Consider the following 56,467-nt stretch of genomic DNA (forward strand, 5'->3'; position numbering starts at 1 on the left):
GCGCGACGACGTCGAAGCCTGACGCCGTGAGGTAGTCGGACAGCAGCCGGTCGACCGGTTCCTGGTAGGGGTGTACGACGGCGACGCGGGAGGCGCCGACGGCTCGGAGCGCGTCGATGGCGGCGCCGCTGGTCGTCAGCGCCTGCCTGGCGCCGTGTTCCGTCATCGCTTCCCGCAACGACCGCTCGCCGGTCACGCCGTCGACGAAGCTGCACGCCGTGCACAGATACGCCACCGCCTCGGCCCCGCGTTCCACCAGCTCGTGGGTCGGCTCTGCCAGCAGCGCAGGCTTGCCCAGGCGGGTGACGAGATCCTGATTGTCCGCGTACGACGGGACCTTCGCGGTGAACGTCAAGTCAAGAACTCCGGTGTCGCTTGCAGTCTGGTGTCCGGGCCGGTGACCTTCTCCAGTTGCTGAACCTCGTCCGGGTCGGGATCGGACGCGAGGATCTTCTCCGCGCGTTGGTCGATGGTCCGGGTGAGGGCGATCTGGGCCAGTCCGAACACCAGGGCGTAGGCCATGACGCTGCGCCAGGAGTCGGGTGCCTTGATCATCGGAAGCCATTCGGTGTCCACCAGGAGCAATCCGATCACGGCCGTGAGCGCTCCGATCGGCAGCTTGATGAGCTCCTGGTAGAAGGGGAGGTTGTACGGGTTCCAGCTGCCGCCCATCTTCTGCAGCCGACCCACCACGTGCGCGGTCGCACCGAGCATCCCCAGCAGCATGACCAGGCCGACTTCGCGCAGCCCCGGTTCCGCCCGGCCGGGACAGCCGTCCGTGCAGACCGGGAGTGCCCCCGCGCTGCGCCAGGCCACCAGGGCTGTCACCAGGAGCAGCACCGTCAGCACGCTGCCGGAGCGGATGAGCCGGTTACGGAAGTTGCGGCTGCGTACGCCTCGTTCCTCCTGGACCGCATAGGCGGCCTCCAAGAGGGCCGCGACGGCCCAGGGCACCCGCTCGTCGTCCGGCGAGTCCTTCAGTTTCAGCTCCTCGACCAGCGCGAGGCGCGGGTCCTTCTGGCAGAGCGGCCCCGCCAGGGCGAGCACCGCGTCGATCCGGGTCCATGCCCTGGCGGGCTGCGACTGGGCGATGATCGCGACCTCGGCCGCGTGCAGGCACGACAGCGTGCCCTCGTATGCCAGCCCGTTCCACCAACTGCCCACCCTCCAGCGGAGGTTACGGCTGTCTGCGGCCTGCCGCATGTAGTCCTCGGCCTGGTCGAGGAGGTCCTCCGCCCCCGCCCGCGACTGCCCTGTCGTGTCGGCGAGTTGGTGTCGCAGTACGTACATGCGGGTCTGCATGCGATGCAGCCACGTGGTGGACCTGGTGGGCCTGGTGGTTGGCGGTGATGTGTCCTGTGCGGCGGGGCCTGGTCCCGGTGGGCGTCCGGTGCGGTTTTTGAACAACCAGGCCGTGCGGCTCCGTGCCTTCATGCTTTCCCCCGTTGCGTCCGCGGGGGTCACGGTGGTGGGCCGACCTCCGCGTCGCGCGCGGGATCAGCCGGTCCCCCTCCCGGCGCCCCCGTGTCGGGTGGGCGAGCCGTTCGGCGTTCGGTATGTCTCGCGCCACCACTTCTTCCGAAGCATGCTCTCGTATGCGGACAAAGTCCACCACGAGGACACGGGCATTGGACGGCAAGCGGCGGTCGCGGACCCGGTGCGACCGCCGCCGCACACCGACCTCAGCTCTCCCGCGAGGCGGCCGGTGCCCGGCCCGCCTTGTCGACCACCGCGTGGTCGATCACCGCCCGGGCGGACATGAGCGTCCCGGCCTTCCCGTACTGGGTGTCCTTGAAGAGATAGCTGCGCGACCCGAGGAAGGTGAGGTCCTTCGCGTCGAAGACCCATTCGGTGCGGGCACCGAACTTCTTGTCGTCACGGGCGATGGCGACGCCGGTCCTGCCGGTCAGATCCTTGGCCGTGGGCAACTTGGTGACGCCGGGGATCCTGGCCGCGGCCCGGTAGAGGGCAGCGGCCGTCCTGGGCGGCATCACCCCGCCGACCAGGCTCCCGATGTGGTCGAAGACGGCCTGGTCGCGCTCGGCCTCGTCGGACTCGGGCGTCATGGCGTACAGCTCGGTCAACAACTCGTCGGGGTCGGTGGGCAGGGAGGACAGCCAGTGGTACGTGGCCCGGTGGGGGCCCTCCGGCGTGCCGTCGGTGTCACCCAGTTCAGCATTGATCGGCAGGGTTTCCCCGTTCTCGCGAGTGAGCCCGAGCTTGCGCTGTGGGCCCGGCTGCTGCGAGGCCCATGACTCGACGTCCCTGACGGGGCTCACCACCGCCTTGCCGCTGGTGAGGTCCGCGTCGCGGACCTTCTCCCTGGTGTACAGGAACTGGTCGTCCCTGACCTTCAGGGCGTCGCCCTTGCCTGCGGCGGTGGAGATCTGGTCGAGGAGTGCCGCCGCGGGTTGCATGTCCCGTGCGTCGTGCTGCCCGGTCGCCGCGGTGGCGGGCGCGTCGTCATCCGTGGTGAGGACGATGCCCGTGGTGAGGATGGCACCCAGGGCGAGTGCCGTGACGGGCACCAGGACGGCGGGGCGCAGCAGCCGTCGGGCGGGGCGAGGGCCGGAGCGGGCTCGGTCGGTCCCGTTGGTCCGGTCGGTACTGGCGGTCCGGGCGGCCTGGTCGCGGTCGATGCGTTGCATCAGTCGTTCCTTGTGGTGGAGGTGCTGCTCGTGCGGGAGGACCCGATGAGCCGGGGGCGGCAGCAGCCGGGCGATCTCCTCGACGTCGGCGTCCGAACGCCGAGCCTCGTTCGAGGAGTTCGAGGAGTTCGAGGAGTTCGAGGAGTTCGAGGAGTTCGAGGAGTTCGAAGCGGTGTCCCTGTTGTTCATGCTGTTTCCTCCCGCACGGGCAGGGCCGCGAGTGCGGCTTCACCAGTCATCTCTCCGCGAGCGGTGCGCGGTTCCCTGTTTCTTGCGGCTTCTGTGTTCTCTGTGTTCTCTGCGTTTGCCGCGTTCTCCGCTCGTGCCTTCGCCGCCGCCTCGTCGGCGAACCGGGCGAGCTTCGCCCGCGCCCGGGACAGCCGCGAGCGCACCGTACCGACGGGAACGCCGAGCGCCTCGGCCGTCTGCTGGTAGTCGAGGCCCGACCACACGCACAGCGTCAGTACTTCCCGCTCGTGGCGCTTCAGTCGGCCGAGCGAGGCCTGGACGGCGTGCAGCCGCTGTGCGTCGTCGATGCGTCCGACGACCTCGGGGGCGAAGTCGGCGACCACGGCCGGCTGCCGCTGGCGGGCCAGGAACGCCAGGCGGCGGCGGAGGCCGCGCCGGGTGTTCTCCGCCTTGTGGGTGGCGATGCCAAGGAGCCACGGGCGCAGGGAGCCCTCGTCCGCGTGGAGCCGTTCGCGTGCCCGCCACGCGGCCAGGAAGGTCTCCGACATGATGTCCTCGGCGGTCGCCCAGTCGCCGGTGAGCCACAGCGCATGCCGGTGGACGTGCCCGGCGTACTGGTCGTACAGCTCGGCGAACGCATCACGTTCGCCTGCTCTCACGCGTTTGCGCAGATCGTTCTCTGAGTCCCTCACAGTCATTCCCTCTCCGCCGCACCGGCGGAGTTCCTGTGACCTGCGCCATATGAAAGGGGACTCGACATGCGTCGCCCGCCCGAGCCTCATTGTGCGTCAGTCGTCCGCTACGACGGGCAGGCGTCCTCCACGGGCTGGTCGGGGAGCAATTGGGCCCAGTGCTGGTCCTTGATGAGGGCACAGACGCGTCGGGCGACGAAGTCGATGTCGATGCTCCAGGCGCGGGCGGTCCCGTGGGAGTCGAGTGTGGCGAGCGCCCGGCCGTCGGGGGAGAAGCGCACCGTGTCGATGTTCTCCGCGACAGGGCCGGTCAGGGTCGTGTGCGCGTCTGATCGGGCGCCGCGCATGCGCCACAGTCGTACGCTCCGGTCCGTGCTCGTGGTGGCCAGGGTGGAGCCGTCGGGGCTGAAGTCCACCCCGACGACGACGCCGGTGTGCCCGGTGAGGTTGGTGGTTCTGCTGCGCGTGGCGGCGTTCCAGACCCTGATGGTGCCGTCGTTGCCGCCGACCGCGAGGGTGCGGCCGTCGGGGCTGAAGGCCAGGACCAGGCTGGCGTCCGGGGGGCCGGGCAGGGCCCTGGCGGCCTGCCCGGGGCGGGTGTTCCACAGGCGCGTGATGCCGTCGTCGCTGACGAAGGCCACGGCGTGGCCGTCGGGCCTGAGCGCCAGTGCGGTCACCGGACGGGCATTGCGCAGGACGGCCGTGGGGCGGCCGGTGGCGACGTCCCACATCCGTACCGTGCCGTCGCGCCCGCCTGCGGCCAGGGTGCGTCCGTCAGGGGTGATGCCCACTTGCCGCAAGGTCCAGGTGGCCTTTCGGAGCGTAATGATCCGCTTGCCGGTCACGAGGTTCCACACGCGAACGGTCCGGTCGCGATCCGTCGTGGCCAGTACCCGGCCGTCGCTGCTGGCCGAGGAGTAGACGACGCGTTCCGGGAAGCGGGCCGGGAGCGGGCGACGGCGCGGGGGCGCGGTGGACCAGCGGGCCGTCAGGGCCTCGTGGTCGACCGTGAGGTGGGCCCGGCGGTCCGCGAAGGGTGCCCGTCGGGTGATCGACCCCGAGAGGTCGGGCAGGCGGGCCGTCGTGCGGTGCGATGCCACGTCCCAGAGGCGGACGGTGGGCTCCTGGCCCGCGGTGGCCAGCGTGTGGCTGTCAGGGGAGAACGCCACTGCGTACAGCGGCTTCTTCATGGTCAGCGTGGCCAGGGCCTGGTGCGATTGAGGGTGCCAGAGGCGGACGGTGCCGTCGGCGCTCGCGCTGGCCAGGGTGTCTCCGTTCGGCGAGAACGCCACCCCTTGCACGGCGCTCGTGTGACCGGTCAGGGTCGCCCGCAGGCGGTAGGAGCGTGCGTCCCACAGCTTCACTGCGTGTTCCCCGCCCGCGGTGGCCAGCGTGCGGCCGTCGGGGGAGAACGCCACCGTGGTGACGGCGGCGCCCGGAGCACCGGCCAGGACGGCGCGCGTCTTGTGGGACGACACGTCCCACAAGCGGGTCGTGCGGCCCGCACCGGCGAGCGTGCGGCCGTCCGGCGAGAACGCCACGCGGTACACCGCATCCTTGGGCCCGGTCAGCACGGCACGCTCCCGCTGGGTGCGTACGTCCCACAGGCGCACCGTGCGATCGCTGGAGGCGCTGGCCAGGGTGCGGCTGTCGGGTGCGAACGCGACTGCCTCGACCATGTCCGTGTGGCCCGTCAGAGTGGCCAGGAGGCGGTGGGAGCGTGCGTCCCACAGCTTCACGCTGCGGTCGTTGCTCGACGTGGCCAAGGTGTTGCCGTCGGGAGAGAACGCCACCCCGTTGACGGCGTCGGTGTGGCCGGTGAGGGTGGCCAGGAGGCGGTGGGAGCGTACGTCCCACAGCTTGACGCTGTGGTCGAAGCTCGCCGTGGCCAGGGTTTTGCCGTCGGGTGCGAAGGCCGTGCTCTCCACCGTGTCGGTGTGCCCGGTGAACTGGTTGGCGTAGAAGCGGGCCTGCGCGCTCAGCAGGCTGTTGCGTGCTTCCTTGGTGGGAGCCTGCCGGTAGCCCCGCAGGGCGAGGACCATCGCGGCCTCGGGGCGGTTCTGCCTCAACTGGTCGGCGCGGGCGGCATTTTCCCGGGAGACCGCCAGGCGCCGCTGCGCATCGGCCGCGTGCGTCTTCCGTACGGCGACGGCGGTCGCGACGAGCGCGAGAGCCAGCAGCACGCTGAGGGCCGCGATGACCTGACGGGTCAGGCTGGTGCGTCGCCGTTTCGCGCGGGTGGACTGGCTGAGGAAATCCCTTTCCAGCGCGGTCAGGTCGTCGCGTCGTTCGGGGGTGGGGAAGGCGTCCTGGGCTTCGCCGAGTTCGGTGCCGCGGAGCAGGGCCCCGCTGTCCCGGCTCCGCTCGTGCCAGTTGTGGGACGCGGAGGTCAGGCGCCGGTGGCGGCGCAGGTGCTCGCGGTTGTCCTCGATCCACCGGCGCAGCCGGGGCCACGAGGTGATCAGCGCCTCGTGGGCGAGATCGACGGTGTCGTCGTCCAGCGTGACCAGACGGGCACGGGCCAGGTGCTGCAGCACGGTCTCCGGGTCCGCGTCCGGGGTCGCGCAGCGGGCGGTGGCGAGCTCGCCCCGGCCGATGGGGCGGCGGGTGTCGGGGGCGCCGTCGCCGGGGGTGATCAGCCGCAGCAGGATGTGCCGGGCCGCCTCCGCCCGGTCCGGTGCGAGGCGGGTGTAGAAGTCCTCCGCGGTCTGGGCGATGGCGCCGTGGACACCGCCCGAGGCCTCGTAGCCCTGCACGGTCAGGGTGCGGCCGCGGCGCCGGTGCCAGGTCTCCAGGAGGGTGTGCGACAGCAGCGGCAGGCCGCCCGGTTCATCACGTATCTCCTCGATGAGGCGGGCGGTCAGGGCCCGCTCCACGATCAGCCCTGCGGCCGCCGCCGGTTTGACTATCACGTCACGCAACTCGTCCGGTGTCATCGGACCGACGGGCAGGCTCGCCTCCCCGAGGACCCTGGCCAGCCCCTCGTGTTCGAGACAACGCGCGTAGAAATCGGCGCGCATTCCGACCACCACCCGCAGCCGGCTCCCGGGCTCCTGGGCCGACAGCACGAGCCCCACGAACTCCCGCTGCTGCGCCGCGTCGCGGCAGAGCGTGAAGACCTCCTCGAACTGGTCCACCACCAGCCAGGTGTCGCCGGGACCCTCGGCAGGGACGAACAGCTTCCGGTGGTCACGCACCGGCTGAGGGCCGGGAGTGAGGATGCGGATCGCCGCCGGACGAAGCCCCGGGTCCTCGGCGCTCTGCAGCCAGGGCACGAGTCCGGCCCGCAAGAGGGAGGACTTGCCGCTGCCGGACGGGCCGAGCACCATGACGCACCGGTGCGCCTCGGTCAGGGCGGTGAGGCTGTCCGTGAGACGGGTCCGGCCGAAGAACCGTGCGTGATCGCCGGGTTCGAAACGGGCCAGTCCGCGGTACGGCGAATCCGTCGGCTCCTCGGCATCGGCCGTGGGCTGAGCGGCCTCCTCCTCCTGCACCTCGTGCCAGCGCCGCTCCCACTCCGCCGCGTCCCCGCCGCACGCCCGCACATACGACAGCGCCAGCGCCAGGGACGGCAGCGCCTCACCCGCCGCCGCACGCGCCAGAGCGGCGGCCGAGTACGCCGCCCCCTCGGCCATCGTCCGGTACGTCGGAGTTCCCGCCTCGATCCGCAACTTGCGCAGCTCGTAAGCGAAACTCTGTACTGGCCCGGCCCCGGGATCGATCGGCTTCTCTCGGCGCCCCACAGCTTTTCAGCCTCCCCCGTCGACGTACAACATCCCAGCTGAACACATTCACCACGGCACCGAGAAGGCACCCACGAGCCAACCCCTGTCCGGGAGCACGGCCCGTGCACGGGCGCGGGAACCGGGGCAGGGTGGGGGCATGACCATGACGCTCGGTGCCTTTGTCCTCGGCACGCCCGATCCGCCCGCCCTGGCCGATTTCTACCGCGCCCTGCTGGGCTGGCGGGAAGTCGAACGCGATCCGGAGTGGGTCCGCCTGCGGCCGCCGGAACAGGAACGCCCCGGCCTCAGCTTCCAACTGGAGACCGGCCACACGCCCCCGACCTGGCCGCAACGCCCCGGCACCCAGCAGATGCAGGCGCACCTGGACCTGGCGGTCGACGACCTGGAAGCGGAGACCGAGCGTGCCTGCGCCCTGGGTGCGACGCTGGCGGAGCACCAGCCCCAGAAGGACGTACGGGTCCTTCGCGATCCGCACGGCCACCCGTTCTGCCTCTTCCTTCCGGGCGCTTGACCCTGACCCTGCGTCAGGGTTGGAGGCTGGCCGCATGACGAACAACAGCACAGCCTCGACTCGGCCCGCCCCGCCGGTCGGAGGGTTCCAGGAGATCGACGACCGCAACGTCTTCGTCCGTCGATCGGGCAGCGGCGGACCCGCCGTGGTGTTCCTGCCGGGCGCGGGCGCGGTGGGCCTGGACTACTTCGGTGTCCAGGAGAGCGTCGCGCAGTTCACCACCGCCGTGACGTACGACCGCGGCGGGACGGGCTACAGCGATCCCGTCCCGCTGCCGCGCAGCGCCGCCGCGGTCGCCACGGAACTGCGTGAGCTGCTGCGCGCCCAGCACGTCGCCGCCCCGTACGTTCTGGTGCCGCACTCCCTCGGCGGCCTCTACGCGCACCGGTTCGCGCAGCTCTACCCGCAGGAGGTGGCGGGCCTCGTCTGGCTGGACGCGCTCCACCGCGACTGGGACGACTTCATGCCCGCCTCGGCGACGCTGTCCGCGGTCGAGCGTCTTGCGCCGGGGCGGGAGCAGCTGGCACAGATGCGTCCGGCGCTGCGCGAGATGCGGGCCGAGCTGCTCGCGGAGTACCCGGAGCATGTGCGGCAGGCGCTGACCGAGGCGAAGGAGAGCGAGGGATGGACCGAATCGGGCATCGCCGAGCGCACCGGTCTTGCCGACCTGGCCGCCGAACTGCGGGCCGGGCACGACCTTCCCGACGTCCCGGTGATCGCTCTCACCGTGGTGGGCGTCGACCCCGCCCAGAAGACACAAGAGACGCAGGAGATGAACGACGGCAAGATCAGGATGAACGCGGCCCTGGTCGACGCGGTCACGCACGGGGAACAACGCGTCATCTCCGACACCGCGCACCACCGGCTCTGCTTCGACCGGCCCGATGCCGTGGTCCGGGCGATCCGTGACGTCGTCGACCGAATCCGATCCTGACGAGAGGTCGCCCCTGATGAGAACTCGCCCCTGATTAGACTCGGCGCACGAACCAAGGAGGACGGTGCTCACGATCAGCCAGCTCGCGGCAGCCGCAGGCGTGACCGTGCGCACCGTTCGCCACTACCACCACGTCGGCCTGTTGCCGGAGCCCGGACGTGACGCCTCCGGTTACCGCCGTTACCGCGCGCAGGCGGCCGTCGATCTCATCCGGATCAGGACCCTCGCCGACGCCGGGGTGCCGCTGGCCCGCATCGACGCGTTGTTGCACGCCCGACCGGACGAATTCGCCGCGGCCGTCAGCGACATCGACGCCGACCTGCGGCGCAGGATCGACCGGCTCAACGAGAACCGGCGTCGGATCGCCGAACTGGTCGGCGGCGAACGGCTCGTGCTGCCCCCTGAGGTGATCGCCGTCCTGGACCGGATGCGCGACCTCGGGATCAGCGAACGGCGGGTCCGGCTCGAACGCGACTCATGGATCCTCATGCAGGCGCTTGACCCGCAGGTCGTGCCGGAGCGGGTACGGGAGAAGAACGCCGGACTCGACGACCCCGAGACGACGCGTCTGTTTCTCGCCTGCGACCGGGCGGTCGACTGGGACCCGGACGATCCGCGCCTGGCCCGGCTCGTCGACGACCTGGACGCATGGGAGATCGCGCACGAACGCGACGGCGAGCGGGCCGGTTACCTCAAGCTGGTGTCTTCCCGGATCCGCGAGGCATCACCGGCGTGGCAGCGCATCATCGACGCCCTCGCCCATCGCGCCGAGCGGCGCCGGGAGTTGCTCAGCCGATCAGCGCCTCGGTGATCTGGCGGGTGGTCTGCGCGGCGACCCGGGGGCTGACGGCGGCGTACGAGGTGTAGGCGTTCAGGCCGGTGGCCAGGGCCCAGCCGCGGCCCCGGAGCCAGGTGGCGTCGTCGACGCCGAGCGCGGCGCGGAAGGCGGCCCGGCTCCCCGCGGACATCAGCGTGTAGGCGATGGTGAGGTCACAGGCCGGGTCGCCGATGCCGAGGCCGCCGAAGTCGATGACCGCGCTGAGCCGTCCGTCGACGGTCAGCAGGTTGCCGGTGTGGAAGTCCCCGTGGAACCAGACCGGTGGGCGGCCCCATCCGGGTGCGTCGAGCGCCGCGTCCCACAGCTCGGTCATCGCCGCGGCGTCGAACACGCCGTCGAGCTCCGCGATGGCGGCCCGTGTCGCGCGGTCCCGGTCGGTCAGCGGCTCACCGGTCAGGTCCTCGCGACCGCCTTCGACCGGGAAGTCCTCGGGTACGAAGGTCTGCAGAGCGGTGAGGAAATCGGCCAGTTGGACAGCGGCCCGGGACGAGTCGGCCAAGGACTCGGTGGTCGCCACCTCGCCGCCCAGCCAGCGGGACACCGCCCACGACCACGGATAGCCGAAGCCGGGCTCGCCCACTCCCACCGGTACCGGGACGGCCAGCGGCAGGTGCGGCGCGAGCCGGGGGAGCCACTCGGCCTCCTTCGTGGCCTGCCCGATGGCCCCCTCGTGGCGGGGCAGCCGGACGGCCAGGTCCCCGCCCAGACGGTAGATCACATGGTCCGAACCTGCCGGGTCGAGCAGGTCGAGAGGCAGCGCGGACCACTGCGGGAACTGCGCGTCGACCAGGCGTCTGGCCAGTGCGGCGTCGATTGCGGGGCGGGGGTCCGAGGTCGCGGGGCGGGGGTCTGAGGTTCTTCCGGTCGCCAAGAACAACTCCTGCGGTGGGCCAGCTAGATGCGGCGGGCGGGCGGTCGCGGCCATCACAGCGCCGACCGGGCCCGCCTGTCGATCGATTTTCCCGGCTTCGGGCCGCTGTGGCTCAGTCGACGACCGGCAGCGTCTCCGTTCCCCACCCGTCGGAGCCCAGCCAGGTGTAGGTGGGGCGCCCTTCCATGCCGCTGGTACGGAACGGCTTGCCCTGGTCGTCGATGCGCAGCACGCCGTGCCGTTTGCCGCTGGACCACTCCAGTTCCAGGTACCACCGCACGTTGTGCAGCTTGGTGCCTGCGGTGATGAGGAAGACCTGAGGGTCGCGCTCGCTGACCCGGTACGGGAAGTCGCGCTGTCCCATCATGGGCGTGGCACGCGGCGCCGCCTCGTCGAGGTCGACGTCGAAGGACTTGGTGTACACCTCCTCCTCGCAGCGCGTCCGGATCTGGAAGTTGTTCCAGGCCAGTGGGGCGCCGCTGCTCTGCACGCGGACGTGCATGGCGCGCAGGACGATGTCGTCCCTGCCCGTGCCCTGCAAGGTGACCTCGATGTCCTGGCGGCGGGCCGAGACCGCGTCGAGTTCCCCCACCCAGGCGGGCACGTCCTGATCCGCGGGCGGCTCCGGCATCTCGCCCGGCTTCCGGTCGACCAGGAAGCTCTGCAGACAGCCGTCGTAGAGGTACGGCCTGACGCGCGCCGTCAGCGGCGTTCCGGGGCCCTTGCCCGGCGCGCCACTGGGCCCGGTCCCCTTCCGTCCGCCCCGAGGGGCGCCGGGTGCCGTGCCGCCCTTCCCGCTCCGGGAGGGCGAAGCGGAGGCGTCGCCCGTGCTGCCCTCGGCTCCGGCGCCGGACCGGTCCTCGGCGCCGGACTGGTCCTTGCCGTCGGGACGGCCCTTGCCGGAGTCCTTCCCGGGGCGGTCGGACGGTGCGGCGCTCGGCGCGCCCCGGTCCGGCGGGGCGGTGGGCCCGGCAACGTGCTGCTGCGTCTGCGTGTCTCCGTCACCCTTGTTGTGCAGGGCAAGAGCGACGGACCCGACGGCGACGACCGTGGCGAGGACGGCCGCGAGGGCGATGAGGACGACGGGGGTCCGGCGCCGGTGCGACGGGGGTCCGGGTTCCGAGGCGGCCCCGAACTCCGGCGCTGACCCGGCCTCCGGCACTCCGGAAGAGGTTCGGGGAGTACCTGGCGTACCGGAAGCGGCGGAAGCGGCAGAACCGTCGGGCTGCGAGCCCCGCGGGCCCCGCTCTGCATCCGCCAGGACCCACCGCCGATGTGCTTCCACCAGTTCCTGGGGCGACGCCTTGCAGAGCCGGGCGAACCGCTCCACCGTCACGAACTCCGGGGGCACGGCGTCCCCGCTGCAGTACCGGTGCACCGCCGACGTACTCATGTGGAGCCGTTGGGCCAGTACTCCGTAACTGAGCCCGGACCGATCCTTGAGCTCCCGAAGCAACTCCGCGAGCGACCCCATCCCCATGAGCCCCACCAGTCCCCACCAGCCCCGTCCCGTCACATGTTCCGGAACCGAGACGCTCAGAGCTCCGAACACGGTTCCGAAGGCGGCTTCGGCGGCGACTGCGAAGACCTTGTCACCACTGGCGGTTGACGGTCGCCTTGCTTCCGGTCACCAGGCTTGCCGGTGGGACGTCGTCGGCCACGACCGCGCCGGCGGCGACCACGGCATCGCGGCCGATGCTGACGCCGGGCAGGATCGTGGCACCGGCGCCGATCCAGACGTTCTCCGCCACGTCGATGGGGCCGCCGCTCAGCCATTCCCGTCGTTCCACCGGGTCGACCGGGTGGCCGACGGTGATGAACGTGACCTTGGGGCCGACCATCACGCGCTCGCCGAGCCGGATGCCCGCGTAGTCGAGGAACGTGCAGTTCTGGTTGATGAACACGCGCTCCGCGAGGTCCAGGTGGAGACCGTGGTCCGTGTAGAAGGGCGGGTAGACGGTGACTCTGGGCGGCAGCGGCTTGCCAAGGATCTGTTGGAACAATTCCGCCTTGCCCTCCTCGTCCTCGAAGGGCAGGACGTTCAGGCGGGAGGTGAGCTCGGTGGCCCGCAGGACTCTTTCGGCCATGGCCTGGAACTCCGCGCTGTGAATGCGCAGGAGACGGTCGCCGGACAATGTCACGATCCTTTCGCGTGGTGCGGTGACGGGGTTGCCCAGGACGGGAGCCAGACCGTCTCGGGAAGCTTTGGCAGACTTCCGAAGTGGGCGATGATTCCACGGAGTCCTGGGTGCGGATTCGTACGGGGGAGGACGAGGGAGAGCGGGTACGCGAGGGTCGGATTCACGAGGGGGATGCGGCGCAGGTCGTAGTGCGCCGGAAAGACGTACCGGTCCCGGGCCCCGACGAGCGTGGCCACTTCCGTGGAGTCCGCGAGCGTTTCCAGGAGTACTTCGTCGCCGAAATGCGGGCCCGCCGCGTCGATGCGCAGATCGAAGGCGGTGGCGAGCTGGTCGTAGAACTCCGCCCATTCGCTGCCGGGCGCGATACCCGGCACCCAGATCCGGTGCTTGCGCAGCTGCTGGGGCGTCAGGCTCGGTGCGCAGGCGAGCGGATGCCCCGGCCCGACGACGAGTTCCAGCGGATTGCAGAAGGCGTGGATCATCTGCACGTCGGGCGGCAGCGCGCCCGGATCGGTGACGGTACGGAACGAGGCGTCGACATCGCCCGCCGCGACGGCGGCGACCGCCACCCGGGGGTCGTCGACCCTGAGGGTCACCACGTCGAGCTTGCTCTCGGGACGCGACCGCCAGTACTCGTGCAGCACGACGGCCTGCGCGCTCCGCAGTCCGAGTACGTCGATCCGCAGGGCCCGGGAGCCGGGACCGACCGCGGCGACGGCACGATCGACACCCGCGACGATGCTCCGCGCATGGGGGAGGAGCGCCCGGCCGTCGGGCGTCAGCTCGACCCCTCGGGCGGTGCGGGTGAACAGCCGGACTGCCAGCTCGCGCTCCAGCGCGGCGATCCTCTTGGAGACCGCCTGCTGCGTCACGCCCAGCTCGGCGGCCGCATGGTGCAGTCGTCCGAGCGCGGCAGCCCGGACGAACGATCGCAATGCCTCGGTGTCCACCGGATCACCCTAGGCGTGCACAACCGGACGTTGTGGCTCGGCGATCAGCGGTTGTTTGATCACACTCGCCACCGTCCTCCGACCCCGTCCCATAATCTCGTGCAGGGATCTGTCGGATCGAGGAGGCGTTGGTGCTCCGTAAGGGCACGCGGTTGAAGGGCACGCGGTTGAACGGCACGCGATTGCTGGCGGGCGCCATGTTCGCGGTCTTCATGCTGCTCGTCGGCCCCAGTGCGCCAGGCGGTGCCCTTTTCGTGCGGTCGCTGCCCGTGGACGCCGCCAAGGAAATCGTCCCGAACCGGGTCATGACGTGGAACATCTGCAATCCCTGCGACGTGAGCAACATCGACCGGGCGGCGGAGATCGCCACGTACGCGCCTCAGGTCATCGGTCTGCAAGAGGCGTGTGTGCGTGACGTCGAGCGGATCCGGGATTATCTGGAGATTTTCTACGGACTGGATTATCACGTGCAATACGGGACGGTCCTCCAGGACTGGGGCCGTTGCGGGGGAGTGCCGTGGAATCCGGGCGGCTTCGGCCAGGCGATCCTTTCGGCCGCGCCGATGACGGACCTGGTGCAGGTGGAATATCCCGACGGCGGATCCGAGGACCGTGGGTACATGGCGGTCACCACCACGGTGGGCGGACGGTCCGTCCGGGTCTTCAACACGCACCTCGCCCAGCGGCAGCAGGAATCGTTCCGGGCGGGACAGACCCGCGTGCTGGCCGCGGCCGTCGCCCGGCACGACCGCGCCATCGTCCTCGGTGACTTCAACGCCGTGCCGGACGCCCCCGAACTCTCCCGCATCTGGGCGCTGGCCGAGGACACGGACGCCGAGTGCCGCCCCGTGTCCACCGGTCCCTGCGAGCCGACGACCGACTGGCACAGCAAGTTCGACTACGTGTTCCTGCGAGGGTTCGTCCCGCGCGAGCATCGCGTGCGGCCGACCGCGTACTCGGACCACCACATGCTGTACACCGACGTGGACCCGAAGTAGCACGCGTGCCCGGCGCGAAGGCTTGTCGCCAGGCTGTACGTCGCCCGGCTGTCGTCCGGTCAGGCGTTGACGTCGAAGGGCACACCGGACGGCAGCGCCGCAGCCAGGTGACTCGGGAAACTCGCGTCCTTCAGGCCGAAGTTGGCGCTGCCGAAGTCATGGGAGCTCAGCTTGTCGCGCAGGCCCGCCGGATAGCCGTTCCACCCGATGAGGGCCGGGAACTGCCAGGCGCCGCGGTGGTTCTCGGGCGGCTCGTCGCCCGCGGTCGCCGCGCGGAAGCAGTGGGTGCCGATGCCGTCCTTGTGGTAGACGACCTTGGGGTGGGTGCCGTCCCAGCGGATCTCGTCGCGCGGGTGGATGCGGAACTTGCCGTGGGCCGAGGTGGCGACGTACTCGGCGCGGCCGTCCTTCACCCACACCACCACGTGCTCCCAGTCGTGCCGGTGTCCGCCGAGGCCGCTGCCGGCCACGGCCTGGTCCTTCTCGAAGTAGAGGCCGTACATGACGGCGCACCATCCGTTGTTGCACTTGGTGCGGGCGTAGCCGTTGGTGTTGGCGAGGTCGCTCGCGTCACGGCACTGGCCGTTGACGGCGCCGCTGGGATTGAGGCCGCCGTTCACCGTTCCGTCGGGGCCGATGGCGGGCGTCGGATAGCAGCCGTCGCCGTCGTAGTCGTACGCCGGTTGGAACGTCTGCTCGGTGCTGTCGGCGTTCGCGGGCAGGGCCTGCGGCGGGGCCGCGACGGCCGAACCCGCGAAGGCCACCACCAGCGTGAGGGCGCCGCCGACGGTCAGGGACGTTCTACGGATCGCTCGGCTCGGCTGCAAGGGTTTTCCTCCGGCGCTTCGGGGTCACGGGCAGGGCGGGCAGGGTTGTCATGCCCGCAACATTCCCGCATCACGCGTACAAGGAAGGTGCTGTTCCGGCACTGCGCGCAGAGAGGATTCGTCCACGTGTTCGAGATCGGTTGTGGCCACAGGATGCGGATCGGGCGTTGCGCCCTGAATCTGGAGAGGGGGCGGAACGCAGAGAGGCGAGAGGCAGGTACAGCCCATGACGGTCATGGACAAGCTGAAGCAAATGCTCAAGGGACACGAGGACAAGGCCGGCCAGGGCATCGACAAGGCGGGCGACTTCGTCGACGACAAGACCCAGGGCAAGTACTCCAGCCAGGTCGACACCGCCCAGGACAAGCTCAAGGAGCAGTTCGGCTCGGACAAGTCCCAGCAGGACCCGCCGCAGGGCTAGGAAGCAGGCGGTTGATCCGGGCACGGCAGAGGCCCCCGCTGCTCCGTGGACACGGAGAGGCGGGGGCCTGATGCGCGCGACCACGCGCCGGATGCGCTTCGACGGGTGGATCGCGGGTCTTGGCACCGACAGTGGCGTGCGCCTGGTCGTCGGCCACTGGCCGGTCTCCCCGCTGGGCGCGTTCGCCGACGTCATGGCCGAGCGGGCCGACGGCCATCGTGTGCTGCTCGCGCCGTCGGAACGGGTTGCGGAATTCGTCGCCGCCACGTACCGCTTCGACGAGATCGTCATCTGCCCCGTCGCCGTCGAGCCCGCGCACGAACGGTGGACCGTGGCCGCGGGACCGCTGCGGCTCGCCTTCGACCCCGGGCGGTCCACCGCACTGGGCCGACTGTTGCGCATGGTCCCGGACCGCCTGGCGAGCAGCCCCGGCTGGGCAGGACTGTGCGACGTACCGGCCCGCCTGCTGATGCCGGGCGTGCGGACGCGCGGCAGCGCGGGCAGGGGACGCCGGGAGTGGTACGCGGCACGGGACCTGCGCACGATCACGGCGGCGCGGGCGACGTGGGAAGGGCGGGATCTGGGGGCGCTGACGGCGGTGGATCCCCCGGTCCGCTTCGGCTTCGGCTCCGTGCCCCGACGGCCGTCCCTGACCCGCGTCGTCACCACGGTGGAACTCGCGACCACCGAACTCCACTGACCGGTCCGGTTCATGGCTTGTGCGGTACGGGCTCCGCGACGGAGTTTGGCCTCGGCCCCCGGAAGGAAGGGGCCCGTACGAGCGGCCCGGGCGTCCGGCGCTGCGGTCCCGCCTGGAAGGTCGTGGTCATGAAGGCACAGGGCAGGGAGTCCGGCGGAGGCAGCCGTGCGGTGGTCCTGGGTGCGGGCATGGCGGGAATGCTGGCCGCCGGGGTCCTGTCCGGCCATGTGGACGAGGTGGTGCTCGTCGACCGGGACCGCATGCCGGAGACGGCGGGACCGCGCCGGGGGCTGCCGCAGGCCCGCCACGCGCACATGGTGATGTCGGGCGGCGCGAGCGTCATCGATGACCTGCTGCCGGGCACCGTCGACGCATGGGTGGCGGCCGGGGCGCGGAAGCTGGGAGTGACGGACGGAATCGTCGTACTCGGGCCCCAGGGCTGGTTCCCGCGTCGGCCCGACACGAAGTTCCTCGTCTCCTGCACCCGGGACCTCCTCGATGCGGTGGTGCGCGAGCGCGTCCTGGCCCTCGGACCGGTGGTCCTGCGCGACGGCGCCGAAACGGTGGAACTCCTCGGCGACCTGCGCCGGGTCACCGGAGTGGCCGTCCGGGACACCGGAAGCGGCGCGGTCGAGAACCTGGAGGCGGACCTCGTGGTCGACGCCTCGGGCCGCGGCTCGCAGGCCGCCCGGCACCTCGCCGGGCTCGGACTGCCCGCCGTCCAGGAGGAGACCGTGGACGCCGGTCAGGTCTATGCCACCCGGCTCTTCCGCGCGCCGCCCGGCGCGCAGGACTTCCCACTCGTCAGCATCCAGGCCGACCCCCGCTCCGGGACCCCCGGCTGCGGCGCCACTCTGCTGCCCGTCGAGGGCGGCCGCTGGCTGGTCACCGTGGCGGGCACCCGTGGCGGCGAACCCACCAGGAACGCGGCCGACTTCGAGCCGTTCGCCCGGAGCCTGCGCGACCCGCTCGTGGCCGACCTGATCTCACGCGCCGAGCCCCTGACCGACGTCCACTTCACCCGCGGCACCGCCAACCGGCGCCGCCGCTTCGACAAGTTGCCCGCCACGCCGGACGGGTTCGTCGCCCTGGGCGACGCGGTCGCCACCTTCAATCCCGTCTACGGACAGGGCCTCTCGGTGGCCGCCCACAGTGCGGCCGCGCTCGACCGCTCCCTGGGCGAGCGCCGGGCCCGCGCCAAGGGCTTCGCCCGGCACGTCCAGCGGGCGGTGGCCCGCACGACGAGCGGCCCCTGGGGTCTGGCCACCGGCGAGGACCTCAACTACCCCGCCACCACGGGCAAGCGGCTGCCGCCCGCGGCCCGACTGCTGAGCGGGTACACCCAGCGGATGATGCGGACCGCCACCGTCAACCCCGCGGTCCTGCGGGCACTGACCGATCTGATGACCCTCTCCGCGCCCCTGACCTGCCTGGCCAGGCCGCAGGTGCTGCTCGGCGTCGCCCGGGGACCGGGCCGTGGCGCGCAGCAGGGCCCGTACCTCACGGCCGAGGAACTCGCGGTGTGCGGACTCAGCGGCACGCGACGCTGAACGCGGCGCGCCGCACCCGTACGGCTCAGGCCTGGAACTCCGCCGCGACACTTCACCCACGTACCGTCACTCTTCGTCCATGTCTTCGAGTCTTGACCGATAACGCGCATCTATTGACGTGACTCGTTCAGGAAATTTATGGTCCCTGGACCCTCGCAGGTGAACCAGAGTGACGGAGAACAATGACGTACTCCCTCGGTGCGCGGCCACGCGCCGCCCGACTGACCGCGGTGCTGCTGGCCGGAACCCTCGTCGCCGCGGTGCCGTCGGTGGCGGCCCGGACGGCGCCGGACGGCGACACCACCCCCGCCGCACGCTGCCGCACGGGTGACGGCTGGACGCTCGGCACCACCACCCGGGCCGACGCGAAGGACACCACTCACGCCTTCGTCGGCAACGGCTACCTGGGGCAACGCGTGCCGCCCAACGGTGCCGGATACACCGAAAGCGAGGCCAAGACGGGGTGGCCGCTGTTCACCCCGCGCTACGACGGCTCCTTCGTTTCGGGCCTGTACGCGCACAACAAGAAGACCGCCGAGAACCGCCAGGCCGTCGCCGCGCTGCCCAACTGGACCGCCCTCACGGTCAGTACGGGCGGAGACAAGGGCGATACCTTCAACTCTTCGACGCCGTCCGGCCGCATCTCCCACTACCGCCAGTCGCTCCTGCTGCACTGCGGTGTCGTCCGTACGTCGCTGACCTGGACCGCCACCGACGGGCGCCGCACCGACCTCACGTACGAGGTGCTCGCCGACCGCACCAACCCGCACGTCGGTGCCGTCCGCATGAGCATGACGCCGCACTGGAGCGGCAGGGCGACCGTCACCGACATGCTGGACGGCCGCGGAGCGCGCCGCATCCAGCAGACCGGCGGCGGCGACCGGACCGGAACGGGTGGCGGGGGCGACGGGCACGGCGCCGACGGCAGGACCTCGCCGAGCATGGACGTGGCCTTCCGCACGGACGGCACCAAGGTCGACGGAGCCGTCGCCTCCACGCTGCGCGCCGACCGCGGAGCGCACGGAGCCAAGGCCCAACAGGCGGGCAGCTCCGCGAAGCTGACTGCCCGCCAGGCCCTGGCGCTGCCGGTCAGGCGCGGTCAGTCGTACGACTTCACCAAGTACGTCGGCGTCGACACGGCCCTCACCTCGCGCGCACCGCGCCGGGACGCCACCGCCACCTCGCAGCGGGCCGCCGACCGCGGCTGGCAGGCCATGCTCCGTTCCCACACCTCCGCCTGGGCCCGGCTGTGGCGCAGCGACATCGAGGTGCGCGGGCGCCGCGAGATGCAGTCATGGGTGCGGTCCGCGCAGTACGGGCTGCTCTCCAACACCCGTGAGGGCGCCGCCAACAGCATCGCTCCGGCGGGCCTGACCAGTGACAACTATGCGGGCCTCGTCTTCTGGGACGCCGAGACGTGGATGTACCCGGGCCTGCTCGCCACCCGGCCCGAGCTCGCCAAGTCCGTGGTCGACTACCGCTACCGGACCCGCGCGGGAGCCCGCGAGAACGCCCGGAAGCTCGGCTACGAGGGACTCTTCTACCCCTGGAACAGCGGGAGTTCGGGCAACCTCGCCAAGGAGTGCCACAGCGTCGACCCGCCGCACTGCCGCACCCAGGTCCACCTCCAGTCGGACATCTCCCTGGCCACCTGGCAGTACTACCTGGCATCCAAGGACACGGACTGGCTGCGCGAGCGCGGCTACCCGGTCATGAAGGGCATCGCCGAGTACTGGGCGGACCGCGTCAGCCGCAACAAGGACGGCAGCTACTCGATCAAGGACACGGCCGGGCCCGACGAGTACAGCAACGGCGTCGACGACGCGGTCTTCACCAACGCGGGCGCCGTCACCGCGCTGCGCCACGCCACCCGCGCCGCCGAACTGCTCGGCGAGCGGGCCCCCGCCAAGTGGAAGACCGTCGCCGACCGCATCCGCATCCCGTACGACGAGAAGCGCAAGGTCTTCCAGCAGTACGACGGCTACAAGGGCAGCACCATCAAGCAGGCCGACACGGTCCTCCTGATGTATCCGCTGGAGTGGAAGATGCCCAAGGGCGCGGCGGCCGCGACCCTCGACTACTACGCGGCGCGCACCGACCCGGACGGCCCGGCCATGACGGACTCGGTGCACGCCATCGACGCCGCCGGAATCGGCGAGCCTGGCTGCTCCACGTACACCTATCTGGAGCGTTCCATCAAGCCGTTCGTGCGCGGCCCCTTCGCGCAGTTCTCGGAGGCCCGAGGCGAGAAGGCGGGTGCCGAGGACCCGCTGTCGGGCTCGCCCGCGCACGACTTCCTCACCGGCAAGGGCGGCTTCCTGCAGACCTTCACCAACGGTCTGACCGGCCTGCGGATGCGTGAGAACAGCCTCCACCTCGACCCGATGCTGCCTCCGCAGCTCGACCGCGGCGTCACCCTGCGCGGCCTTGCCTGGCAGGGGCGTACGTACGAGATCGCGATCGGTGCCCGTCGCACGACCGTGCGCCTCACCGACGGCGCGCCGATGACGCTCGACACGCCGCAGGGCAAGCGGACCGTCACCAAGGACGCTCCCGCCGTCCTCGACACCCGCCGCCCCGACCTGACGCCCACCACCAACGCGGCCCGCTGCACCACTGCCAAGGCCTCCTCCGAGCAGCCCGGCATGTACGCGGGCGCCGCGTTCGACGGCAACTCGGCAACGGCCTGGGTCCCGGACGGCGCCCGCGGCACCCTCACGACGGACCTCACCAAGCCGGTCCTCGTCAAGAAGGTCACCCCCACCTGGAGCGACACCAAGCCCGCCGCCCACACCGTCGAGGTCTCCCTCGACGGCCGGAACTGGCACCGGGCGGACGCGGACGACCCGCGGCTCGCGCGGTACGTGCGGGTGACGGTGCGCGGCGAGGCGGGGGCGAAGAAGCACCCGGGGGTGGCGGAACTGACGGTGAAGTAGGGCCCGTCCCCTCGGAATCGGGCCGCGCTCGCCGCTCGGGCGAGCGCGGCCCGCTCTCCTCTCCCAAGGCGGCCGACGCGTCACTTCCACGGGTCGGAGAGTCTTGCCAGGACGCCACCGACGTGATCCGCTCATCGGATTCCCCGGCCTTCCGCCGGGAGGGGTAGAAAGGACACATGGTCGAACCCGGGAACTGCCAAGAAGGCGCGGACGATGTCGACGCGGTGACCCGAGCGGTCCTGACGGCATCGAGGCTGCTGGTCGCCGTGTCGGCGCGTTCCCTCGCGGAGGTCGAGGACCGTGTGACCCTGCCGCAACTGCGGATGCTCGTCGTCCTGTCGACGCGGGGTGTCACGAAACTGGTAACGCTCGCCGAGCATCTGCAGGTCGCGCCCTCGACCGCCATGCGCATGGTGGACCGGCTCATCGCGACGGGCCTGGCCGACCGGCGGGTCAATCCCGGCAACCGGCGTGAGACGTTGCTTCAGGTCACCGAGGAGGGGCGGCGGACCGTCGAGACCGTCACCGCCCGGCGCCGCGAGGAGATCACGGCCATCGTGCAACGGCTCGCCCCGGAGCAACGCGGGGCTCTGGTAACGGCGTTGACCGCGTTCAACGAAGCAGGCGGCGAGCCTCAGGTGCCCGACACGGAGGCCCGGGAGCCGCATCCGTTCGGCTGGGCGGAGGCAACGGCCGATTGTGGCGTCTGAGCCCGCCCCTCAGCGCTGATGTCCCAGCGGGCACAGCGTCGTCCCCCGGGCGGCCGCCTCCTCGTTGCGCCAGTGCCGAGCGCAGTAGGGGACGTCGCACGCCGCACAATCCCGCGTCGCCTTTGAGGCCTGCCGTGTGGATACGGGCGAAGGTGCGCGGATAGCGGAAGGCCCCGCGATAGCGATCCGCGTCATCGGCCGAAATGTTCTCACCCGCGCCGTTCGTATATGCCTCGCTCTCCACGGTGAACCACCAGAGCGAGTGATTCCTGGACGCGGTATAGGAGGCCCGGTTCGACGCGTCCCAGCGCGGCATGCTCACGGGTTGCGATCCGGGAGGGGTGAATTCGAGGTGAGCGATATGCGCCTTGCACACGGCACAGGCCACGTACAGGACGAACAGGAGCGAGGGAACTTGTCTCATCAGAGGGGGCCTTGGGAGAGGCGCGGAATGCTGCTCGGCTGAACGCATCCTTGCACAGTGCAACGCGGTGCAGAGCGCGAAAGGAAACGAGCGAGCGATACGAGCCACAGGTCAGACATCGCCGAGTACGTCACCGCCCGACGCGGCACCGCCGACGACATCACCGACCACCGGATATGGCACATGTGTGCGCCGGTCCGGATCGACGGCCAGCCGTCCGCCCGCAGGCGGGCGCGCCCGCTGCGCACAGTCCCTGCGCTCGCACATGCGACAGCCCAGGCCGATGGGGGTGGCGGCTCTCGGGTCGTCGAGCGGTACCCCCTCCGCGTAGACGAGCCGGTGGGCGTGGCGCAGTTCGCAGCCGAGGGCGACGGCGAACTCCGCGCGCGGTGCGTGGTGGCCGAGGCCGCCGCGGGAGACGGTGCGGGCGACCCAGAAGTACCGCTTGCCGTCCGGCATTTCGGCCACCTGGGTCAGCGTCCTGCCGGGCGCGGAGAACGCCTCGTACACCGTCCACAGCGGGCAGGTGCCGCCGAGGCGGGAGAAGTGGAAGTCGGTGGCGGACTGCCGCTTGGAGATGTTGCCCGCCCGGTCGACGCGCAGGAAGGAGAACGGCACGCCACGGCGGCCGGTCCGCTGCAGGGTGCTCAGGCGGTGGCAGACGGTCTCGAAGCCGACGCCGAAGCGGGCGGAGAGCAGCTCGATGTCGTAGCGCGCCTCCTCGGCGGCCGCGTGGAAGGAGGCGTACGGCATGAGCAGCGCGCCCGCGAAGTAGTTCGCAAGGCCGATCCGGGCCAGCGCGGCCGACGGCTCGGAGGTCAGGTCGGGAGAGCTGTGGGCCAGCGTGTCGAGCATCGGGGAGTACGCCAACAGGGCCAGCTGCGTCGCCAGTTGGAAGGCCCGCTGGCCGTCGGTGAGCCAGGGGGAGAGGAACAGCACTCCGGTGTCCGGGTCGTAGCGCCGCGCGTCGGCCGACCGGCCCCGCGGGCCACGGGCCGCCTGTACGACCCGTACGCCGTGCCGGTCGGACAGGTGGGCGGCGAGCGGGTCGGCGGCCCGGCCCGGCTGCAACTCCAGTGTCCGCGCCAGCCGTTCGGCCTCACTGTCCAGCGGCTCGAAGTGATTGTGGTGGGCGTAGAAGAAGTCCCGCACCTCGTCGTGGGGTTCGGCGGGCAGGAGGTCGGACGCCTCCGTCCCGGGGGAGGCCAGCGCGGCGGCCTGCTCGGCGACGTAGCGGTACCGGCGGTGCAGGGCGACCAGGGCGCGCGCCACCTCCGGGTGGTCACGGGCGGCCTCGCCGATGTCCTCGGCGTCCGGCAGCGGCACCCCGCACGCCTCGTCGGAGAGGGCGGCCCGCAGGTCGGTGGCGAGGCGGTCCTCGTCCGCTTCCGAGAAGAACTCCGCGTCCACGCCGAACACTTCGGCGATGCGCAGCAGCACGGGCGCCGTCAAGGGGCGCTGCCCCTGCTCGATCTGGTTGGCGTAGCTCGTGGAGATGGCGAGGGCGCGGGCCATGTCGACCTGGTTCATGCCCCGGTCGCGGCGGAGCCGGCGCAGCTTGGCGTGGGCGTAGACCTTTCGGCCGGTGGGTCTGCGTGGCATGCCCGTACTTCCGTTCTCGCCGCGCCGCACCGGCGCGCCAGGCGCTCCGGCAAGGCTCCCTGCACAAGCTCTCGGATGCGAATTTAACATCCGCATGATTCGCAGAATTCGCAGATTCGCAGCGGACCCGTGGCGGGATTCCACTTCCGGGACGTGTGGTCCCGCGGCATGCGTGCGGGGAGGGTTGGACCACGGGTCGAACTCGTCAACAGCGCAGCCGCGCCGACCCGGTGAGGAGTCCTGTGAAAGAGCACCACGTCCGCGTCCACCCCAGTGCCGACCGGCTGCCCCGCGAAGAACAACTCGCCTGGCGTCTCGCCGAGGTGGCCACCGGAAACGAGGAACTGGACGCCGAAAGCGCCGACATGGCCGTCAACCGCGTCATCGACAACACCTCCGTGGCCGTCGCCTCCCTGCTGCGCCGACCGGTCGCGGTCGCCAGGACCCAGGCCACGGCCCACCCCTCGTCGTCCGCCACGGCCTCGGTCTTCGGCAGCCCCGCCCGCGTCTCCCCGGAGTGGGCGGCCTGGGCCAACGGCACCGCCGTCCGCGAACTCGACTACCACGACACCTACTTGGCCGCCGACTACTCCCACCCCGGCGACAACATCCCGCCCCTGCTCGCCGTCGCCCAGCACACCGGCCGCACGGGCGCCGACCTGCTGCGCGGCATCATCGCCGCGTACGAGACACAGGTGGCCCTGGTCAAGGGAATCTGTCTGCACGAGCACCGCATCGACCACGTGGCCCACCTGAGCGCCGCCACCGCCTGCGGTCTGGGCGCGCTGCTCCGGCTGCCGACGGAGACGGTGTACCAGGCGGTGCAGCAGGCCGTGCACACCACGACCGCGACCCGGCAGTCCCGCAAGGGCGAGATCTCCAGCTGGAAGGCGTTCGCGCCCGCGTTCGCGGGCAAGGCGGCGATCGAGGCGACCGACCGCGCGATGCGGGGCGAGACCTCGCCGTCCCCGGTCTACGAGGGGGAGGACGGCTTCCTCGCCTGGCTGCTGGACGGCCCGGACAGCCACTACACGGTCGCGCTCCCGGAGCCCGGCGAGCCGCGCCGGGCGATCCTCGACACGTACACCAAGGAGCACTCGGCCGAGTACCAGGCCCAGGCGGTCATCGACCTGGCGCGGCGGCTGCGTGACCGGGCCGGGCCGCTCGACCGGGTGCGCTCGGTCGTCCTGCACACCAGCCACCACACCCACCACGTGATCGGCTCCGGCGCGAACGACCCGCAGAAGTACGACCCCAGCGCGAGCCGCGAGACGCTGGACCACTCGGTGCCGTACATCTTCGCGGTCGCCCTGGAGGACGGCAGCTGGCACCACGAACGCTCCTACGCCCCCGAGCGCGCCCGCCGCCCCGGGACCGTGGAGCTCTGGCGGAAGATCACGACCGTCGAGGATCCGGAGTGGACCCGCCGCTACCACGATCCCGACCCGGGCCGACGCGCCTTCGGCGGACGCGCGGTGATCACCTTCGCGGACGGATCGGTCGTCGAGGACGAACTGGCCGTCGCCGACGCGCATCCGGCGGGCGCCCGGCCCTTCGACCGCACGGCCTACGCGGGCAAGTTCCGCACCCTCGCCGACGGGGTCGTCGCACCGGCAGCCCAGGACCGTTTCCTGGCGGCCGCCGGACACCTCGCCGAGCTGACGGCCACCGGCCTCGACGGACTGTTCCCTGCCGTCGACACGGAGGCCGTCGCGGCGTACGACGCACGGCTGCCGAAGGGCCTGTTCTGATGCTGCACACCCGCACCACCCCCGCCGAACGCCGCCGCCACTTCCGCGAACAGCTCGCCTCCGGACGGCTGTTGCGCATGCCCGGCGCCCTCAACCCGCTCTCCGCACGGCTCATACAGGAGACGGGATTCGAGGCCGCCTACCTCTCCGGCGCCGTACTCGCCGCCGACCTGGGACTGCCCGACATCGGCCTGACCACATCCACCGAGATCGCCGCCCGCGCCCAGCAGACCACCCGCGTCACCGATCTGCCGGTCCTCATCGACGCCGACACCGGCTTCGGCGAACCGATGAACGCCGCCCGCACCGTCCAGCTCATGGAGGACGCGGGCCTCGCCGGGCTCCATCTGGAGGACCAGGTCAACCCCAAGCGCTGCGGCCATCTGGACGGCAAGACGGTCGTGCCCCGCGCGGAGATGGCACGCCGCGTCCGAGCCGCCGTCGACGCACGCCGCGACCCGCACTTCCTGCTGATGGCCCGCACCGACGCGCGTGCGGTCGAAGGCCTGGACGCGGCCGTCGACCGGGCCAAGGCGTACGTCGACGCGGGCGCCGACGCGGTCTTCCCCGAAGCCCTCGTGGACGTAAGGGAGTTCGAGGCCTTCCGCCGGGCGGTCGACGTGCCGCTGCTCGCCAACCTGACCGAGTTCGGCAAGGGCCCGCTCCTCACCGCGGACACCCTGCGGGACCTCGGCTACAACATCGCCCTCTACCCCGTCACCCTGCAGCGCCTGGCCATGGGCGCGATCGAGGACGGACTGCGCACCCTGGCCGCCGAGGGCACCCAGAATTCCTTGCTGCCCCGCATGCAGACCCGCTCCCGCCTGTACGAGCTCCTGGACTACGAGGAGTACGCGGCCTTCGACTCGGCCGTCCTCGGCTTCACTCTCCCGCCCGGCACCTGACGCACCGGAGGCACCCATGTCCCTCAGCACCCCGAGCACCCCCGAGATCCGGCGGGGCCTCGCCGGTGTCGTCGTCGACACCACCGAGATCTCCACCGTCATCCAGGAGACCAACTCCCTCACCTACCGCGGCTACCCCGTCCAGGAGCTGGCCGCCCACCGCTCCTTCGAGGAGGTCGCGTACCTCCTCTGGCACGGTGAACTCCCCGACCCGGCCCAGCTGCGGGAGTTTCGGGCCCGTGAACGCGCCCTGCGCCCCCTGGACCGCACCACGTCCGAACTCCTCGCCCGGCTGCCCGAGACCTGCCACCCCATGGACGTCCTGCGCACCGCCGTCAGCTTCTTCGGTGCCGAAGATCCCATCGAGGACGACGGGAGCCCCGCCGCCAACCGGGCCAAGTCCCTGACCCTGCTGGCCAGACTGCCCACCGTCGTCGCGGCGGACCAGCGCCGCCGCAGGGGCCTCGCGGCCATCCCCCCGGACCCCGGTCTCGGGTACGCGGAGAACTTCTTCGCCATGTGCTTCGGGAGCGTGCCCGACCCGGACACCGTCCGCTGCTTCGAGACCTCCCTCGTGCTGTACGCCGAGCACAGCTTCAACGCCTCCACGTTCACCGCGCGGGTGGTCACCTCCACGCTGTCCGACCTGTACAGCGCGGTCACCGCGGCGATCGGCGCGCTCAAGGGGCCGTTGCACGGCGGTGCCAACGAAGCGGTGATGCACATGCTGAACGAGATCGGCGACCCGGGGCGGGCCGGGCAGTGGCTCGACGCGGCCCTGGCCGACCGGCGCCGGATCATGGGCTTCGGCCACCGTGTCTACAAGCACGGCGACTCCCGCGTACCGGTCATGCAGCAGTCCCTGGACCGGCTCGTCGCCCGCGCCGCCGACCCCGGGACGACCCGACTCGCCACCCTGCACGCCGCGCTGCGGCACGCCATGGCCGACCGCAAGGGCATCCACCCCAATCTGGACTACCCGGCAGGCCTCGCCTACCACCTGATGGGTTTCGACATCCCGGTCTTCACGCCGATCTTCGTGATGAGCCGCATCACCGGCTGGACCGCCCACATCACCGAACAGCTCGCGCACAACGCGCTGATCAGGCCGCTCGCCTCGTACGCGGGGCCGGACCAGCGGGCCGTGCCGACACCGGTCGGCTAGTGCCGCGGGAGCGAGTGTCGGAGGCGGCCGCCTGCCCCCTCGGCAGGCGGCCGCCTCTCCAGGGCCCCTCAGCCCAGGTCTTCGTAGCGATGGAATCCCCGGCCGGTCTTGCGGCCCAGCAGGCCCGCCTCGACCATGCGCTGGAGCAGCGGGGGAGGGGCGTAGAGGGGTTCCTTGAACTCGTCGTAGAGGGACTCCGCGATCGAGGCGACGGTGTCGAGGCCGATGAGGTCCGCGAGCTTCAGCGGCCCCATGGGGTGGGCGCACCCGAGCTCCATGCCCGCGTCGACGTCGGTGGGGGAGGCGAAGCCGGACTCCGCCATCCGGATCGCCGACAGCAGGTAGGGGACGAGGAGGGCGTTGACGACGAAGCCCGCCCGGTCCTGCGAGCGGATCACGGTCTTGCCCAGCGTGCGGGCCGCAAAGTCCTCGACCGTCCCGACGGTCTCCGCGGAGGTGTGCAGGGACGTCACGACCTCGACCAGCGGCAGCACCGGAACGGGATTGAAGAAGTGCAGGCCCACGACCCGGTCCGCGCGGCCGGTCGCCATGCCGAGCCGCATGACGGGCAGCGAGGATGTGTTGGTGGCGAGGACCGCACCGGGGTCCGCCACGATCTTGTCGAGGGCCGCGAAGACCTCCGTCTTCGCTTCCGGGTTCTCCACCACGGCCTCGACGACCAGCTGCCGGTCGGCCAGGTCGTCCAGGTTGCCGGTGAACGCCATGCGGGCGAGGGCGTCCCCCGCGGCGACCGGGTCCAGCTTGCCGCGCCGCACCGCCCGGTCGAAGGAGGCGGTCACCCGGTCCCGCGCCGCGCGGGCGGCCACCGCGTCCGCCTCGCAGACCACGGTGTCGACACCGGCCCGCGCACACACCTCGGCGATGCCCGCGCCCATCTGCCCGCCGCCGACCACGCCGACGCGCCGGATGTGCCCGCTCACGATCGTGCCCCGGCGTGCCGGACGAGGTGGCGCGAGTAGGCGTACGGCGTGAAGAACTGCGGCAGTTCGACGGCGAGCGTGCTCCGTTCGAAGAGCTCGCGCACCGCGTCGATGTCCACCCAGGGGTAGTCGGCCCCGAGCGATCCGAGCTCGTCGTCGAGCAGCCGCAGGACGGTCTCGCGGTCGACGACCCGGTGCCTGAGCCACTGCCAGATCTGCACCCGGGCGATCTCGGCGGTCGCCGCGTCCTCCATCAGCCCGTTGAGGGCGACGGCTCCCTGGCCGCGCAGCCAGGCGGCGAAGTAGCCGAGAGCCACCGCGATGTTCGTGCGGACGCCCTCGGGAGTGGGCGGGCCGCCGACACGGCGCGTGGACAGCAGGTCGGCGGCCGTCACGTCGACGTCGTCGCGCGTGCGGTCGAGCTGGTGCGGCCGGTCGTCGAGGACCGCGTGGAACACCTCGCGGCAGAGCGGCACCAGCGCCGGATGGGCGACCCAGGAGCCGTCGAAGCCGTCCTCCGCCTCCCGTTCCTTGTCCAGCCGGACCGTGGCGAACGCGGCCTCGTCCGCGGCGGGGTCCTTCGAAGGCACCTGGGCGGCCATGCCCCCGATGGCGTGGGCGCCGCGCCGGTGGCAGGTGCGCACGAGGAGTTCGGTGTACGCGCGCATGAAGGGCGCGGTCATGGTGACCTTCGCGCGGTCGGGGAGCAGGAAGTCCGTGCGGTGCCCGAAGGTCTTGATCAGGCTGAACAGGTAGTCCCAGCGACCGGCGTTGAGCCCCGAGCTGTGCTCGCGCAGCTCGTAGAGGATCTCCTCCATCTGCACGGCGGCCGTGATCGTCTCGATGAGGACGGTGGCGCGGACCGTGCCCCGGGGGATGCCGAGGAGGTCCTGCGCGGCGACGAAGACGTCGTTCCACAGGCGCGCCTCGTACCGGTTCTCCAGCTTGGGCAGGTAGAAGTACGGGCCGTGACCGGCGTCGATCTGGCGCTGCGCGCAGTGGAAGAAGTACAGGCCGAAGTCGACGAGGGAGGCGGGCACGGGCTCGCCGTCGAGCTCCAGGTGCTCCTCCGACAGGTGCCAGCCGCGCGGGCGGACCACGATCGTGGCGAGCCGGTCGCGGTCGGCGAGGCGGTACTCCTTGCCCCCGGCGGCGGTGAAGTCGATGCGCCGCTCGATGGCATCGAGCAGGTTCAGCTGCCCGTCGATGACGTTGTCCCAGGTGGGGGAGGTGGCGTCCTCGAAGTCGGCCATCCAGACCCGCGCCCCGGAGTTCAGCGCGTTGACCGTCATACGGCGGTCCGGCGGGCCGGTGATCTCCACGCGGCGGTCGGTGAGGCCGGGGGCCGGTGGGGCCACGCGCCAGGTCGGGTCGTCGCGCACGGCGGAGGTGACCATGGGGAAGTCGAGCGGGGAGCCCGCCGCGAGCCGCAGTGCCTGGCGGCGGCGCTCCTTGAGCAGCTCCTCCCGCCGGGCCCCGAAGGCGCCGACGAGCCGCCCGACGAAGTCCAGTGCGGCGGGCGTGAGGATCTCATCGTGACGGTGCCCGGACGGGGCAAGAACGTCGACGCGGTGCGCCAGAGCGCTGCTGGACATCGGATCTCCTGGAAGAAGTGAAGGGGAGTGGGACAACTCGGAGGGACGGGTGACGGCGCCCCGGGCGACCAAGGGGCGCGGGGAACTGCGCGCCAAGCCCCCCACCACCCGCACCCGAGGCGACCGCCCGACCCAATGGCGACCTAGTGGAACTGCTCCGCCTCCGTGGAGCCCGCCAGCGCGGTGGTGGAGGAGGCGGGGTTGACCGCGGTCGACACGAGGTCGAAGTAGCCCGTGCCGACCTCACGCTGGTGCTTGACCGCGGTGAACCCGTGCTCCTGCGCCGCGAACTCCCGCTCCTGCAGGTCGACGTACGCGGTCATGCCGTGCTCCGCATAGCCGCGCGCCAGGTCGAACATCCCGTGGTTGAGGGAGTGGAAACCGGCCAGGGTGATGAACTGGAACCTGTAGCCCATCGCCCCGAGCTCCCGCTGGAACTTGGCGATCTGGTCGTCGTCCAGCGCGGCCCGCCAGTTGAAGGACGGCGAGCAGTTGTAGGCCAGCATCTGGTCCGGGTGCTCGGCGTGGATCGCCTCGGCGAACTCGCGGGCCTGCGCCAGGTCAGGGGTGCCGGTCTCCACCCAGATGAGGTCGGCGTAGGGGGCGTAGGCGAGTCCGCGTGCGATCACCGGGGCCATGCCGTTGCGCACCTGGTAGAAGCCCTCCGCCGTCCGCTCGCCGGTCACGAACTCGGCGTCGCGCTCGTCGACGTCGCTGGTGAGGAGGTTGGCGGCGAGTGCGTCCGTGCGGGCCACGATCAGCGTCGGCACATCGGCGATGTCCGCGGCGAGCCGGGCCGCGTTGAGCGTACGGATGTGCTGGGCGGTCGGCACCAGCACCTTGCCGCCGAGGTGGCCGCACTTCTTCTCGGAGGCGAGCTGGTCCTCGTAGTGGATACCGGCCGCGCCCGCCGCGATCATGGCCTTGGTCAGCTCGAAGGCGTTCAGCGGGCCGCCGAAACCGGCCTCCGCGTCGGCGACGACCGGCGCGAGCCAGTCCACCGATCCTTCGCCCTCGCTCGTGGCGATCTGGTCGGCGCGCAGCAGCGCGTTGTTGATCCTGCGCACCACCTGTGGAACGGAGTTGGCCGGGTACAGGCTCTGGTCCGGGTAGGTGTGCCCGGCCTGGTTGGCGTCTGCCGCGACCTGCCAGCCGGACAGGTAGATGGCCTGGAGACCGGCCTTGACCTGCTGGACCGCCTGGCCGCCGGTCAGCGCGCCGAGCGCGTGGACGTAGTCCAGGTCGTGCAGTTGCCGCCACAGCCGCTCGGCCCCGCGGCGCGCCAGGGTGTGCTCCTCGCGGACGCTGCCGGAGAGCCGTACGACGTCGTCGGCGCTGTACGTGCGCTCGATGCCCTGCCACCGGGGATCGGTGGCCCAGCGTCGTGCGAGCTCTTCGGCCGCGTGCTTCCTCGCGTCTGCCATTGCTGTCACCGTCTCCTTGACCGAGTCGTACGTGTGTCGTCTGCCAATGCCCCACGGCCTCGCAGACTGTGGTGGCACGGCGTGTCTTCGATGCCTCCGGCATTGCTCCGGAGGTGCGGCCCACTGTCCCCGCAGAGTGGCGAAGGCGAGCAATGCCAGAGGAGTTTGGTGGGCCGCAGTCAGACTCTGGCACTGGCACGCAGTGCCATCAATCGTGGGCGCGTGCCAACTTCTGCGAATCTTCGAGCCAGGAATTGCCAACCTTGCGAAGGCGATTCGGCGCCCCGATTCCCGTACGCTGACGCTCACCTGGCCCCACGCCGGATCACGGAGGACCACACGGTGAGCAAGACGTACGCGGGCGCGCGACTGCGGCGGCTGCGCGAGGAGCGCCGGATGAGCCAGGCCGAGCTGGCCCGCACCCTGGCCATCTCACCGAGCTACCTCAACCAGATGGAACACGACTCCCGCCCCCTCACCGTGCCCGTCCTGCTCCGGCTGACGGAGACCTTCGGCGTGGACCCGGGCTTCTTCTCGGAGCGGGACGAGACACGGCTCGTGGCGGACCTGAGGGAGGCGCTGGCCGTCGAGCTCGCCGAGGCCCGCGTCTCGCCCTCCGACCTCGCCGAGCTCGCCTCCCGCATGCCCGCGGTCGCACAGGTCCTGGTGGACCTCGGCCGCCGCGGCCAACTCCTGGCCGAACGGCTCGCGGAAGCCGCGGACGGCCGCGACGGCGCCGCCCCCGACCTGCCACGCTCGCCCCACGAGGAGATCCGCGACTTCTTCTACCGCCGCAGGAACTACCTCCACGACACGGACCTCGCCGCCGAGCACCTGGCCGGTGAGCTGGGCATCCGCCCCGGCGAGGTCACCCGCGCCCTGACCGCACGGCTCACCGACGCCCACGGCGTCCGCATGACGGCCGAGACCGGCGACCGCCTCCACCACTACGACGACACGACCCGCACCCTCCACCTGTCCAGCCGACTGCGTCCGGGCCAGCGTGCCTTCCGCATGGCCACCCAGCTCGCGCTCCTCGAACACGGTGACGTCCTCGACCGCCAGGCCGCCGACGACTTCACGCCCGGCACGCCGACCCACGCCCTCGCCCGCATCGGCATCGCCCACTACTTCGCCGCCGCACTCGTCCTGCCGTACCGCGCCTTCCACACGGCGGCCGAAGAGGTCCGCTACGACATCGAACGCCTCACCGACCGATACGGCCTCGGCTACGAGACCGTCTGCCACCGGCTGAGCACCCTGCAACGCCCCCGCTTGCGCGGCGTGCCCTTCTCCTTCGTCCGGGTCGACCGGGCGGGCAACCTCTCCAAGCGGCAGTCCGCCACCGGCTTCCACTTCTCACGGACCGGCGGCACCTGCCCGCTGTGGAACGTGTACGAGGCCTTCGCCGCGCCGGGCCGCATCCACGTACAGATCGCCGAAATGCCCGACGGGCAGCGCTACTTGTGGACCGCACGCGCCATCACCCGGCACCGCGGCGGCTGGGGAGAGCCCGGCAAGACCTTCGCCATCGGACTCGGCTGCGAGATCCGCCACGCCCACCGGACCGTCTACTCCGACGGACTCGACCTCTCCAGCGCTTCGGCCGCCACACCCATCGGCATGGGCTGCCGGGTCTGCGAACGCCTCGACTGCCCGCAGCGAGCCGCACCGCCGCTCGGCCGCCCCCTGCGGATCGACCAGAACAGCAGCACGTTCGTGCCCTACCCGGTGGCCGACGGGCCAAAATGAGTGGCAGGCCCGGCCGTGGCACGGCAAGGTACGGAGGTATGAACGGCGATCGCCGCGACGACGTGCCACCTCTGGAGCAGGCCGACCGAGCAGACCTGCTCGACCGGATGGAACGGAACCTGGCCGAACACGCCTGCCACCTCCATCGGGACCTGCCGGGTGCCACCGTCGTGGCGGCCGACGACCTCCTGATCGCCGACAGCGGCCTCGACGACGACACCTTCAACATCGTCGCCATGGCCCGCTGCACCGCCGAGACCGCCCCGGCACGCATCGCCGTGACCGTACGGGCGCTGGCCGCGACGGGCCGCCCCTTCTCCTGGTGGGTCGGTCCCGCGTCGACCCCGCAGGACCTGTCCGAGCGGCTCGCGGCCGCCGGGCTGCCGACCTCGGAGCACGAGACGGCGATGTGGGCGGAGCTCGACGAGCTCCCACCGCGGACCTCCGTACGCGGACTCGACATCCAGCGCGTGACCACGGCCCGGCAACTCGCCGACTACGCCACCGTTCTCGCCGCGAACTGGACCCCGCCCGCCGAAACCGTCCGCCACTTCCACCACCGGACCGCGCCCCGGGCGCTCGCCCAGGACTGCCCGGCCCACTACCTCGTCGGCTACGTGCACGGCCGCGCGGTCTGCTCCGCCGAGGTGTTCGGGTACGCGGGAGTCGCCGGGATCTACAACATCAGCACGCTGGCCGCACACCGAGGACGCGGCTACGGCGGGGCCGTCACCCTCGCCGCGCTCCACACCGCCCGCGACCTGGGCCACTCCCTGGCGGTCCTCCAGGCGTCGGCCGACGGCGAGCCCGTCTACCGCCGTCTCGGCTTCCGCGCCTGCGGACGGTTCACCGAACACGCCCTGCTCGCCGCCGATTTGCCGCTCAACGCTGCCGGTTGAGCGTCTCGACGGCGCCCAGGGCGTCGCCGATGGTGGCGAAGTCGACGGCGACGAAGTTGACCGGTCGGCCGCGCTCCTTCTCGCAGCGGCGGGCCCGCTCCAGGATGAAGTCGCGCTTGTTCACGACTGCGGCGTCGAGCCTGCTGCCGCCCATGTCGGTGATGAAGTGGTTCAGCAGGAACAGACGCTTGCCGGTGCCGCCGCGATGCGGGACGCAGTTCATCTGCTCGGGCGCGGTGTACGCGAACGGGGTCTCCATGCCGTACCGGTAGAAGTTGCGGTACCAGGGCGCGGGCCCGTCGGCCTGCTCGGCGAAGACCACCAGGCGCCGCCCCGAACCGATCATCTCGCCCAGGGTGGGCCAGGGCCTGTCCGGGTCGGCGTGCGGCGTGAACACCAGCCGCTCAAGACCCGCCCGGCGGAACGCCTGCCGCGTCTGCTCGCCGTCGATGGCGTCCTGGACGACCAGGGTGACGATTTCCCCGGGGTGCTCATCCAGCCAGGTGCCGATCTTGCGCAACGTCTCCACCAGGGGGATCGCCCCGGCCCGGCACACCGCGTGACACAGCCACATACCGGGGCGCGGCGGGTTGGCCCGTTCGACCAGCCGGGTGATCTGCTGCTTCATGTCGGGCGGGAAATCCGCCTCCCGGAGCCGTTCCGACACCTCCGCGGGGGTCTCCCACGTCTGGGTGTCGATCAGGAGGCCGCGGGCCCCGGCATCCAGCTGCGCGACGATGTCCGGGTCCTGGAGCGGGCCGATGAACCGGTCGGCCGTCGTCGACATGGAGTTGTGCGTGGCCAGATAGGCGACCTGGTCGTACCGCCGGTCGCAGAGCGACTCCGAGCCCAGGCACAGCTCGCGGGCCTCTTTGCCCGCCGCCATCGGGGCCAGCACCGCACCCACCATCGCGACGGCCACCAGGACTCCGCCCGCCGTGCCGAAGACCGCGGTCCGCCGCCGCCCCGTCAGCCGCGCCCCGCGCCGCGCCACCACCTTCTCGTACGCCCATGCCGCCCCGGTCAGCGCAAGACCGGCCAGCAGCGGGAGCGCCGCCGTGATCAGCCCCACCGAGGTGAGGGCGTCGGCGCCGCCGTGCTGCACGTCGTCGAGGAGGTCGCGGACCGATGGCGGCCAGCTCGCAGGCGGGCGGACCAGCAGCTCCCCGACCTGCCACCGGGCAAGCGCGAGCACCACGGCGGCCAGCGCGCCACCCGCGGCCAGCGCCGTGCCGACGCGGCGCACCCGCACCGGCCAGGACGCGGAGCCGGTGAAGGCCAGCAGACCTCCCGACGCGAGGGCGAGGACGCAGGCGATGCCCTGGACCCACCCCAGCGCGAGCTTGGTGAAGTGCCGGGCCTGTTCGGCCGCTCCCAGATCGACGCCCGCGGCCGCCAGGTCCGGCACGGCGTTCCAATGGCCGTCGTCCGTGAGGACCGACAGATCGGAGGCGGCGCCGCTCACCCGGTCGCCCAGCGCGTACGGCCCCACGGCCGCGAGCGCCGACGCCACGTCGCCGGTCCCCAGCGACGCCTCCACCTGGGGGCGCAGGGCCGCCCGCCGGTCCTCCGGGACGGGTCCCATGAGCCACTCGGCCGCCTGCCGCGCGGTGGTGGGTTCGAGGCGCAGCTCGGGGAGGTTCTCGGGACGGCGGCCACGGGAGATGTCGTCCAGAGCGGCCGTCAGCTCCCGTGCGAAGGCGGCGAAGTCGGGGGACTGCCGACCCTGGGCGGAGGCGACCAGGTCGCCCAGGTAGATCTCGGCGAAGCTGCCGATGTTCGTCAGGACGGGCCGCAGGTCGACGGAGAGACGAAGGTGCGGCTCCGCCCCGCGTAGGTAGCCCACGGCGTGACCGATCTGCTCGTCCACCAGGGTGCGCAGGGTGGCGGGCGGCAGCACGTTCTTCAGGTTCGCGGTCACCTGCGCCTCGGGCACCGGCAGCCTGCCGAGGAGGTCACGGGTGACCCGCGCCGTCGCCGGATCCACGAGCACCTCGTCGTACAGCCGCTCGTAGGCACCCTGTTCGTCCAGTACGGCCTGGTAGAAGGCGCGGTTCAGCACCGTCGCGCGGGCACACCCGGCGAGGACCAGCACGAACGTCGCCAGGGTCAGCACACCCCAGGCCACCGGCCGCACCCAGGACCGCCGTCGCCCCGCTGCCGTGGCGCCCCGGTCCTCCGTGTCGCTGCCACTCACGGAACGATCATCCGCCGGGCAGGGACGCGGCGCCACACCGCCCCGTCAGCTCCGGCACTCCCCGGCCCGGCGGCCCGCCCCGCTGAGCAGGTCGACCCGCTGCCCCGCCCCCTCCTTGAGGACGTAGAGGGTGCCGTCGTCGGGCGTCCAGTCGCGCGGCACGAGGAAGACGCGGTCTCCGGAGACGTGGAACAGACGCAGTCCCCCGTACTCGTACGCGAACTGGCTCCCCTTGTCGGTGACCCGCCGGAAACAGCTGCCGCCGCCCCGGATCATCAGGTCCTTCTCGCTGAAGACGACGACGGCGGGGAACTCGCTGCGGAGGGTCCGCTCGGTCAGCTCCGCGCGGCCCCGGCCCGCGATCGCCGCGTACGCCGACACGGCCCAGAACAGCGACAGCACGCAGACGAAGAGGGTGAGCCCCCACAGCCGCAGGTCCCGGCGTGCGCGCGTGCGGGCGTACGCGTTGAGCGCGAGGCCGCCGATCGCGGTGAGCGGCAGCACCAGGTCGAACAGCCAGGGGCTGAGCGGATACAGCGGTACGAGGGCGAGCGGGACGGCCCAGGCGAACCGCAGGACACGCACCGCGCGCGCCAGCCTGTCCGGTTCGCCCGCCGTCCAGCGCAGCAGCCCGAGCGTCCCCAGCGCGACACCCGCCGCGAGCCAGGCCGGGAGGTAGAGGGCCCCGACGCTGCGCAACAGATAGTCGCTGGTGGAAAGGTGGAAGACGGTGTCACGCAGCCCGAGCGCCTTGGTCTCGGCGTCCGTGCTCGCCCAGCCGAAGTAGAACAGGACGGCGGTGAGGAGGGTGACGAGGGACCCGACGGCACCGAGGATCTCTACCCAGCCGACGTGGGGTTCGGTGGGGGATGGGGCTGGGTCCGGGGTGGGGGCGGGTGCAGGGATACGGGCGGGGCCGGGGGTTGGGGCGGGGGAGGGGCGGGGGCTTGGGGCAGGTTCCGGGTGTGGGGGTGGGTGCGGGGCTGGTTGGGGGGCCGGGGGCGGGTCCGGGTTTGGTGCTGGTGCTGGTGCTGGTGCTGGTGCTGGTGTCGGGTTCGGTGCCGGGTCCGGGTTCGGTTGTGGTGTCAGGTCCGGGCGCGGGGCCGGGCGCGGGTCCGGGGTTGGCGCCGGTGCCGGTGTCAGGTCTGGGCCCGGTGCGGGTGCCGGAGGTGGCTCGGGGGGCGAGGGCCGGGGGTCGCTCATCGGGCCAGCGAGTCGCTCGGCTCGGGCAGGGAGGGCGAACGTGACGAGAGCGAAGGCGCCGGGGACTGGGGGAAGCCGCTCCAGTCCAGGGTGAACGCTGCCTGCTTGGTCACCCTCGCGCCGCTCCTCGTCACGAGCGTCACGTCGATGGACGTCGGGCGTCGGCCGCCGAAGCCGTCGGGACCCGGCAGGTCCACGGAGACCGCCGCGTCCTTGCAGCACTTCTCCCTCTCGTTCTCGTCGCCGAAGGGCCTGAGGACCAGCGGTTCCGGCATCTCGGCGGCGCGGAGTTCCACGGCGCGGGGGACGTCGGGCCAGGTGCCCTGGAGACCGAGCGTCGAGCCGGGCGCGACGCTCGCCTCGGTGGCGGCGATCTTGTTGTCGCAGGCCGCGGCCCCCGTCGCGGAGGACCGCAGCACCACCTGGTCGCCGGGATGCCGCTGGTAGTAGGCGACGAAGCGCTGCAGGACCGCGAAGGCGTCGCCGTCCTTGCAGAGGTATGCGGTGGCCGCGGGCCGATAGCCCGCCGAGCGCAGCCCCGCTTCGGCCCGGGTGGCGATGCCAAGACCGCCCGGCTCGCCGTGTGCGGCCTTGCAGATCCCGGCAAGCCCTTCGATGACCTTCCAGGCCTGCAGGGTCCCCGAGTTCTCGGGGCGTTGCCCGGGGTCGGTCGCGCTGTTGTAGGGCTGCTGGCAATCGCCCTGCTGGAGCAGGTCGTACATGCTGTCCGGCTCGGGCGCGTCGTCCGTGTTGGGCGACTTGGGCCCCCAGGGCAGCCAGCCGGGCGGAGTCCCGCCCCCGCGGCCCCCGCCGCCGCTGTTGCCGCCCCGGCCCTTCCCACCGTCGCCGCCACCGGTGTGCCAGGAGCCTCCCGTCGACCCGTTCGTTCCCCCGCCCGTCGCCCCGCCGGTCGCGTCGCCCCCGCCCGAGCCGCCGCTCCCGCCCGTGATGTCGGAGCCACCGCCGCCGGTACTCGTCCCCGTACTGGTGCCCCCGCCCGAGGAGTCACCACCCGAGGAGCCACCACCGCCTCCGCGCACCCCGCCGTCGTGCGACGCGACTCCCCGTATCCCGAAGAACAGCCCCACCACCAGGACGAATCCCATGGCGGCAAAGGCCCAGACAGGCACCCGATCGGCACCCGAACCGGAGCGAACACCCATGACGGAACCCCCGTTTCGCCTCCTTCCCATGATGCTGCGGAGGGACGGCGCCCGGAATCCCTTTCGGCCGAGTCGGCCCGTGGGGGTTCACCGATGTGCTGGGCGCCAGTACAGCGCGGGATCCGGGTGGTCGACGAAGCCCAGGTCCCGGTAGAGCGGCTCGCCTTCGTGGGAGGCGTACAGGTCGACTCGGGAGGCGTCCTGCGCGCGGAACCAGTCGAGCAGCGCCCGCATGACGGCCCGGCTGTGGCCGCGCCGCCGGTACGCGGGGTCGGTGACCACGCCGATGACGTGGCCGACCCGGCCGGTGAGGTTGTGCGGGCCGGGGAACCACTGTTCGACGGTGCCGATGCCGCAGGCCGCGAGCCCGTGTTCGCCGTCCACGACGAGGATGCGGGCGGCGTCCGCCGTCAGCTGTGCCTGGAGCACGGAGGCGAGGTTGTGACGCCAGTCGTTCCGGTCAGGATCGTCCGGCGCGGGGTTGAAGTAGTCGCCGCTGCGGGTCTCGAAGAGCAGTGCCCGCAGGCGTACGAGTTCGGGAAGGTCGGCCTCCACCGCCCGGCGAACGGTGGTGCGGGGCATGGTGAGTTGTCCGGTGGGCTGGTTCATGACGATCACCCTTGAGTAAGGGTCTTGTACAACACAACCCTTACTGGATGAAGGTGCCGCATCTCTGTTGATCGCGGGCGAGGGTGCGGGATAGGAAGGCGCCATGACGACTCTTGGCGTGGTGTTCCGTCCGCAACTTCCCCCCGAGCGCCTGCGCGCGATGGTCCGCACGGCCGAGGACGCCGGACTCGCGGAGCTGTGGCTCTGGGAGGACTGCTTCCTGGAGAGCGGCATCGCGGCCGCGGCCGCCGCCCTCGCCTGGTCCGAGCGGCTGCGCGTGGGGGTCGGCCTGCTGCCCGTGCCGCTGCGGAACGTCGCCCTCACCACCATGGAGGCGGCCACGCTGCACCGGCTGTTCCCGGACCGCGTCATGCTCGGCGTCGGGCACGGCGTGCAGGACTGGATGGGGCAGGTGGGGGCGCGGGCGGAGTCGCCGGTCACGCTCCTGCGCGAACACCTCGACGCGATGCGGGCCCTGCTGGCGGGCGAGCGCGTCACGACTCAGGGGCGGTACGTCCGGCTCGACGGCGTCGCGCTCGACTGGCCGCCCGCCTCGGTCCCCGCGGTCTACGCGGGCGCGCGGGGGCCGCGCTCGCTGCGGCTCACCGGAGAGTCCGCGGACGGCACCATCCTGGACGCGAGCACGACGCCGGACGGCGTGCGCAGGGCCCGCCAACTCATCGACGAGGGACGGGAGTCGGCCGGGCGTACGGGCACCCACCGCGTGGTGGTCTACCTGCTCACCGCGACCGGACCCGATGCGGAGGCCCGGCTGCGGGCCGAGCTCCGGAGCGAGGGCAAGGAAGACGTCGCCGGGCTCGGAGTCGCCGGGGACGCCGAGGACGTGGCGAAGGCCGTCCGGCGGCTCGCCGAGGCGGGGGCCGACACGGTCGTCCTGCAGCCCACCGCCGACGAACCGGACCCGGAGGGGTTCATCCGCTTCGTCACGGACGAGGTGCGCCCGCTGATGTCGTGACGCGGCGCACCAGCGCCCGGCCGCGCCTGGCGGCAGGTCGCCCACCCCATCGGCACCCTTTAGGCTCCTGAGCATGGGACATAAGGATGCCGATGGGACCGCCGACGCCGCCGGAGGGCCCGCGGAAGCACTCGGCGGCGGGCACGGCACGGGCGGTACGACCGGTGCCGCCTCGCTGGACCTCAACCAGCTCCGCACCTTCCTCGCGGTCTACCGCTCCGGATCCTTCACCGCGGCTGCCCGCCTCCTGAGCCTGTCCCAGCCCACGGTCACCGCTCAGATCCGCTCCCTGGAGCGCAGGCTCGACCGGGAACTGTTCGAGCGGCTCCCGCGCGGCGCGGCCCCCGCGCCCTTCGCCGACGAGCTGGCGTCCCGGATCGTGGAGCCCCTGGACGCCCTCGCCGAGATCGCGGGGCACGGCGGTGACAGTTCCGCCGAGCCGGTCCACGTGGCGGGCCCGGCGGAGCTCCTCTCCCACTGCGTGCTGCCCCGGATCGCTCCGCTGGTGGAGAAGGGCGTGGTGCTGCGGATCGCGACCGGCCTGACGGACGACCTCCTGGAGGAGATGCGCGCGGGACGGCACGACCTGCTGATCGCCACGGCTCGCCCCCGCGGCCGGGCGCTGGCCGCCGTGCCCCTGGCCGACGAGGAGTTCGTCCTGGTCACGACTGCGGCCTGGGCGGAGCGGATCGGCGGGGCTGCGCGAATCGCCGCCGACGGTCCCGCGGCGCTGCACGGCGTCCCGCTGGTGGCGTACGCCGAGGACCTGCCCATCGTCCGCCGCTACTGGCGTCACGTCTTCGGCAAGCGCCTGGTCTGCAAGCCCGCCGTCACCATGCCCGATCTGCGCGCGGTCAAGGCTGCCGTCGTGGGCGGCGCGGGATTCAGTGTGCTGCCCCGCTACCTGTGTCTCGACGAGCTGGCGTCGGGCGCGCTGCTCCTCCTCAACGACCCGGACGACCCGCCCATCAACACCGGCTACCTCGTCCAGCGGCCCGGCTCCGCGGACAACCCGCACGTCGCCCTGGTCAGGGACCACCTGCTGGAGTCCGCGCGCGGCTGGTAGCGGGTGCGGCCGGGGAACCGTCGGCCGGGCTTCGGGGGAGCCGCCGGTGTCAGGCCCCGGGCGACGGGTCCCGCAGCTGCAGCCCGTTCGCCCAGATCGTGTTGAGCGTCGTGACGAGCCGCTCGTACGGGATGCGCTGCCCGAGCACGAACACCATGTAGGCCATGCGGCTCACCATCACGGACAGGGCGTGCGCGGTGACGAGGGGGTCCAGGCTCGTGTCGGCCTGGCCGTTCTCCTGGAGGGTCCGGATCAGCTTGGCGTTGCGCCGGGCGAACGCGTTGCCGCGCTCGATGCGCAGCGCCATGAACTGCTCGTCGACCTGGGCGACTTGCTCGAACAGCGCCATGAGGCGGGCGTTCTTCTTGTACGCGCGCAGGTACTCGCGGTTCGACGCGTCGATGAGCTTGCGGGGGTCGGTGATGCCGGTGCGCTCCCGCAGGTGCGGGTGGAGCATCTCCTCCTGCACCTGCTCGACCAGCGCCTGGAAGATCTCTTCCTTGCTGTTGAAGTACGTGTAGAACGACCCGGAGGCGACGTGCGCCGCCTTGGAGATGTCCGTGATGCGGGCGTCCAGATATCCGTCGCGTTCGAACACCTCGCGGGCGGCGGCGATCAGCGCGTTGCGCGTCCTGACGCCACGGGCGCTGCGGGGCGTGATCGGTTGCTTCTGACCGCCGTCTGCGGCCGGGGCCTGGGCAGCCACTGCGATCCATTCACTGTCGGTCGAACCTGTACGTATCGGTGGCAGCGGATGTTATCAGCCGACCGTGGAGAGGAACTCGAGGAGAGCGGCGTTCACGTCCTCGGGTCGCTGCTGCTGGATCCAGTGGCCCGCGCCGTCGAGCACGAGGTGACCCCGCTGGTCCGTCAGCATCAGGTCGTGGTCCTTCGTCGGCATGAACTGCCCGACGGGGTCCTTGGACCCGGTGATGAACAGCGAGGGCTGCGTGATCCGGCGGTCGGCCAAGTGCTCGGTGAGCTCCCAGTTGCGGTCGAGGTTCCGGTAGTAGTTGAGCCCGCCGGTGAATCCGGTGTGCTCGAACGTGTCGACGTAGTAGGCGAGTTCCTCGTCGTCGAGCCACGGCGGGGGCGATGTCGGCGCCTCGTCCCGCCCGGCCCACCGGGCGGACCAGATCTCCTTCGCGGTGAGCGTCCTGCGCACGTTCCGGCTCAGGGCGGCGTCCGCGACGCCGGGCTCCTGGAACCACACCATGTAGAAGTCGTCGCCGAGGCGCTTGCGCAGGATCGGGATCGGGGGCGCCGGGGCCCGCCGCGCCACCGGCACGCTCATCCCGGCCACCGCACGCACCCGCTCCGGATGGGCCAGCGCGAGCTGCCACACCACGGCGGCGCCCCAGTCGTGCCCCACGAAGACGGCGTCGTCCGCGCCCACGTCGTCCAGGACCGCGGTCAGGTCGCCGCAGAGCGTGAGGATGTCGTACGCGTCGGGGTCGGCCGGGCGTCCACTCCCACCGAAGCCGCGCATGTCGGGGACGAGGACGCGGTACCCCGCACTTGCCAGCGCGAAGAGCTGGTGGCGCCAGGAGAACGCCAGCTCGGGAAAGCCGTGGCACAGGACCACCGGGGGCCTGCCCGGCCGTCCGTCGCCGTGGTCGAAGACGCGGAGCGTGACGTCGCCCGAGGTGACCTCGCGCGTCGCGACGCTCTCCCACTCGGCGATGGTGACGTGTGTCGACATGTGCAGAACCTCCGTGGTCCGCAGGTGGCGGCGCGGCTGACTGGCGGCGGCCGGGGCCGTGTTCAACGTATTGAACTTGACGTTGGGTTCATATGTACAGGTGCCCGGGGCGCCGGGGGTGCCCCGGGCGCGGCGCGATCCGTCGGCAGCTCCCGGACCCTTGAACTTGAACCCGGATTCAAATACGTTGGCGGAACCCGAGACGAATGAAGGTGCGGTGCGATGAGTGACGTGGGGAGTGCCGAGCGGACGCGGTGTGCGGTCCTGTTCGACTTCGGCGGGGTCCTGACCACCAGCGTCGTCGTCGCCTTCGAGGAGCTCGGCACGGAACTGGCCGACGATCCACGGCTGTTGCTCCGGCTCCTCTCCCGGGACGAGGAGAGCCGCACGCTGCTCGTGGCGCACGAGGAGGGCCGCGTCGGCGAGCGCGAGTTCGAGAACGGGTTCGCGGCGCGGCTGCGGGCCCACGGAGCGGCGGCGGAGGGGCCGGGCCTGGTGCGCCGCATCCAGTCCCTGCTGCACCCCGACCCCGGCATGATCGCCCTGGTGGCGAAGGTCCGGGCCGACGGCCACCGCGTGGGACTGCTCTCCAACTCGCTCGGCGACCACTGCTACGACGGCTTCGACCTGCCCGCGATGTTCGACGCCGTGACGGTGTCCGGGGAGATCGGGGTGCGCAAGCCGTCGCGCCGCGCGTATGCCGTCGCGTGCGAGCGTCTCGGCGTACGGCCCGAGGACACCGTGATGGTGGACGACCTGCCGCAGAACATCGTGGCGGCGGAGCGGGTCGGCATCGCCGGGGTCGTGCACCGCGACGCGCCCACGACGGCGGCGCAGCTGGCGCGGCTGCTCGCGCCGGCCACCGGCGCGTGAGGCCGCCCGACGGCTCGACGACCCGCCCGCCCGGCGGTGTATCCACCGGGCGAGCCCGGGGCCCAGACTCAGCTCCGGACCATGATTGCCGGACCCAAGACCGTTGGAGGACGACCCGTGTTCGACGTGACCGACAGGGCCAAGGAGTACCAGGAGCGGCTGCTCGCCTTCATGGACGAGCACATCTACCCCGCCGAGGCGGTGTACGACGCGCAGATGGCGGAGTCGGGCGATCCGCACTTCCACCCGCCGGTCCTCGAAGAGCTCAAGGCCGAGGCGAGGAAGCAGGGCCTGTGGAACCTCTTCCACCCCCACCCGGAGTGGGGCCCCGGCCTGACCAACCTGGAGTACGCCACGCTGGCCGAGATCATGGGCCGCAGCGCGCACCTCGCCCCCGAGGCGACCAACTGCAACGCGCCGGACACCGGCAACATGGAGGTCCTCACGCTCTTCGGCACCGAGGAGCACAAGGAGAAGTGGCTGAAGCCGCTGCTCGCCGGTGAGATCGCCTCCGCGTTCGCCATGACCGAGCCCGCCGTCGCCAGCTCCGACGCCCGCAACATCGAGATGCGGATGGTCCGCGACGGCGACGACTACGTCCTCAACGGCCGCAAATGGTGGACCTCCAACGCCCTGCACAGGAACTGCCGGGTGCTCATCGTCATGGGCAAGACCGACCCGGAGGGGCCGGGCCACCGCCAGCAGAGCATGATGGTCGTCCCGCTCGACACCCCCGGCGTCACGGTCCTGCGCAACCTCCCCGTCTTCGGCTACCAGGACCGCGAGGGCCACGCGGAGGTGCTCTTCGAGGACGTACGCGTCCCCGTCACCGCCCTGCTCGCGGGCGAGGGCGACGGCTTCATGATCAGCCAGGCGAGGCTCGGGCCCGGCCGCATCCACCACTGCATGCGCACGATCGGCATGGCGGAGCGCGCCCTGGACCTGATGATCGACCGCGCCCAGTCGCGTACGACGTTCGGCGCGCCGCTCGCCGACCGGGCCAACATCCAGGACTGGATCGCCGAGTCCCGCGTCGAGATCGACATGGCACGTCTGCTGACCCTCAGGGCCGCGTACCTGATGGACACAGTCGGCAACAAGGAAGCCCGCACCGAGATCGCCGCCATCAAGGTCGCCGCCCCCGAGGTCGCCCTCAAGGTCGTCGACCGGGCGATCCAGGTGCACGGCGGCGGCGGTGTCAGCGACGACTTCCCGCTCGCCAGCATGTACGCCCATCTGCGCACCCTGCGGCTCGCGGACGGCCCCGACGAGGTGCACAAGCGCGCGATCGCGCTGCGGGAGCTGCGGCGCCGCGAAAACGAGCGGAGCGGTCGATGAGCAGCTCTAGTAGCTCTAGTGGTTCTAACAACCCGAGCAGCCCCGGCGGACCGCTCGCCGGGAAGGTCGCCGTCGTCACGGGCGCCTCGCGGGGCATCGGCCTCGCGGCCGCCGCCGCTCTGCGTGACCGCGGGGCACAGGTCGTGGTCACCTCCCGCAGCGAGGAGCGGGCCAAGGAGGCCGCGGCCCAACTGGGCGGCGACGTCGTGGGGTTCGGCGCGCACGCCACCGACGAGAACGCCGCGCGCGCCTGCGTCGACCACACCGTCGCGACGTACGGCAGCCTGGACATCCTCGTCAACAATGCCGGTACGAACCCCGCGTACGGCCCGGTCATCGACCAGGACCACGGACGCTTCGCCAAGACGATGGACGTCAACCTCTGGGCGCCCATCCTGTGGACGTCGCTCGCCGTGAAGGCGTGGATGGGCGAGCACGGCGGGTCCGTCGTCAACACCGCATCCATCGGCGGCCTTTCGGTCGCCCAGGACGTCGGCATCTACCACGTCTCCAAGGCCGCACTCATCCACCTCACCAAGCAACTCGCCCTGGAACTGGCCCCGAAGGTCCGCGTGAACGCGATCGCCCCCGGAGTCGTCCGCACCAAGCTCGCCGAGGCGCTGTGGGAGGAGAACGAGGCACGGGTCGCCGCGGCCACCCCGCTGGGCCGCATCGGCGAACCGGAGGACCTGGGGGAGGCGGTGGCGTTCCTCGCCGGGGACGGCGCCCGCTGGATCACGGGGGAGACCCTCGTCGTGGACGGAGGCCAGCTCCTTGGGGGCGGGCCCCTGTGACGGCTGCCCCGGGTGGGTGTAGGCCCGGTAGGCCCCCCGGGCCCGGGGGGGGCACCAGTCGCGGCGGCCTCTGGGCAGCAGGGGCAGCCGTATGCTGCGGGCTGATGCTGAGCGGTCCCGCCTTCGCTGCCACCGCCACCACTGTGCCCGCCGCCCATGAGTCGTCCGCGCAGCCGCGGCACGAGGAGCGCGGGCGGGGCACGCTGGTCTCCGCACGGACGGCCCACCACGGCGAGCGGGCTGCTCGTGCTTCCGCTGGGCGGCGAGAGGCGGCTGCAGGCGGTCGCCTTCGCGCACGGCACCGGCAGCCACAAGAGCGATGCCCCGTCCATGCGGCGCGGCGCCTTCCTGTCCGCGCCGGTGATCGCACATGCGTCGGCGGGGGCCGCGGGTGTCGCGCCCGACTACCTGGGTCTTGGCAAGGGGCCCGGCCTGCACCCCTGAATGGACATCGGCTCCGAGACGACGGCATTCCTGGACATGCTGCGGGCGGCCCGAGCCTTCGCCCCGTGCGCCGGACATCTGCTGGAGCGGAAGGTCATGGCCACCGGCTTCTCGCAGGGCGCGTCGGCGGCACTGGGGCTCGGCCGGGCTCTTCAGGCGGGTGCGGACCGTTGGTTCAGGCTGGGCGCGCTGGCGCCGGTCAGCGGGGCCGCCGGGCCCGTGCTGCCCCGGAGCCTCAGGTGCGGCTTGCCGTTCAAGGCAGAACGATGGGGGCAGCAGGAACCGTACAAGTGCCATCCCGTACGAGGAGTCACCATGACCACTTTCGTCATCACCGTCCCCGGCACGTTTCTCACCGACATCACCGGCTCCACACGGTCGACCCTCGAACGGGCACTGGCCTCACAGCACACGGACGTGAGCGAGAGCGAAGGCCTTGACCTGCTCACCCTGCACGAGGACAACACTTTCTCGATCCGTCTGGAAGTCGAAGCACCTGACCGGTACGAGGCCGAACTGAACGCCACAAGGCTCCTCACCGCTGCCCTGAGGGAGGCGGGCATCAAAGAAGCCGACGCCCCGCTCGGCCCTCCTGCCGTCACCGGGATCGACAGCGACCTCTGACCCGCCCTGATACGGCCCTGGTGGGGCCCTTCTTACGGGTGTCGGTGTCCGGCGGACGTGAGGGAGGTCGCCACCTCGCGTACCAGACGCTTGGTCCCCGATTCGTTGTCGCCCGCGCTGACCCCGACGACGTAGCGGCCGGACACCACGGTCGCGTGGGCGACCGGGCTCTGTTCGAGGCCCGTTCTGTACGTGTAGAGGTGGACGCCGGGCCGGGGCGTTGTGATCCCGGCGGTCACGCACCTGGTCTCCAGCGGGGGATCGCAGCCCCAGGGCAGGGCGTTCGACACGTAGGTCCTGGCGGCCTTCGCGTCGGGCGCCACCCAGCGCACGGTGACGGTGAAGATGTCGCCGTCGGAGCCGGAGGCGGATTCCGCGGCGAAACGGCAGACGCTCGGGTGCGGAAGCTTGGTGCCGAGGATGGTGCGGCTCTTCTTCACCGGCAGCTTGATGTAGTCCTTGCCGAGCCGCGCCAGAAGACTCGCGTCGACCATGCGACAGGCGTCGGGCCAGTCCGACCGATCAACTCCCGCCAACGCAGCAGGGGTTGCCGCATCCATGTCGCGGTGAACGGGCCGCAGGGCCGTGTAGCGCGTACCTTCGCGCTCGTCGCTGCGGACGATGAACAGGTCACCGCTCACTCCCGCGGGCGCCCCGGCCACCGGCCAGGGAACGGTCGCAGTGCGCTTGCCCTCGAGGTCCGTCAGGCGGCTCGCACCCGGCCCTTGGAGGCGGGCGTCTCCGACGGACCACCGGAGGTCGCCCACGTACGCTCCGGCGGTGAACACCTCGCCTACGACGGCCTCACTCGTCACGTGGCTGGTGTTTTCCGAGGCCTTCTGGCGCAGCTTCCACCGGGTCCGCCCGGTGTCCGTCCGTACCGCGCGCAGGACGTTGCCCGCCGTGACGTACAGCGTCCCGTCCGTCTCTCCGCCCAGCGCAAGGAAGTACGCCGGGTCAGACTGCTGCCGCAGGAGCTGCGCGCCCGACTCCGTGAAGACCCGGACCCTGTCGTCGAGGGTCACGCCGATCGCATGGCGGTCCACGACGAGCCTGGCGATCTGCCGCATGCGGCCCAGCTTCTTCTTCCATACCAGGTGACCGTTCTCCGCGTTCAGCACCTGGAGTTCCGCGACCTGGCCCGGGCAGTGGCGCAGCAGGACGACGCGATTCGCCGTCGCGCCCACCAGGGGCGCGGAGGGCACCTCGCCGGGGCGAGTGTTGTCGCAGGCGGTGTACGTCGGCATCCGTTCCCGCCACCGGGCCGCGCCGGTGCGCGGAGCCAGGCCCGCCAACCAGTTGTCGGCCGCCTGGAGGACGGGGCCCGAGTCCGGCAGCGCGGCCGCGTTCCGCAGCCAGGTGTAGTCCCGGGCCTGCCCCTTGATCGGACTCGTCGTACGCCGCCACAGCTTCCGCCCGGTCTCGGGGTCGAACATGGATAGGGAGCCGGTTTTGGTCCCCCACTCCGTGGTCAGCAGCCCGCCGCCCGAGAACCCGATCGGCGTGAACTCATCTGCAGAGCTGTGTAGTTGGGAGAGCGGGCGGCCGTCGCGCGTATCCACGAGGCTCACCTTGTTGCCCTGCGGGACGGCCAGCAGCCGGTCGTTGAGCGGTGCTGCCAGGTCCGCGACGTCCAGAGCCCTCCCCTCGCTCCGGAACGTCCACGCCACTTCCAGTGCGTTGGGACGTTCGAGCGGTTTCGGTGACGTACTTCCGTCGCCGATCAGCAGCGCCAGCAGGCTGAGGGTGAGCAGGATTCCACCCCCGGTGTACCAGGCGTAGCGGGCGTGCTTCCTCGTCGGTTTCCGTGCTGGTCTCCGCATCGGTCAACACCCCTCTCGCTGTGCCGCGGGCAGCCACGAGCACGGCTGCGGCTTCTCGACCCGGCGGTAGCCGCCGTCGGCGGATCCCCGATAGACGACCCCGTACCGCTTGGCGTAGCCGGTCACCGCGTACCGCCCGCCGCTTGGGGCGCGCGCCGGAAGCGTGTGCTGTTTCCCGTCCTGTACGTACCGGATCATGAGCCCGAAGGCGCGCGAGCTCTCCTCGGCCCGGAAGATCGCCGACAGGTTGACCTGCTCGCCCGGTCGCAGCGTGATGACCTTGTCCTTGAAGTAGCGCTGTGTGGCGTTCTCACCGGTGCGGAAGACGGGTTCCGGGTCGTCCATGTCCGCGTACAGCTGGATCTTGGGCTCACCACCGGCACCCGGCTCGCACAACAGCGTGCCGGAGAGCGGCATTTGGGGTTTGGGTGACTTCGGTCTGATGTCGATCGAGGTGATGGTCAGCGAACGCGCGCCGCCTTCGAAGGTGATGCCGACGGTCAGTTCACCGGCTCGCGCTCCGTCGTTGCGCCGGATCACCGCGTTCACGTCACCGCCGGAGACGAGCTCCGCCCGGTCCTGCGGCGCGGACACCTTGTCCGGCAGGGCCGTGCAGCCCTCCTCGTTCTCCTGCCTGGCGGTCACGGTGAACGGAGCGGCGTCACCGTCACTGTCGCCAGACGCCGCACTCGGCTCGGATTCACCGCCCAACCCGACCAGTTGGAGGGCGACTGCGGTGAGCACGGCGCCGACCACCGGAAGGCCGACACCGATCCAGAGACCTCTCCCGTGCCGCTTCCACCAGGGCTCCGCGGATTCCGGCCGCGTGGTGCGTGCGGTCCGCGCCGTGCGCGCTGTCCGGGTACGCAGGGTGGTCCGGTTTCTCATCTCTCCCCCTGAGTGATGAACCCATTCTGCCCACCAGGCGCATACGGCATACCACGTGCCGGGCCGCCGCCCCTCGGTCGCAGCGGGTGCGCCCGGTGCCGGGTGGGGGTGGCGGCGGGGGAGGAGCAGAGGTAGGGGGATGTGGCGAGGGGTGTGGTGCCGGGCGCCGCGGCGACAAGGCGCGGGTGGTGTTCAGCGACGGCTGCGGATGCATTCACCGTGGCGGGCGAGCTGTCCTTGTTCTGCGAAGAAGGCGGTCAAGCATGGCCGGCACGCGGGACCTGTCGCCGGGGCCGGCCGTGTGCGTCACCTCTACTTGGTGGTGTGGGTGGGGTAGACCTGCACGTCGGTGTAGGCGCCCTTGATGTCCCCGGTGCCCGCGGGCCAGTCCAGGGTCACGGTGTGGGTCTCGTTCGGGGGCGTCACCAGAATGTGGGTCGGCGAGGCGAGGCTCTCGCCGCTGCTGTCGATGTCGTAGGCGAGGTTGAACACCGCGGCGGCGCCGGGCTTGAGGGTGGTGACGCGCGGCTGGGCCTGGCCGCGCTCGATGGGGCTGGAGGTGTTGTCCTCGTCCTTGATGTCGACGCCCGCGAAGCCCGTGGCGGAGCAGGTGGTCGAACCCCGGTTGATCATCGTGATGTCGATGCGGCCGGTGCTCTCGTCCGGCGCGGCGTCCTGGGCGTCGATGGCCAGGTCCTCCGTCTTGCAGAACGTGCTCTTGGCGCCGCCCGAGGCTGCCTCGCCCTTGATGTCCTCGCCGGAACCCGACTGCTTGTTACCGGCTTCCGAGCTGCCCGAGCCCGAGGAAGAGGAGTTGGAGTTGGAGGACGACGAGCCCTTGGAAGACGAGTCAGTTCCGGAGTCGTCACCGCCACAGGCGGTAAGCGAGAGGGCGGCGGCGAGGCTGACGGCGGCGAGAGCGGTGAGGCGGGTCTTCTGCATGGTGTTCCCCCAGAAGGAGTGGCGGTGTGTGCGGTCGTAACTATTTGTAGTCCTCACCGAGTTACGGGCGCTCTCCCACGACGTCTTCGTTCCGTCACAGGCAGTGCCCTTACTGCCCGCACGCTGCCCCAACAGGCCATCAAGGCCTCCCCTTCGGGCATCTGCCTGGCTCGCGCACACCCCCCGAACCGTGTCTTGTGAGCGCACTGGCTCGCCACCGCGAACCGTTCCAGCTGCAACTTTGTCGGCGTCTCCCGGGTGCCTGAATCGCCGAGATGCACTCCTGCTCTCCGCAGTCGGTGCACGAACGGGAGCCAGGAGACGGAGACCTGGGCGCCAGCGCCAGTGGGTTCAGGCATATGTGGCGGTCGAAGAGTGGCTGCCGCCGCTCGCCGATGCCCGATGCCCGATGGCCTCATCTGTTAGGCCATCGTTTTCGGCGAACGTGGCGGCCAAGTGAATGACCCGCTTGGTCGTGCTTGCCAGGACGGTTACTGCCCTGAGGGCGGCGACTGGTACATCGTGTACATCGTTGGCCAGGCCGGTGAGCTGCTCGTCGATCTAATCCAGGAGCGTTGCCATCCCGGCAGGCAAGGGGACCATATGCGCGTCCACATCGGCGGTGTGCTGCTGCCAGGCCTGGAGCGCTCTCGGAACCCAGGTAGGGCGGATCGGGCTCGGTGTCGTCGTTCAGTACCGCGCCGATGTAGCCCTCATGGGTAGGCCCGAACTCCACACTGACCTGCGGTGCGAATGCCAGAGGCCTCCCTTCCACCTTCGGGAGGGACAAGCCCTTCCGCCGTGCCCGAGAGCCGCTTCAACGCAGTTGCTGCTGGCCCGACGAGGGTCCCGGAATGATCCGCACCATCGCTTTCGACGTAGGCCAGACCCTCGTCCGAGACGACCGGTACTGGGCATCATGGGCAGACTGGCTCCACACGCCACGACATACGCTGCGGCTCTGGCATCCCGGTGAGCCGGGAGGCCCTGGGCCATGCCCGTCGGCTGACCCGGCAGAAGGACCGGTTCCCGGACACCAAGCGCGCCTTGGCCGAGCTGCTGGAGCGTTGGGGAGCGGATCTGACGCGGGATCCCACCGAGCGCCGCATGGCGGTGCGGCTGTCCCAGGAGCGCTTGCGCATGGTCGGTGACGACGAGCGCCCCACGCGGCGGACGCCGTCGCCTCCCTTCCCGCCCTGCGGAGGGTGACTGCCGCCGACGGACCGGGGGCGCTTCAAGACGAGACGCACCCCTCGGACCTGCACCTCGTGGACGGCACAGCCGAGGCATCGGGCCTGGGATCAGCGCAGGACCAGCAGCGCCTGGGTGCGTCCGGTGTGCAGCTCCCACAGGTGCTCGGCCACCGCAGCGGGCTCATGGGTGAGGCCGTCGCCGATCGGTCCGACGATGGTCGCCTGCGCCGCATACACGCCGTAGTCGGCCAGGGTTTCGTTCACCAGGCGGACATAGGCGGATTCGGCGGCATAGGCGATCGCGGAGACCGCCCGGTCGCGGTGGGGCGCGACCGCGGCGCCGCCGGTGGTGAACAGCAAGGTGCCCCGCCCGCGCTCGCGCATGCCGGGCGCCACCGCCTGCACGGTGGCCGCAGCGCCCGCCACACTCAGCGCCACCGCGCTCTGGATGTCGGCGGGACCGGTGGCAAGGGTCGGCTTGATCCAGTCGAGGCTGGGCCGCGGACTGAACAGCACGACGTCGGCCGCCCCCACCTGACGCTCGACCTCGCGCAGCGCGGTCCGGAGGGCCGATGTGTCGGTGATGTCCGCGCTCGCGGTGGCGGCGGTGATGCCGTCGCCCCGCAGATCGGCGGCGAGGGCGGACAGGGTGCCGGGGGCGCGGGCGATCAGGCCGACGCGATGGCCCTCGCGGCCGAACCGCCGGGCGGCGGCCGCGCCGAGTCCGGGCCCGGCGCCGACGGCGATGAAAGAACCCTTCTCGCTCACGGTCACTCCTTGAAGTCGGCGCTGACCGTCAGCGCCTCGGTGGCATCGATCTCGCGGGCGAGCCGCCGCAGACGCGACCGGGCACCGCTCAGAGCGTCGGAACCCACCAGCAGGCGCAGCGGCGGCTCCTTGGCATCGACGGCGGCCGCTATCGCCGCGGCCGCCCGGGCGGGATCGCCGGGCTGCCTGCCGGAGATGCTCAGGGTCGAGGCGCGGCGCGCGCCCGCGGTCTGCTCGTAGTCCTCCAGACGCAGCCCGGACTGTCGCATGGACGAACCGGCCCACCGGGTACGCAGTCCGCCCGGTTCGGCAAGGGTCACGGCGATGCCGAGCGGAGCCAGTTCGGCGGCGAGGGACTCCGACAGGCCCTCCAGGGCGAACTTGGTCGCGTGGTAGTAGCCCGTGGCCGGGAAGGCGGCCAGGCCGCCGAAGGAGGAGACGTTGACGATGTGCCCCGCGCGGCGGGCCCGCATCGCGGGCAGTACCGCCTTCAGCACCGTGACCACGCCGTGCACGTTCGTGTCGAACAGCGCGCGGACGGCGTCGTCCTCGCCTTCTTCGACAGCGGCGAGATAGCCGTGGCCGGCGTTGTTCACCACCACGTCGATGCGACCGAAACGCTCCTCGGCGCGGGCCACGGCGGCCTGCACCGACGCGGGCTCGGTGACGTCGAGTTCCAGGGCGAGGGCCCGGTCACCGTAGCGGCCGGTGAGGCCGGTGACCGTGGTGGTGTCGCGGGCGGTGACAGCTACGTCGTCGCCCCGCTCAAGGGCGTGTGCCGCCAGTGCACGTCCCAGGCCGCTGGAGCAGCCGGTGATGAGCCAGGTCTTTGCGGATGCGGTGTCGTTGCGGTTGAACATGGCCCCATCCGAACAGGCCCGACGCCCCGGAGCCACACCCTCTTGGGGGAGGCTCTCGCAGGGCCTGCCCGGCCGCAACGTGCGCACCGGTAGGGTCGATCAGGTGCCGAGTGATGTGGAAAACGAACTGGGGTCCTTCCTTCGCAGTCGGCGCGAGAAGGCCGATCCCGCGCGGGCCGGTGTCGTCACGCACACCCGCCGCCGGGTGAAGGGCCTGCGCCGTGAGGAACTGGCCCTGCTCGCGGGCGTGAGCCCCTCGTACTACGCGCGCTTGGAGCAGGGGCGCGACCGCAACCCGTCCAGCGAGATCCTCGGAGCACTGGCTGCCGTGCTGGGGCTCGACGACGCCGAGCGTGCCTATCTGTGGTCGCTGGCCTCACCAGCTCCCCCTACGACTGAGGGCCACGCACCCGCCGCCGACGCGGTACGCCCCGGAGTGGCGCACCTGCTGCGACGCTGGAGCGATCTGCCGGCCCTCGTGACCAGCCCCCGCCGCGACGTCCTGGCCACCACCACGCTCGCACCCCGCATGAACCCCGCGTGGGCCCCCGGCCGGAACCTGGTCGAGTTCACGTTCCTCGACGAGCGGGCCCGCCAGGTGTATCCCCAGTGGCAGGACATCAGCCTCCAAGCGGTAGCCGGCCTGCGCGCCACCGCCGCCGCACGACGAGGCCAACTCGACGACTTCGTGGCCACGATGCGCAAGCGCAGTGAAACGTTCCGGGCCCTGTGGGACTCGCACGACGTCTATGAGCGGGTCCAGGGCGCGAAGCGGCTACGCGTCGCCGGTGCGGGCGAGCTGCGCCTGGAGTATGAGACGTTCGCCCTGACCGGCTCGGAAGGCCACGTCCTGTACGTCTACTACGGGCGGCCGGGCAGTGAGGACGAGGAGAAGATCCGCCGGCTCGCCGCCGAGTGTGCGACATCCCGTGATTTCCCCTGAGTCCGGCTGAGGGCCTGGTCCCGTGGCCAGGGGAGGTACGTGGTACGCGGTGCGCGCGTCGCCGGTCCTCGCGGCCGCTACGTCCGGGCGGCGCCCGCCCTTGCTTCCCATGACCTCGGCGGCGTGCGGCCCGTCGTAGACCAGGTTCAAGTGGTCGGACGATCGACGGTTTGAGTAACCGGCGATCGTCGTCTATGTCGCGGCGGCAAATGAGGTGTGGTGCTCCGCCGAGCGGCGAGGGGGCTCTGGCGGCCAGGTGAGCTGGAGGGTGCAGCCCGGGAGGTCCGTCTGCACGTCGAGCAGGGTGGCGGGGTCGTGTCAGCTCCCCTTTCTGCCGCGAGTCACAGCGGCCTGACACGTGCGCGGCCTTCTACCGCCTCGCCATAGGAGCTATCCGATGCCACCCGCGCATCTTCATGTGGAAGACAGAGAACCACCCACCCCACAGGAGGCGCCCATAGGCACGCTCACCAACGGCAGGACCACCATCCCCTACGACACTGCGCTGGCGCGCTGGATCATGCCTGTCACCGAGTACCGCGACTCCGACGGCCTCACCAGACTCCGCGACACCCACCATCATGTCCACGGGGCGGCTGGGTTCGGGAACGGCGCTCGGGACCCGCCGACGGAGCGCTGCGGCCCCCCGTGTCCACCCCGGCTGGTGATGCTTGTCTGCGCACCTTGCCCGGGAACACCACGAACGCCTGGGCAGCCGAGTTGCACTTGACGTACCAGCCTGTCGGTGCGAGGCAGGCGACCTTCCGCTCGGTGAGGTGTTCTGCGTTGCACCTCTCTGGTGCAATTCAGGAGTGTCCACTGATGAGGTGGTCCAGGTGTCGTGGCGGCCACGCCGATCCACGCAATCTGCTTGACCTGCAGCGGGATGCCGCTCAACTCGTTCTGATGCTCAGGCTTTCGGCGATCAGCGCACCCTCGGGCACCTGGTCCTCCTCGATCTCGGTGTGGCGAGGGTTGCGGGGTGAAGGTTGCTCCGGTGGCTGCAGTTCGGGCCACTTCGAACCGGAGGAGTGGAGCCGCCTCGAACCGTTGACGCCATGGAGTGAACCTTCGGTGTTAGCGTCGCTGTATGGACGAGGAGCGTGTGGAGTTCAGGGCTGGCCGGGACGACTATGGACTAGTGCGCTGGGCACCCGGCCTGGTCCAGGAGCGTGAGCAACGTGATGATGGGCTCTGGCTCAAGATCTTGCCCATGTACTCCGCATCCGAGGAAGACGCTCAGTGGATGCGGCAGGACGATGTCCGCGGGGCTGCCAATCCTGCGTGATCCAGCCCGGAGCCGGCAGTTTCTGACAAGACGTAGCCGTGGGCGACGTCGCGGCGTTCATCTTTGCTGACCGATCCAGCGGGGATGGTCCGAAAATGGCTGCCGCCATGCGGGAAGACCTTGAGTCGCCCCACCGCGCATGCGGGGATGTTCTCCATGTGCCCGGTCCGCTGGCTTCGGTGGGTGGCCGAGGCGATGACCCAGAACCGGATGGGCTGAACCGCGGCGGTAGGTCACATGTCCGTAGTTGGCCCGAGGGCGCCCAACCAGACGTCGAAGACGAAACGCGTGTCGTCGGGGCCGCCCGACAACCACCACGTGCTCACTGTGGCGACGTCGTCAGTGACCTCTTCGATCGTGCACTGGATGCTGGTCGGGCATGGGTAGGGCGAGGTCGACACGAGGTCTCCCTCGAAGTAAGCGGTCTTGCCGACCAGCTGGTGGGGGCGGTCGTAGGCGTCGGCGAACTCCACCAGGACCAGGCCTGGTTGCGGCTCGTCGGAGAGCCAGCAGACAGCGGTGGCGGGCAGTTCACAACCATCGCCCTTGCCCAGACTTTGCTCCATAGCCGACTCCATAGACGAACAGTACTCATTGGGAATCGCATGGTGCTATAAGGGCTGGAATCAGAATGAGGTCCCTGGGCCTCGGGA

Annotated in this window: 49 protein-coding genes and 1 pseudogene (1 of these 50 only partly in view); 24 read left to right on the forward strand and 26 right to left on the reverse strand. The window is 71.2% G+C overall.

What is annotated here, in order from left to right:
* From ABZV77_RS13320 to ABZV77_RS13340, 5 genes are all read right to left on the reverse strand, one after another.
* Nucleotides 1–355: the 5' portion of an Asp/Glu racemase gene (locus ABZV77_RS13320; RefSeq protein WP_356254799.1), read on the reverse strand. The gene continues 290 nt to the left of window position 1, outside the view; the window shows 355 of its 645 coding nt (coding positions 1–355); its start codon is at nucleotides 353–355; its stop codon lies off the left edge, out of view.
* Nucleotides 352–1,290 (reverse strand): hypothetical protein, encoded by a 939-nt coding sequence (locus tag ABZV77_RS13325; protein WP_356254801.1) that lies wholly within the window; start codon nucleotides 1,288–1,290, stop codon nucleotides 352–354. The genes ABZV77_RS13320 and ABZV77_RS13325 overlap by 4 nt, the downstream gene beginning before the upstream one ends.
* Nucleotides 1,291–1,682: 392 nt before the next feature.
* Complete coding sequence (locus ABZV77_RS13330) at nucleotides 1,683–2,837, reverse strand: CU044_5270 family protein (RefSeq protein WP_356254803.1); 1,155 nt, start codon at nucleotides 2,835–2,837, stop codon at nucleotides 1,683–1,685.
* A complete protein-coding gene (locus tag ABZV77_RS13335; protein WP_356256021.1) occupies nucleotides 2,834–3,508 on the reverse strand; it encodes an RNA polymerase sigma factor in 675 nt (224 codons plus the stop codon). Before ABZV77_RS13335 ends, ABZV77_RS13330 begins: the two co-directional genes overlap by 4 nt.
* Nucleotides 3,509–3,636: 128 nt before the next feature.
* On the reverse strand, nucleotides 3,637–7,272 hold the full coding sequence (locus ABZV77_RS13340; protein ID WP_356254805.1) for a hypothetical protein: 3,636 nt from the start codon (nucleotides 7,270–7,272) through the stop codon (nucleotides 3,637–3,639).
* A 139-nt stretch (nucleotides 7,273–7,411) separates the two neighbouring features.
* Here ABZV77_RS13340 and ABZV77_RS13345 point away from each other — a divergent pair, with 139 nt between their 5' ends.
* The 3 genes from ABZV77_RS13345 to ABZV77_RS13355 all read left to right on the forward strand — a co-directional run bounded on the left by ABZV77_RS13345 (nucleotide 7,412) and on the right by ABZV77_RS13355 (nucleotide 9,531).
* Nucleotides 7,412–7,786: a VOC family protein gene (locus ABZV77_RS13345; protein WP_356254808.1), complete on the forward strand. Its 375-nt coding sequence runs from the start codon at nucleotides 7,412–7,414 to the stop codon at nucleotides 7,784–7,786.
* Nucleotides 7,787–7,820: 34 nt separating this feature from the next.
* Complete coding sequence (locus tag ABZV77_RS13350; protein ID WP_356254810.1) at nucleotides 7,821–8,720, forward strand: alpha/beta hydrolase; 900 nt, start codon at nucleotides 7,821–7,823, stop codon at nucleotides 8,718–8,720.
* Between the two features lie 64 nt (nucleotides 8,721–8,784).
* Nucleotides 8,785–9,531: a MerR family DNA-binding transcriptional regulator gene (locus ABZV77_RS13355; protein WP_356254813.1), complete on the forward strand. Its 747-nt coding sequence runs from the start codon at nucleotides 8,785–8,787 to the stop codon at nucleotides 9,529–9,531.
* Here ABZV77_RS13355 and ABZV77_RS13360 read toward each other — a convergent pair.
* The 4 genes from ABZV77_RS13360 to ABZV77_RS13375 all read right to left on the reverse strand — a co-directional run bounded on the left by ABZV77_RS13360 (nucleotide 9,509) and on the right by ABZV77_RS13375 (nucleotide 13,520).
* Nucleotides 9,509–10,429, reverse strand: coding sequence for an aminoglycoside phosphotransferase family protein (locus ABZV77_RS13360; RefSeq protein ID WP_356254816.1), 921 nt, complete (start codon nucleotides 10,427–10,429; stop codon nucleotides 9,509–9,511). The two genes, ABZV77_RS13355 and ABZV77_RS13360, sit on opposite strands and share 23 nt — an antisense overlap.
* A gap of 112 nt (nucleotides 10,430–10,541) precedes the next feature.
* A complete protein-coding gene (locus tag ABZV77_RS13365) occupies nucleotides 10,542–11,909 on the reverse strand; it encodes a helix-turn-helix domain-containing protein (protein ID WP_356254818.1) in 1,368 nt (455 codons plus the stop codon).
* Nucleotides 11,910–12,021: 112 nt separating this feature from the next.
* Entirely contained in the window at nucleotides 12,022–12,564 is a 543-nt protein-coding gene (locus tag ABZV77_RS13370) for a DapH/DapD/GlmU-related protein (RefSeq protein ID WP_356254821.1), read from the reverse strand.
* A 2-nt stretch (nucleotides 12,565–12,566) separates the two neighbouring features.
* Nucleotides 12,567–13,520, reverse strand: a complete 954-nt coding sequence (locus ABZV77_RS13375) for a LysR family transcriptional regulator (RefSeq protein ID WP_356254823.1) — start codon at nucleotides 13,518–13,520, stop codon at nucleotides 12,567–12,569.
* Between the two features lie 197 nt (nucleotides 13,521–13,717).
* Between ABZV77_RS13375 and ABZV77_RS13380 the strand changes: the two genes are divergently transcribed.
* Nucleotides 13,718–14,518 carry an endonuclease/exonuclease/phosphatase family protein gene (locus ABZV77_RS13380; protein ID WP_356256024.1) on the forward strand — a complete coding sequence of 267 codons (801 nt, stop codon included), beginning with the start codon at nucleotides 13,718–13,720 and terminating at the stop codon, nucleotides 14,516–14,518.
* A gap of 59 nt (nucleotides 14,519–14,577) precedes the next feature.
* Here the strand turns inward: ABZV77_RS13380 and ABZV77_RS13385 are convergent, their stop codons facing one another.
* A complete protein-coding gene (locus ABZV77_RS13385) occupies nucleotides 14,578–15,345 on the reverse strand; it encodes an NPP1 family protein (protein ID WP_356254826.1) in 768 nt (255 codons plus the stop codon).
* Nucleotides 15,346–15,571: 226 nt separating this feature from the next.
* On the opposite strand from ABZV77_RS13385, the gene ABZV77_RS13390 reads away from it, so the two are divergent.
* The 5 genes from ABZV77_RS13390 to ABZV77_RS13410 all read left to right on the forward strand — a co-directional run bounded on the left by ABZV77_RS13390 (nucleotide 15,572) and on the right by ABZV77_RS13410 (nucleotide 21,662).
* On the forward strand, nucleotides 15,572–15,766 hold the full coding sequence (locus ABZV77_RS13390) for an antitoxin (RefSeq protein ID WP_356254829.1): 195 nt from the start codon (nucleotides 15,572–15,574) through the stop codon (nucleotides 15,764–15,766).
* A gap of 70 nt (nucleotides 15,767–15,836) precedes the next feature.
* Entirely contained in the window at nucleotides 15,837–16,466 is a 630-nt protein-coding gene (locus ABZV77_RS13395) for a hypothetical protein (protein ID WP_356254832.1), read from the forward strand.
* Between the two features lie 128 nt (nucleotides 16,467–16,594).
* Nucleotides 16,595–18,016: an FAD-dependent monooxygenase gene (locus ABZV77_RS13400; protein WP_356254835.1), complete on the forward strand. Its 1,422-nt coding sequence runs from the start codon at nucleotides 16,595–16,597 to the stop codon at nucleotides 18,014–18,016.
* A 182-nt stretch (nucleotides 18,017–18,198) separates the two neighbouring features.
* Complete coding sequence (locus ABZV77_RS13405; protein ID WP_356254837.1) at nucleotides 18,199–20,952, forward strand: discoidin domain-containing protein; 2,754 nt, start codon at nucleotides 18,199–18,201, stop codon at nucleotides 20,950–20,952.
* Nucleotides 20,953–21,128: 176 nt separating this feature from the next.
* Complete coding sequence (locus ABZV77_RS13410; RefSeq protein WP_356254840.1) at nucleotides 21,129–21,662, forward strand: MarR family transcriptional regulator; 534 nt, start codon at nucleotides 21,129–21,131, stop codon at nucleotides 21,660–21,662.
* A 535-nt stretch (nucleotides 21,663–22,197) separates the two neighbouring features.
* Here the strand turns inward: ABZV77_RS13410 and ABZV77_RS13415 are convergent.
* Nucleotides 22,198–23,688: a short-chain fatty acyl-CoA regulator family protein gene (locus tag ABZV77_RS13415; protein WP_356254843.1), complete on the reverse strand. Its 1,491-nt coding sequence runs from the start codon at nucleotides 23,686–23,688 to the stop codon at nucleotides 22,198–22,200.
* A 242-nt stretch (nucleotides 23,689–23,930) separates the two neighbouring features.
* On the opposite strand from ABZV77_RS13415, the gene ABZV77_RS13420 reads away from it, so the two are divergent.
* The 3 genes from ABZV77_RS13420 to ABZV77_RS13430 are packed head-to-tail and all read left to right on the forward strand — an operon-like array spanning nucleotide 23,931 to nucleotide 27,509.
* The gene (locus tag ABZV77_RS13420; protein ID WP_356254846.1) at nucleotides 23,931–25,439 is read left to right on the forward strand and encodes an MmgE/PrpD family protein; all 1,509 of its coding nucleotides are present in this window, start codon (nucleotides 23,931–23,933) and stop codon (nucleotides 25,437–25,439) included.
* Nucleotides 25,439–26,344, forward strand: coding sequence for a methylisocitrate lyase (gene prpB / locus ABZV77_RS13425; protein ID WP_356254849.1), 906 nt, complete (start codon nucleotides 25,439–25,441; stop codon nucleotides 26,342–26,344). The genes ABZV77_RS13420 and prpB overlap by 1 nt, the downstream gene beginning before the upstream one ends.
* Before the next feature lie 16 nt (nucleotides 26,345–26,360).
* Complete coding sequence (locus ABZV77_RS13430; RefSeq protein ID WP_356254852.1) at nucleotides 26,361–27,509, forward strand: bifunctional 2-methylcitrate synthase/citrate synthase; 1,149 nt, start codon at nucleotides 26,361–26,363, stop codon at nucleotides 27,507–27,509.
* Between the two features lie 68 nt (nucleotides 27,510–27,577).
* Here the strand turns inward: ABZV77_RS13430 and ABZV77_RS13435 are convergent, their stop codons facing one another.
* The 3 genes from ABZV77_RS13435 to aceA form a co-directional block, all read right to left on the reverse strand.
* Nucleotides 27,578–28,450, reverse strand: a complete 873-nt coding sequence (locus ABZV77_RS13435) for a 3-hydroxybutyryl-CoA dehydrogenase (RefSeq protein ID WP_356254854.1) — start codon at nucleotides 28,448–28,450, stop codon at nucleotides 27,578–27,580.
* A complete protein-coding gene (gene aceB, locus ABZV77_RS13440; protein WP_356254857.1) occupies nucleotides 28,447–30,045 on the reverse strand; it encodes a malate synthase A in 1,599 nt (532 codons plus the stop codon). Before aceB ends, ABZV77_RS13435 begins: the two co-directional genes overlap by 4 nt.
* 143 nt (nucleotides 30,046–30,188) lie before the next feature.
* A complete protein-coding gene (gene aceA / locus ABZV77_RS13445) occupies nucleotides 30,189–31,469 on the reverse strand; it encodes an isocitrate lyase (protein ID WP_356254859.1) in 1,281 nt (426 codons plus the stop codon).
* 342 nt (nucleotides 31,470–31,811) lie between these two features.
* Here aceA and ABZV77_RS13450 point away from each other — a divergent pair, with 342 nt between their 5' ends.
* Both ABZV77_RS13450 and ABZV77_RS13455 read left to right on the forward strand, forming a co-directional pair.
* The gene (locus ABZV77_RS13450) at nucleotides 31,812–33,221 is read left to right on the forward strand and encodes a short-chain fatty acyl-CoA regulator family protein (protein ID WP_356254862.1); all 1,410 of its coding nucleotides are present in this window, start codon (nucleotides 31,812–31,814) and stop codon (nucleotides 33,219–33,221) included.
* A gap of 107 nt (nucleotides 33,222–33,328) precedes the next feature.
* A complete protein-coding gene (locus tag ABZV77_RS13455; RefSeq protein ID WP_356256027.1) occupies nucleotides 33,329–34,120 on the forward strand; it encodes a GNAT family N-acetyltransferase in 792 nt (263 codons plus the stop codon).
* On the opposite strand, the gene ABZV77_RS13460 is transcribed toward ABZV77_RS13455, so the two are convergent.
* The 4 genes from ABZV77_RS13460 to ABZV77_RS13475 form a co-directional block, all read right to left on the reverse strand.
* On the reverse strand, nucleotides 34,104–36,317 hold the full coding sequence (locus ABZV77_RS13460; RefSeq protein WP_356254865.1) for a hypothetical protein: 2,214 nt from the start codon (nucleotides 36,315–36,317) through the stop codon (nucleotides 34,104–34,106). The genes ABZV77_RS13455 and ABZV77_RS13460 overlap by 17 nt on opposite strands.
* A gap of 45 nt (nucleotides 36,318–36,362) precedes the next feature.
* Nucleotides 36,363–37,016 carry a hypothetical protein gene (locus ABZV77_RS13465; protein WP_356254868.1) on the reverse strand — a complete coding sequence of 218 codons (654 nt, stop codon included), beginning with the start codon at nucleotides 37,014–37,016 and terminating at the stop codon, nucleotides 36,363–36,365.
* A gap of 500 nt (nucleotides 37,017–37,516) precedes the next feature.
* Entirely contained in the window at nucleotides 37,517–38,626 is a 1,110-nt protein-coding gene (locus tag ABZV77_RS13470) for a hypothetical protein (RefSeq protein WP_356254871.1), read from the reverse strand.
* 144 nt (nucleotides 38,627–38,770) lie between these two features.
* Nucleotides 38,771–39,292 (reverse strand): GNAT family N-acetyltransferase, encoded by a 522-nt coding sequence (locus ABZV77_RS13475; RefSeq protein ID WP_356254874.1) that lies wholly within the window; start codon nucleotides 39,290–39,292, stop codon nucleotides 38,771–38,773.
* A gap of 103 nt (nucleotides 39,293–39,395) precedes the next feature.
* On the opposite strand from ABZV77_RS13475, the gene ABZV77_RS13480 reads away from it, so the two are divergent.
* A complete protein-coding gene (locus ABZV77_RS13480; protein ID WP_356254877.1) occupies nucleotides 39,396–40,268 on the forward strand; it encodes an LLM class flavin-dependent oxidoreductase in 873 nt (290 codons plus the stop codon).
* A 73-nt stretch (nucleotides 40,269–40,341) separates the two neighbouring features.
* Nucleotides 40,342–41,334: a LysR family transcriptional regulator gene (locus tag ABZV77_RS13485; protein ID WP_356254880.1), complete on the forward strand. Its 993-nt coding sequence runs from the start codon at nucleotides 40,342–40,344 to the stop codon at nucleotides 41,332–41,334.
* Nucleotides 41,335–41,383: 49 nt separating this feature from the next.
* On the opposite strand, the gene ABZV77_RS13490 is transcribed toward ABZV77_RS13485, so the two are convergent.
* Nucleotides 41,384–42,040: a TetR/AcrR family transcriptional regulator gene (locus tag ABZV77_RS13490; RefSeq protein ID WP_356254883.1), complete on the reverse strand. Its 657-nt coding sequence runs from the start codon at nucleotides 42,038–42,040 to the stop codon at nucleotides 41,384–41,386.
* A gap of 54 nt (nucleotides 42,041–42,094) precedes the next feature.
* Nucleotides 42,095–43,036: an alpha/beta hydrolase gene (locus ABZV77_RS13495; RefSeq protein WP_356254885.1), complete on the reverse strand. Its 942-nt coding sequence runs from the start codon at nucleotides 43,034–43,036 to the stop codon at nucleotides 42,095–42,097.
* Nucleotides 43,037–43,258: 222 nt separating this feature from the next.
* On the opposite strand from ABZV77_RS13495, the gene ABZV77_RS13500 reads away from it, so the two are divergent.
* The 5 genes from ABZV77_RS13500 (at nucleotide 43,259) to ABZV77_RS13520 (ending at nucleotide 47,109) form a co-directional block, all read left to right on the forward strand.
* Entirely contained in the window at nucleotides 43,259–43,909 is a 651-nt protein-coding gene (locus ABZV77_RS13500) for an HAD family phosphatase (protein ID WP_356254888.1), read from the forward strand.
* Nucleotides 43,910–44,026: 117 nt separating this feature from the next.
* Nucleotides 44,027–45,247 carry an acyl-CoA dehydrogenase family protein gene (locus tag ABZV77_RS13505; protein ID WP_356254891.1) on the forward strand — a complete coding sequence of 407 codons (1,221 nt, stop codon included), beginning with the start codon at nucleotides 44,027–44,029 and terminating at the stop codon, nucleotides 45,245–45,247.
* The gene (locus tag ABZV77_RS13510) at nucleotides 45,244–46,041 is read left to right on the forward strand and encodes an SDR family oxidoreductase (RefSeq protein WP_356254894.1); all 798 of its coding nucleotides are present in this window, start codon (nucleotides 45,244–45,246) and stop codon (nucleotides 46,039–46,041) included. The genes ABZV77_RS13505 and ABZV77_RS13510 overlap by 4 nt, the downstream gene beginning before the upstream one ends.
* A gap of 156 nt (nucleotides 46,042–46,197) precedes the next feature.
* Nucleotides 46,198–46,485, forward strand: a complete 288-nt coding sequence (locus ABZV77_RS13515; RefSeq protein ID WP_356254896.1) for a hypothetical protein — start codon at nucleotides 46,198–46,200, stop codon at nucleotides 46,483–46,485.
* Nucleotides 46,486–46,800: 315 nt separating this feature from the next.
* Complete coding sequence (locus ABZV77_RS13520; RefSeq protein ID WP_356254899.1) at nucleotides 46,801–47,109, forward strand: hypothetical protein; 309 nt, start codon at nucleotides 46,801–46,803, stop codon at nucleotides 47,107–47,109.
* Nucleotides 47,110–47,141: 32 nt separating this feature from the next.
* On the opposite strand, the gene ABZV77_RS13525 is transcribed toward ABZV77_RS13520, so the two are convergent.
* The 3 genes from ABZV77_RS13525 to ABZV77_RS13535 form a co-directional block, all read right to left on the reverse strand.
* Nucleotides 47,142–48,932: a PQQ-binding-like beta-propeller repeat protein gene (locus ABZV77_RS13525; RefSeq protein ID WP_356254902.1), complete on the reverse strand. Its 1,791-nt coding sequence runs from the start codon at nucleotides 48,930–48,932 to the stop codon at nucleotides 47,142–47,144.
* A 3-nt stretch (nucleotides 48,933–48,935) separates the two neighbouring features.
* Nucleotides 48,936–49,820, reverse strand: a complete 885-nt coding sequence (locus tag ABZV77_RS13530; RefSeq protein WP_356254905.1) for a hypothetical protein — start codon at nucleotides 49,818–49,820, stop codon at nucleotides 48,936–48,938.
* A 312-nt stretch (nucleotides 49,821–50,132) separates the two neighbouring features.
* Nucleotides 50,133–50,762, reverse strand: a complete 630-nt coding sequence (locus tag ABZV77_RS13535; protein WP_356254908.1) for a DUF4232 domain-containing protein — start codon at nucleotides 50,760–50,762, stop codon at nucleotides 50,133–50,135.
* A gap of 854 nt (nucleotides 50,763–51,616) precedes the next feature.
* On the opposite strand from ABZV77_RS13535, the pseudogene ABZV77_RS13540 reads away from it, so the two are divergent.
* Both ABZV77_RS13540 and ABZV77_RS13545 read left to right on the forward strand, forming a co-directional pair.
* Nucleotides 51,617–51,718 (forward strand): annotated as a pseudogene (locus ABZV77_RS13540) (HAD family hydrolase); the annotation flags it as partial.
* Between the two features lie 16 nt (nucleotides 51,719–51,734).
* Nucleotides 51,735–51,971 (forward strand): hypothetical protein, encoded by a 237-nt coding sequence (locus ABZV77_RS13545; protein ID WP_356256092.1) that lies wholly within the window; start codon nucleotides 51,735–51,737, stop codon nucleotides 51,969–51,971.
* 92 nt (nucleotides 51,972–52,063) lie between these two features.
* Here the strand turns inward: ABZV77_RS13545 and ABZV77_RS13550 are convergent, their stop codons facing one another.
* Nucleotides 52,064–52,723, reverse strand: coding sequence for an SDR family NAD(P)-dependent oxidoreductase (locus ABZV77_RS13550; protein WP_356254910.1), 660 nt, complete (start codon nucleotides 52,721–52,723; stop codon nucleotides 52,064–52,066).
* A 2-nt stretch (nucleotides 52,724–52,725) separates the two neighbouring features.
* Nucleotides 52,726–53,583 carry an oxidoreductase gene (locus ABZV77_RS13555; protein WP_356254913.1) on the reverse strand — a complete coding sequence of 286 codons (858 nt, stop codon included), beginning with the start codon at nucleotides 53,581–53,583 and terminating at the stop codon, nucleotides 52,726–52,728.
* Nucleotides 53,584–53,698: 115 nt separating this feature from the next.
* On the opposite strand from ABZV77_RS13555, the gene ABZV77_RS13560 reads away from it, so the two are divergent.
* Nucleotides 53,699–54,526, forward strand: coding sequence for a helix-turn-helix transcriptional regulator (locus tag ABZV77_RS13560; protein ID WP_356254916.1), 828 nt, complete (start codon nucleotides 53,699–53,701; stop codon nucleotides 54,524–54,526).
* Between the two features lie 1,521 nt (nucleotides 54,527–56,047).
* On the opposite strand, the gene ABZV77_RS13565 is transcribed toward ABZV77_RS13560, so the two are convergent.
* Nucleotides 56,048–56,380, reverse strand: coding sequence for a hypothetical protein (locus ABZV77_RS13565; RefSeq protein ID WP_356254919.1), 333 nt, complete (start codon nucleotides 56,378–56,380; stop codon nucleotides 56,048–56,050).
* Nucleotides 56,381–56,467: the final 87 nt, after the last annotated feature.

The sequence above is a fragment of the Streptomyces sp. NPDC004732 genome (assembly GCF_040609235.1).
Lineage (GTDB): Bacteria > Actinomycetota > Actinomycetes > Streptomycetales > Streptomycetaceae > Streptomyces.

Bases quoted from the DNA above. Each gene is read 5' to 3' on its own strand.
- ABZV77_RS13520 (WP_356254899.1), top strand. From the start codon at position 46,801: ATGACCACTTTCGTCATCACCGTCCCCGGCACGTTTCTCACCGACATC.
- prpB (WP_356254849.1), top strand. From the start codon at position 25,439: ATGCTGCACACCCGCACCACCCCCGCCGAACGCCGCCGCCACTTCCGC.
- ABZV77_RS13470 (WP_356254871.1), bottom strand. From the start codon at position 38,626: ATGGGATTCGTCCTGGTGGTGGGGCTGTTCTTCGGGATACGGGGAGTC.
- ABZV77_RS13480 (WP_356254877.1), top strand. From the start codon at position 39,396: ATGACGACTCTTGGCGTGGTGTTCCGTCCGCAACTTCCCCCCGAGCGC.
- aceA (WP_356254859.1), bottom strand. From the start codon at position 31,469: ATGGCAGACGCGAGGAAGCACGCGGCCGAAGAGCTCGCACGACGCTGG.
- ABZV77_RS13455 (WP_356256027.1), top strand. From the start codon at position 33,329: ATGGAACGGAACCTGGCCGAACACGCCTGCCACCTCCATCGGGACCTG.
- ABZV77_RS13330 (WP_356254803.1), bottom strand. From the start codon at position 2,837: ATGAACAACAGGGACACCGCTTCGAACTCCTCGAACTCCTCGAACTCC.
- ABZV77_RS13415 (WP_356254843.1), bottom strand. From the start codon at position 23,688: ATGCCACGCAGACCCACCGGCCGAAAGGTCTACGCCCACGCCAAGCTG.
- ABZV77_RS13485 (WP_356254880.1), top strand. From the start codon at position 40,342: ATGGGACATAAGGATGCCGATGGGACCGCCGACGCCGCCGGAGGGCCC.
- ABZV77_RS13350 (WP_356254810.1), top strand. From the start codon at position 7,821: ATGACGAACAACAGCACAGCCTCGACTCGGCCCGCCCCGCCGGTCGGA.
- ABZV77_RS13535 (WP_356254908.1), bottom strand. From the start codon at position 50,762: ATGCAGAAGACCCGCCTCACCGCTCTCGCCGCCGTCAGCCTCGCCGCC.
- ABZV77_RS13515 (WP_356254896.1), top strand. From the start codon at position 46,198: ATGAGTCGTCCGCGCAGCCGCGGCACGAGGAGCGCGGGCGGGGCACGC.
- ABZV77_RS13365 (WP_356254818.1), bottom strand. From the start codon at position 11,909: ATGGGGATGGGGTCGCTCGCGGAGTTGCTTCGGGAGCTCAAGGATCGG.
- ABZV77_RS13410 (WP_356254840.1), top strand. From the start codon at position 21,129: ATGGTCGAACCCGGGAACTGCCAAGAAGGCGCGGACGATGTCGACGCG.
- ABZV77_RS13390 (WP_356254829.1), top strand. From the start codon at position 15,572: ATGACGGTCATGGACAAGCTGAAGCAAATGCTCAAGGGACACGAGGAC.
- ABZV77_RS13395 (WP_356254832.1), top strand. From the start codon at position 15,837: ATGCGCGCGACCACGCGCCGGATGCGCTTCGACGGGTGGATCGCGGGT.
- ABZV77_RS13525 (WP_356254902.1), bottom strand. From the start codon at position 48,932: ATGCGGAGACCAGCACGGAAACCGACGAGGAAGCACGCCCGCTACGCC.
- ABZV77_RS13555 (WP_356254913.1), bottom strand. From the start codon at position 53,583: ATGTTCAACCGCAACGACACCGCATCCGCAAAGACCTGGCTCATCACC.
- ABZV77_RS13495 (WP_356254885.1), bottom strand. From the start codon at position 43,036: ATGTCGACACACGTCACCATCGCCGAGTGGGAGAGCGTCGCGACGCGC.
- ABZV77_RS13405 (WP_356254837.1), top strand. From the start codon at position 18,199: ATGACGTACTCCCTCGGTGCGCGGCCACGCGCCGCCCGACTGACCGCG.
- ABZV77_RS13380 (WP_356256024.1), top strand. From the start codon at position 13,718: ATGTTCGCGGTCTTCATGCTGCTCGTCGGCCCCAGTGCGCCAGGCGGT.
- ABZV77_RS13530 (WP_356254905.1), bottom strand. From the start codon at position 49,820: ATGAGAAACCGGACCACCCTGCGTACCCGGACAGCGCGCACGGCGCGG.
- ABZV77_RS13345 (WP_356254808.1), top strand. From the start codon at position 7,412: ATGACCATGACGCTCGGTGCCTTTGTCCTCGGCACGCCCGATCCGCCC.
- ABZV77_RS13565 (WP_356254919.1), bottom strand. From the start codon at position 56,380: ATGGAGCAAAGTCTGGGCAAGGGCGATGGTTGTGAACTGCCCGCCACC.
- ABZV77_RS13325 (WP_356254801.1), bottom strand. From the start codon at position 1,290: ATGTACGTACTGCGACACCAACTCGCCGACACGACAGGGCAGTCGCGG.
- aceB (WP_356254857.1), bottom strand. From the start codon at position 30,045: ATGTCCAGCAGCGCTCTGGCGCACCGCGTCGACGTTCTTGCCCCGTCC.
- ABZV77_RS13475 (WP_356254874.1), bottom strand. From the start codon at position 39,292: ATGAACCAGCCCACCGGACAACTCACCATGCCCCGCACCACCGTTCGC.
- ABZV77_RS13400 (WP_356254835.1), top strand. From the start codon at position 16,595: ATGAAGGCACAGGGCAGGGAGTCCGGCGGAGGCAGCCGTGCGGTGGTC.
- ABZV77_RS13500 (WP_356254888.1), top strand. From the start codon at position 43,259: ATGAGTGACGTGGGGAGTGCCGAGCGGACGCGGTGTGCGGTCCTGTTC.
- ABZV77_RS13430 (WP_356254852.1), top strand. From the start codon at position 26,361: ATGTCCCTCAGCACCCCGAGCACCCCCGAGATCCGGCGGGGCCTCGCC.
- ABZV77_RS13510 (WP_356254894.1), top strand. From the start codon at position 45,244: ATGAGCAGCTCTAGTAGCTCTAGTGGTTCTAACAACCCGAGCAGCCCC.